Source organism: Sulfurospirillum sp. HTRB-L1 (assembly GCF_059415125.1).
Genome location: NZ_JCAHZR010000001.1, coordinates 346,029 through 403,430 on the forward strand (window position 1 = coordinate 346,029; position 57,402 = coordinate 403,430).

Annotated in this window: 60 protein-coding genes (2 of these 60 running past the window's edge); 29 read left to right on the forward strand and 31 right to left on the reverse strand. The window is 46.8% G+C overall.

The annotated features are described in order from the left end of the window. The 3 genes in view from AC5SLM_RS01630 to dtd are tightly spaced (at most 23 nt apart) and all read left to right on the forward strand, a layout consistent with a single transcriptional unit that may run on beyond the window. Positions 1-997, forward strand: the end of a protein-coding gene (locus AC5SLM_RS01630) for a valine--tRNA ligase (protein ID WP_495249179.1). The gene continues 1,634 nt to the left of window position 1, outside the view; 997 of the gene's 2,631 nt are visible here — the last part of the coding sequence; the start codon falls outside the window, past its left edge; the stop codon is at positions 995-997. Between the two features lie 23 nt (positions 998-1,020). Then, positions 1,021-1,623, forward strand: a complete 603-nt coding sequence (locus AC5SLM_RS01635) for a DedA family protein (RefSeq protein ID WP_495249180.1) — start codon at positions 1,021-1,023, stop codon at positions 1,621-1,623. Further along, positions 1,620-2,063 carry a D-aminoacyl-tRNA deacylase gene (gene dtd / locus AC5SLM_RS01640; RefSeq protein WP_495249181.1) on the forward strand — a complete coding sequence of 148 codons (444 nt, stop codon included), beginning with the start codon at positions 1,620-1,622 and terminating at the stop codon, positions 2,061-2,063. The genes AC5SLM_RS01635 and dtd overlap by 4 nt, the downstream gene beginning before the upstream one ends. Before the next feature lie 17 nt (positions 2,064-2,080). Here dtd and mog read toward each other — a convergent pair whose 3' ends face one another. The 9 genes from mog to AC5SLM_RS01685 form a co-directional block, all read right to left on the reverse strand. After that, positions 2,081-2,608 (reverse strand): molybdopterin adenylyltransferase, encoded by a 528-nt coding sequence (gene mog, locus AC5SLM_RS01645; protein WP_495249182.1) that lies wholly within the window; start codon positions 2,606-2,608, stop codon positions 2,081-2,083. A gap of 325 nt (positions 2,609-2,933) precedes the next feature. After that, complete coding sequence (locus AC5SLM_RS01650) at positions 2,934-3,821, reverse strand: hypothetical protein (protein ID WP_495249183.1); 888 nt, start codon at positions 3,819-3,821, stop codon at positions 2,934-2,936. Positions 3,822-3,831: 10 nt separating this feature from the next. Further along, on the reverse strand, positions 3,832-5,112 hold the full coding sequence (locus tag AC5SLM_RS01655) for an AAA family ATPase (protein WP_495249184.1): 1,281 nt from the start codon (positions 5,110-5,112) through the stop codon (positions 3,832-3,834). Positions 5,113-5,411: 299 nt separating this feature from the next. Next, positions 5,412-5,714, reverse strand: a complete 303-nt coding sequence (locus AC5SLM_RS01660) for a nucleotidyltransferase family protein (RefSeq protein WP_495249185.1) — start codon at positions 5,712-5,714, stop codon at positions 5,412-5,414. Positions 5,715-5,807: 93 nt separating this feature from the next. Beyond that, complete coding sequence (locus AC5SLM_RS01665) at positions 5,808-7,472, reverse strand: AAA family ATPase (protein ID WP_495249186.1); 1,665 nt, start codon at positions 7,470-7,472, stop codon at positions 5,808-5,810. Beyond that, positions 7,456-8,700: a tRNA (N(6)-L-threonylcarbamoyladenosine(37)-C(2))-methylthiotransferase MtaB gene (mtaB, locus tag AC5SLM_RS01670; RefSeq protein WP_495249187.1), complete on the reverse strand. Its 1,245-nt coding sequence runs from the start codon at positions 8,698-8,700 to the stop codon at positions 7,456-7,458. The genes AC5SLM_RS01665 and mtaB overlap by 17 nt, the downstream gene beginning before the upstream one ends. Next, positions 8,700-10,304, reverse strand: a complete 1,605-nt coding sequence (locus tag AC5SLM_RS01675) for a mechanosensitive ion channel domain-containing protein (RefSeq protein ID WP_495249188.1) — start codon at positions 10,302-10,304, stop codon at positions 8,700-8,702. Before AC5SLM_RS01675 ends, mtaB begins: the two co-directional genes overlap by 1 nt. Beyond that, on the reverse strand, positions 10,301-11,347 hold the full coding sequence (gene aroB, locus AC5SLM_RS01680; RefSeq protein ID WP_495249189.1) for a 3-dehydroquinate synthase: 1,047 nt from the start codon (positions 11,345-11,347) through the stop codon (positions 10,301-10,303). The genes AC5SLM_RS01675 and aroB overlap by 4 nt, the downstream gene beginning before the upstream one ends. Positions 11,348-11,404: 57 nt before the next feature. Beyond that, complete coding sequence (locus tag AC5SLM_RS01685) at positions 11,405-12,817, reverse strand: COG3400 family protein (RefSeq protein ID WP_495249190.1); 1,413 nt, start codon at positions 12,815-12,817, stop codon at positions 11,405-11,407. A gap of 33 nt (positions 12,818-12,850) precedes the next feature. Here AC5SLM_RS01685 and tgt point away from each other — a divergent pair, with 33 nt between their 5' ends. Further along, positions 12,851-13,969 carry a tRNA guanosine(34) transglycosylase Tgt gene (tgt, locus tag AC5SLM_RS01690; protein ID WP_495249191.1) on the forward strand — a complete coding sequence of 373 codons (1,119 nt, stop codon included), beginning with the start codon at positions 12,851-12,853 and terminating at the stop codon, positions 13,967-13,969. Here tgt and AC5SLM_RS01695 read toward each other — a convergent pair. After that, positions 13,966-15,771, reverse strand: coding sequence for a GGDEF domain-containing protein (locus AC5SLM_RS01695; protein ID WP_495249192.1), 1,806 nt, complete (start codon positions 15,769-15,771; stop codon positions 13,966-13,968). The two genes, tgt and AC5SLM_RS01695, sit on opposite strands and share 4 nt — an antisense overlap. A gap of 110 nt (positions 15,772-15,881) precedes the next feature. Then, positions 15,882-17,171 (reverse strand): histidinol dehydrogenase, encoded by a 1,290-nt coding sequence (hisD, locus tag AC5SLM_RS01700; RefSeq protein ID WP_495249193.1) that lies wholly within the window; start codon positions 17,169-17,171, stop codon positions 15,882-15,884. A gap of 151 nt (positions 17,172-17,322) precedes the next feature. On the opposite strand from hisD, the gene AC5SLM_RS01705 reads away from it, so the two are divergent. From AC5SLM_RS01705 to AC5SLM_RS01730, 6 genes are all read left to right on the forward strand, one after another. Beyond that, entirely contained in the window at positions 17,323-18,141 is an 819-nt protein-coding gene (locus tag AC5SLM_RS01705; protein ID WP_495249194.1) for a PhnD/SsuA/transferrin family substrate-binding protein, read from the forward strand. Then, the gene (locus tag AC5SLM_RS01710; protein WP_495249195.1) at positions 18,138-20,522 is read left to right on the forward strand and encodes an EAL domain-containing protein; all 2,385 of its coding nucleotides are present in this window, start codon (positions 18,138-18,140) and stop codon (positions 20,520-20,522) included. Before AC5SLM_RS01705 ends, AC5SLM_RS01710 begins: the two co-directional genes overlap by 4 nt. Before the next feature lie 180 nt (positions 20,523-20,702). Beyond that, complete coding sequence (locus tag AC5SLM_RS01715) at positions 20,703-21,710, forward strand: sensor histidine kinase (protein WP_495249196.1); 1,008 nt, start codon at positions 20,703-20,705, stop codon at positions 21,708-21,710. After that, complete coding sequence (locus tag AC5SLM_RS01720) at positions 21,707-22,387, forward strand: response regulator transcription factor (protein WP_495249197.1); 681 nt, start codon at positions 21,707-21,709, stop codon at positions 22,385-22,387. The genes AC5SLM_RS01715 and AC5SLM_RS01720 overlap by 4 nt, the downstream gene beginning before the upstream one ends. 3 nt (positions 22,388-22,390) lie before the next feature. Next, positions 22,391-23,704 carry an NAD-binding protein gene (locus tag AC5SLM_RS01725; protein ID WP_495249198.1) on the forward strand — a complete coding sequence of 438 codons (1,314 nt, stop codon included), beginning with the start codon at positions 22,391-22,393 and terminating at the stop codon, positions 23,702-23,704. Beyond that, positions 23,686-25,140, forward strand: coding sequence for a TrkH family potassium uptake protein (locus tag AC5SLM_RS01730; protein ID WP_495249199.1), 1,455 nt, complete (start codon positions 23,686-23,688; stop codon positions 25,138-25,140). Before AC5SLM_RS01725 ends, AC5SLM_RS01730 begins: the two co-directional genes overlap by 19 nt. 13 nt (positions 25,141-25,153) lie before the next feature. Here AC5SLM_RS01730 and AC5SLM_RS01735 read toward each other — a convergent pair whose 3' ends face one another. From AC5SLM_RS01735 to AC5SLM_RS01770, 8 genes are all read right to left on the reverse strand, one after another. Then, positions 25,154-26,005, reverse strand: coding sequence for an ion transporter (locus tag AC5SLM_RS01735; RefSeq protein WP_495249200.1), 852 nt, complete (start codon positions 26,003-26,005; stop codon positions 25,154-25,156). A gap of 49 nt (positions 26,006-26,054) precedes the next feature. Beyond that, positions 26,055-26,255 carry a tautomerase family protein gene (locus AC5SLM_RS01740; RefSeq protein ID WP_495249201.1) on the reverse strand — a complete coding sequence of 67 codons (201 nt, stop codon included), beginning with the start codon at positions 26,253-26,255 and terminating at the stop codon, positions 26,055-26,057. Continuing rightward, positions 26,255-26,644: a flagellar assembly protein FliW gene (gene fliW / locus AC5SLM_RS01745; RefSeq protein ID WP_495249202.1), complete on the reverse strand. Its 390-nt coding sequence runs from the start codon at positions 26,642-26,644 to the stop codon at positions 26,255-26,257. Before fliW ends, AC5SLM_RS01740 begins: the two co-directional genes overlap by 1 nt. Further along, positions 26,644-27,801, reverse strand: a complete 1,158-nt coding sequence (locus AC5SLM_RS01750) for an OmpA family protein (protein ID WP_495249203.1) — start codon at positions 27,799-27,801, stop codon at positions 26,644-26,646. The genes fliW and AC5SLM_RS01750 overlap by 1 nt, the downstream gene beginning before the upstream one ends. Next, a complete protein-coding gene (locus AC5SLM_RS01755) occupies positions 27,801-29,069 on the reverse strand; it encodes a MotA/TolQ/ExbB proton channel family protein (RefSeq protein WP_495249204.1) in 1,269 nt (422 codons plus the stop codon). The genes AC5SLM_RS01750 and AC5SLM_RS01755 overlap by 1 nt, the downstream gene beginning before the upstream one ends. 97 nt (positions 29,070-29,166) lie before the next feature. Then, positions 29,167-29,865 carry a DUF445 domain-containing protein gene (locus AC5SLM_RS01760; protein WP_495249205.1) on the reverse strand — a complete coding sequence of 233 codons (699 nt, stop codon included), beginning with the start codon at positions 29,863-29,865 and terminating at the stop codon, positions 29,167-29,169. 38 nt (positions 29,866-29,903) lie between these two features. After that, on the reverse strand, positions 29,904-30,974 hold the full coding sequence (gene fbaA, locus AC5SLM_RS01765) for a class II fructose-bisphosphate aldolase (protein WP_495249206.1): 1,071 nt from the start codon (positions 30,972-30,974) through the stop codon (positions 29,904-29,906). Between the two features lie 19 nt (positions 30,975-30,993). Continuing rightward, on the reverse strand, positions 30,994-31,809 hold the full coding sequence (locus AC5SLM_RS01770) for a peptidylprolyl isomerase (RefSeq protein ID WP_495249207.1): 816 nt from the start codon (positions 31,807-31,809) through the stop codon (positions 30,994-30,996). A 110-nt stretch (positions 31,810-31,919) separates the two neighbouring features. Here AC5SLM_RS01770 and AC5SLM_RS01775 point away from each other — a divergent pair, with 110 nt between their 5' ends. After that, entirely contained in the window at positions 31,920-32,567 is a 648-nt protein-coding gene (locus tag AC5SLM_RS01775; RefSeq protein ID WP_495249208.1) for an endonuclease III domain-containing protein, read from the forward strand. Continuing rightward, complete coding sequence (locus AC5SLM_RS01780) at positions 32,567-33,946, forward strand: sensor histidine kinase (RefSeq protein WP_495249209.1); 1,380 nt, start codon at positions 32,567-32,569, stop codon at positions 33,944-33,946. The genes AC5SLM_RS01775 and AC5SLM_RS01780 overlap by 1 nt, the downstream gene beginning before the upstream one ends. Positions 33,947-33,948: 2 nt before the next feature. On the opposite strand, the gene AC5SLM_RS01785 is transcribed toward AC5SLM_RS01780, so the two are convergent. From AC5SLM_RS01785 to AC5SLM_RS01795, 3 genes are read right to left on the reverse strand one after another with little or no spacing between them, the layout of a single operon-like run. After that, positions 33,949-34,659, reverse strand: a complete 711-nt coding sequence (locus AC5SLM_RS01785) for a response regulator (protein WP_495249210.1) — start codon at positions 34,657-34,659, stop codon at positions 33,949-33,951. Between the two features lie 3 nt (positions 34,660-34,662). Next, on the reverse strand, positions 34,663-35,226 hold the full coding sequence (locus AC5SLM_RS01790; RefSeq protein ID WP_495249211.1) for a thioredoxin family protein: 564 nt from the start codon (positions 35,224-35,226) through the stop codon (positions 34,663-34,665). Next, the gene (locus AC5SLM_RS01795) at positions 35,213-36,511 is read right to left on the reverse strand and encodes a M28 family peptidase (protein WP_495249212.1); all 1,299 of its coding nucleotides are present in this window, start codon (positions 36,509-36,511) and stop codon (positions 35,213-35,215) included. The genes AC5SLM_RS01790 and AC5SLM_RS01795 overlap by 14 nt, the downstream gene beginning before the upstream one ends. 49 nt (positions 36,512-36,560) lie before the next feature. On the opposite strand from AC5SLM_RS01795, the gene AC5SLM_RS01800 reads away from it, so the two are divergent. From AC5SLM_RS01800 to AC5SLM_RS01810, 3 genes are all read left to right on the forward strand, one after another. Next, a complete protein-coding gene (locus AC5SLM_RS01800; RefSeq protein ID WP_495249213.1) occupies positions 36,561-36,755 on the forward strand; it encodes a hypothetical protein in 195 nt (64 codons plus the stop codon). Continuing rightward, the gene (gene cmoB / locus AC5SLM_RS01805) at positions 36,752-37,651 is read left to right on the forward strand and encodes a tRNA 5-methoxyuridine(34)/uridine 5-oxyacetic acid(34) synthase CmoB (RefSeq protein ID WP_495249214.1); all 900 of its coding nucleotides are present in this window, start codon (positions 36,752-36,754) and stop codon (positions 37,649-37,651) included. Before AC5SLM_RS01800 ends, cmoB begins: the two co-directional genes overlap by 4 nt. A gap of 174 nt (positions 37,652-37,825) precedes the next feature. Beyond that, positions 37,826-38,347 (forward strand): PaaI family thioesterase, encoded by a 522-nt coding sequence (locus tag AC5SLM_RS01810; RefSeq protein WP_495249215.1) that lies wholly within the window; start codon positions 37,826-37,828, stop codon positions 38,345-38,347. Here AC5SLM_RS01810 and AC5SLM_RS01815 read toward each other — a convergent pair. Then, complete coding sequence (locus AC5SLM_RS01815) at positions 38,344-38,937, reverse strand: MBL fold metallo-hydrolase (RefSeq protein ID WP_495249216.1); 594 nt, start codon at positions 38,935-38,937, stop codon at positions 38,344-38,346. The two genes, AC5SLM_RS01810 and AC5SLM_RS01815, sit on opposite strands and share 4 nt — an antisense overlap. A gap of 153 nt (positions 38,938-39,090) precedes the next feature. Here AC5SLM_RS01815 and AC5SLM_RS01820 point away from each other — a divergent pair, with 153 nt between their 5' ends. The 13 genes from AC5SLM_RS01820 (at position 39,091) to AC5SLM_RS01880 (ending at position 50,556) form a co-directional block, all read left to right on the forward strand. Then, positions 39,091-39,894: an NAD+ synthase gene (locus tag AC5SLM_RS01820; RefSeq protein ID WP_495249217.1), complete on the forward strand. Its 804-nt coding sequence runs from the start codon at positions 39,091-39,093 to the stop codon at positions 39,892-39,894. Between the two features lie 12 nt (positions 39,895-39,906). Next, complete coding sequence (locus AC5SLM_RS01825; protein ID WP_495249218.1) at positions 39,907-41,040, forward strand: DegT/DnrJ/EryC1/StrS family aminotransferase; 1,134 nt, start codon at positions 39,907-39,909, stop codon at positions 41,038-41,040. Further along, on the forward strand, positions 41,021-41,968 hold the full coding sequence (locus tag AC5SLM_RS01830; protein WP_495249219.1) for a tetraacyldisaccharide 4'-kinase: 948 nt from the start codon (positions 41,021-41,023) through the stop codon (positions 41,966-41,968). The genes AC5SLM_RS01825 and AC5SLM_RS01830 overlap by 20 nt, the downstream gene beginning before the upstream one ends. 150 nt (positions 41,969-42,118) lie before the next feature. After that, a complete protein-coding gene (locus tag AC5SLM_RS01835; RefSeq protein WP_495249220.1) occupies positions 42,119-44,038 on the forward strand; it encodes an HD domain-containing phosphohydrolase in 1,920 nt (639 codons plus the stop codon). 82 nt (positions 44,039-44,120) lie between these two features. After that, positions 44,121-44,972 carry an acetylglutamate kinase gene (gene argB / locus AC5SLM_RS01840; RefSeq protein ID WP_495249221.1) on the forward strand — a complete coding sequence of 284 codons (852 nt, stop codon included), beginning with the start codon at positions 44,121-44,123 and terminating at the stop codon, positions 44,970-44,972. Then, complete coding sequence (cutA, locus tag AC5SLM_RS01845) at positions 44,969-45,301, forward strand: divalent-cation tolerance protein CutA (RefSeq protein WP_495249222.1); 333 nt, start codon at positions 44,969-44,971, stop codon at positions 45,299-45,301. The genes argB and cutA overlap by 4 nt, the downstream gene beginning before the upstream one ends. Beyond that, positions 45,288-46,772 (forward strand): threonine synthase, encoded by a 1,485-nt coding sequence (thrC, locus tag AC5SLM_RS01850; protein WP_495249223.1) that lies wholly within the window; start codon positions 45,288-45,290, stop codon positions 46,770-46,772. Before cutA ends, thrC begins: the two co-directional genes overlap by 14 nt. Continuing rightward, positions 46,769-47,488: a 3-deoxy-manno-octulosonate cytidylyltransferase gene (kdsB, locus tag AC5SLM_RS01855; protein WP_495249224.1), complete on the forward strand. Its 720-nt coding sequence runs from the start codon at positions 46,769-46,771 to the stop codon at positions 47,486-47,488. Before thrC ends, kdsB begins: the two co-directional genes overlap by 4 nt. Positions 47,489-47,523: 35 nt before the next feature. Beyond that, positions 47,524-48,294, forward strand: a complete 771-nt coding sequence (locus AC5SLM_RS01860) for a transporter substrate-binding domain-containing protein (protein ID WP_495249225.1) — start codon at positions 47,524-47,526, stop codon at positions 48,292-48,294. A 39-nt stretch (positions 48,295-48,333) separates the two neighbouring features. Then, positions 48,334-49,095, forward strand: coding sequence for an amino acid ABC transporter permease (locus tag AC5SLM_RS01865; RefSeq protein WP_495249226.1), 762 nt, complete (start codon positions 48,334-48,336; stop codon positions 49,093-49,095). A 33-nt stretch (positions 49,096-49,128) separates the two neighbouring features. Continuing rightward, complete coding sequence (locus AC5SLM_RS01870; protein WP_495249227.1) at positions 49,129-49,704, forward strand: flavin reductase family protein; 576 nt, start codon at positions 49,129-49,131, stop codon at positions 49,702-49,704. 1 nt (position 49,705) lies between these two features. Further along, entirely contained in the window at positions 49,706-50,197 is a 492-nt protein-coding gene (locus tag AC5SLM_RS01875) for a hypothetical protein (protein WP_495249228.1), read from the forward strand. Further along, a complete protein-coding gene (locus AC5SLM_RS01880) occupies positions 50,194-50,556 on the forward strand; it encodes a nitrous oxide-stimulated promoter family protein (RefSeq protein ID WP_495249229.1) in 363 nt (120 codons plus the stop codon). Before AC5SLM_RS01875 ends, AC5SLM_RS01880 begins: the two co-directional genes overlap by 4 nt. A gap of 18 nt (positions 50,557-50,574) precedes the next feature. Here the strand turns inward: AC5SLM_RS01880 and AC5SLM_RS01885 are convergent, their stop codons facing one another. The 3 genes from AC5SLM_RS01885 to dsbD are packed head-to-tail and all read right to left on the reverse strand — an operon-like array spanning position 50,575 to position 53,389. Next, the gene (locus tag AC5SLM_RS01885) at positions 50,575-51,345 is read right to left on the reverse strand and encodes an inositol monophosphatase family protein (protein ID WP_495249230.1); all 771 of its coding nucleotides are present in this window, start codon (positions 51,343-51,345) and stop codon (positions 50,575-50,577) included. 36 nt (positions 51,346-51,381) lie between these two features. After that, on the reverse strand, positions 51,382-51,669 hold the full coding sequence (locus AC5SLM_RS01890; RefSeq protein WP_495249231.1) for a hypothetical protein: 288 nt from the start codon (positions 51,667-51,669) through the stop codon (positions 51,382-51,384). 13 nt (positions 51,670-51,682) lie between these two features. Then, entirely contained in the window at positions 51,683-53,389 is a 1,707-nt protein-coding gene (gene dsbD, locus AC5SLM_RS01895) for a protein-disulfide reductase DsbD (RefSeq protein ID WP_495249232.1), read from the reverse strand. Positions 53,390-53,648: 259 nt separating this feature from the next. Here dsbD and ppk2 point away from each other — a divergent pair, with 259 nt between their 5' ends. Continuing rightward, positions 53,649-54,404, forward strand: a complete 756-nt coding sequence (gene ppk2 / locus AC5SLM_RS01900) for a polyphosphate kinase 2 (RefSeq protein WP_495249395.1) — start codon at positions 53,649-53,651, stop codon at positions 54,402-54,404. Positions 54,405-54,454: 50 nt separating this feature from the next. Here the strand turns inward: ppk2 and AC5SLM_RS01905 are convergent, their stop codons facing one another. The 5 genes in view from AC5SLM_RS01905 to AC5SLM_RS01925 are tightly spaced (at most 28 nt apart) and all read right to left on the reverse strand, a layout consistent with a single transcriptional unit that may run on beyond the window. Next, positions 54,455-54,934, reverse strand: a complete 480-nt coding sequence (locus AC5SLM_RS01905) for a MarR family winged helix-turn-helix transcriptional regulator (protein ID WP_495249233.1) — start codon at positions 54,932-54,934, stop codon at positions 54,455-54,457. Between the two features lie 23 nt (positions 54,935-54,957). Beyond that, complete coding sequence (locus tag AC5SLM_RS01910; RefSeq protein WP_495249234.1) at positions 54,958-55,293, reverse strand: ATP-binding cassette domain-containing protein; 336 nt, start codon at positions 55,291-55,293, stop codon at positions 54,958-54,960. Next, positions 55,294-55,704 carry an ABC transporter ATP-binding protein gene (locus tag AC5SLM_RS01915; RefSeq protein WP_495249235.1) on the reverse strand — a complete coding sequence of 137 codons (411 nt, stop codon included), beginning with the start codon at positions 55,702-55,704 and terminating at the stop codon, positions 55,294-55,296. Further along, positions 55,697-56,677, reverse strand: coding sequence for a FecCD family ABC transporter permease (locus tag AC5SLM_RS01920; RefSeq protein ID WP_495249236.1), 981 nt, complete (start codon positions 56,675-56,677; stop codon positions 55,697-55,699). Before AC5SLM_RS01920 ends, AC5SLM_RS01915 begins: the two co-directional genes overlap by 8 nt. Before the next feature lie 28 nt (positions 56,678-56,705). Further along, positions 56,706-57,402: the 3' portion of an ABC transporter substrate-binding protein gene (locus tag AC5SLM_RS01925; protein WP_495249237.1), read on the reverse strand. It continues 380 nt past the right edge of the window; the window shows 697 of its 1,077 coding nt (coding positions 381-1,077); its start codon lies off the right edge, out of view; the stop codon is at positions 56,706-56,708.

Below are 57,402 nucleotides of genomic sequence, written 5' to 3' on the forward strand. Positions count from 1 at the left end.
CGACCCTATCGATACCATCAATAGCCACAGCGCCGATGCTTTGCGTTTTACCCTCGCCGTGCTTGCCATCCAAGGGCGCGACATCAAACTCAGTCCCGACAAACTCGACCAAATGCGCAACTTCACCAACAAGCTCTTTAACGCTTCCAAATACCTCCTCCTTAACGCCAATCGCTTTGAGGATTTAGACGCCATCACCATCAAAACCGAACTGGGCCGCTACATGCAAAGCCGCTTGCGCGTGGCCACCAAAGAGGTGCGCGACCATCTTGAAACCTACCGTTTTAACGACGCCGCCACCGTGCTGTACCGTTTCTTGTGGAACGAGTTTTGCGACTGGGGCATTGAACTTAGCAAAGCCCAAAAAGAAGCCGTGCCAGAACTAGGCGCCATCTTTAAAGAAGCCATGAAACTTTTGCATCCCTTCATGCCCTTCATCACCGAACACCTCTACCAAACCCTGAGCAACACCACTTTGGAAGAGAGCACCTCCATCATGGTCTTGCCCTACCCTGCCAATGAAACCAAAGATGAGGCCATAGAGGCTCTTTTTGAGCGCATCATCGAGGCGATTGTGAGCATCAGACGCGCCAAAGCGACCATAGAACTGGGCAATCAGCGCATTGATTTGGCGTACGTTAAACTCAACACGCCACAGGATTTAAGCGCCGCGGTGCCGTTTATTAAACTGCTTGCCAAATGTGGCGCGGTGGAGTTTGTAAGCGAGAAAATCCCCGATGCCGTGCGTGACGTGAGCGACAACCTTGAAGTGCTCATCCCCCTTTCTGGCATCGACCTTAGCCCCATCATCGCGCGTCTTGAAGGGCAAGCGGGCAAGCTTCAAAAAGAGGTAGATAAGTTAAGTGGTATGCTCTCCAACGAACGCTTTGTCGCCAACGCTCCCGAAGCGGTCGTCGTGCAAAACAAGGCCGCCCTCGCCGAGGCCACCGACAAACTGGCCAAAGTCACCGAAGAGTTGGAAAGTTTACGTGGCTAAACCCTTTACATGTAAGGCTTCCCATGTTGCATAGCGCCGTAACGTTTCTGGTGGAAACCATCGGCGCATGGGGGTATGTGGGGATTTTTTGCCTGATGTTTTTAGAGAGTTCCTTTTTCCCATTTCCCAGTGAAGTGGTCATGATACCTGCGGGGTATTTGGCGTTCAAGGGCGAGATGAGCCTTGCGGGCGCACTTTTAGCAGGCACAGGCGGGTCTCTTGCGGGCGCGTTGTTTAACTACTACCTTAGCGTCAAACTCGGGCGCAAACTCTTGCTCAAATACGGCCGTTACGTGGGGTTTGATGAAACCAAGATGACCAAACTGGAACTGTTTTTTAACAAGCACGGCGAAATCTCCACCTTTAACGGACGGCTCATCCCCGGTGTGCGCCAGTACATCTCCTTGCCCGCAGGGCTAGCACGCATGAACCTCTTTCGCTTTTGCCTTTACACCTCCTTGGGGGCGAGCATTTGGATGGTCGTACTCATCACCCTTGGGTATTTTCTAGGGAGTAACGAGACGCTAGTGAAAGAGTACCTCAAGCTCATCATCTACATCACACTTGGGCTTGTGACAGTGCTCAGCGTGGCCTACTACTTTTACCAAAAAAAGCGCGTAGCGTGATTGCACTGTTGCAACGGGTGCGCCATTCGGCGGTGCGAGTGGAAGGCGAAATCGTCGGTGAAATCGGCGTGGGGCTAAACGTACTTTTGGGGATTTTCCAAGAAGACAGTGAAAAAGACATCGCTCTTTTGGTGCCCAAAATCGTGAACTTGCGGATTTTTGAAGACGATGCGGGCAAGATGAACCGTTCGCTTTTAGACATCAAGGGCGAACTGCTTGTCATCTCTCAGTTTACCCTCGCGGCCAACATCAAAAAAGGGCGTCGCCCTAGTTTTGAGCGCGCCATGCCACCAGAACGCGCCAAAGCACTTTACGAGGAATTTATCCTTACATGTAAAGCCCACGCGCGCGTCCAAAGCGGCGTTTTTGGCGCAACCATGGACGTAGAAATCCACAACGACGGCCCCGTGAGCATCATCGTGGATTCTAAGGCGCTTTAAACCCCTTACATGTAAAGCTACTGTTTGGGGCGAAAGACTTTGATGACCTTTTCGTCACATTCCAAATACGGCCCTTCGAGAAGGTCGATGCAGTAAGGCACGGCGGGGAAAACCGCGTCTAAGCACTCGCGGATGGATTTGGGTTTGCCAGGAAGGTTGATGATGAGCGCATTTCCGCGAATCCCCGCGGTCTGACGAGAGAGAATCGCCGTAGGCACGTACTGAAGGCTTGTTTGGCGCATGAGCTCGCCAAAGCCTGGCATCATCTTTTGACACACGGCCTCGGTAGCCTCAGGCGTCACATCACGCTTGGCTGGGCCCGTGCCGCCTGTGGTCACCACCAAACAACACCCCTTCACATCCACCATCTCAATAAGCTTGGCTTCGATGCCCACTTGGTCATCGGGGATAACATCATACTCATGCTCCCACTCGCTGGTGAGATACTCACCCAATGTTTCCATAATAGCCTTACCAGAAATATCCTCATACACCCCCGCACTCGCACGATCCGAGAGGGTCAAAATGCCGATTTTTGCTTTCATGTTTTTCCTTTTGATTTAAGTTTTTTGGCTACAAAACTTCCTATTATCTCTTAGCAAAACCCTCGGCTATACTTCAAGGTTATAGCCGAGGGTTTTGTTTTATTTCCTTAAAGCCAACTACTTGTTTATAAAAAGTTTACTTTTATAAAATTTTTCATTCCTTAAAGACATATTCGATGGCTTAATGATGGTTTTGTCTAAAAACATCTTCGCACTCGTATATATGCATTGTTCAATCCATAAAAATCTAAAAAGCACACAAAAATAGTTTCATTAAGAGTTACACAAAACACGCTATCAAGTTGTATCACAGCAAAAAATCTTTCTATACTTGTGAAAATTCTTTAACAGTATCAAATAATTTATAGCCGTTAAATTTTCTAAGTATTATAAATTTATCTTTCAGCATATTGACAATGGAATTGTCGTCAACTCTTTTAAAAGTCTTCAAAATATGTTTAAACATACTAATTAAATATCTCAATGCGTACTTACCATGCAAAAATATTAATAGATTATCATTACAATTTTCGTACACAGCGGCTAATTCATCTTTTTTATCATTATATATTCCCTGCCAAATTTCTTTACTACCATTGCATTTCAACATCAAATTGTCCAAATGTATTGAGTAATCACCATTGACAAACGTCCCACAACAAAAAGGAATTGCATCAAATGAAATTAAATTTTCGCCCAATTCTTCATAATATTTTACCTGCATCAAAAACATGTTGTTAAACTCTTTAAAATTTTCAATAAGTTTTTCAAAGTTATTCTCAAATATGTCAAAGGTTTTGCATTTGTTTTCTTTTGCTAAAATTTTAAATAATTCTTTATCAATCAAATAAGATTCCATTGAGTTTTTATCTGTATATATTAAATTGTCAATTTCTTCTAGTTGAGACAAGCAAAAGTCAAAATCTAAATCCACAATACCTAAATATTTATTTTGTTCAATTGTTGGATCAGTATTTGAGTGTTTAATTAGTTCAATTATTAGCTTTTTAGCTCCCAATGTTTCATCTCGCATAAATGTTTCGAGACCAATTTTATCTTTATCGCCAATTATTCTATATGTCCTAACATTTTCAACACCATTATTTATTAAAAATAATTCCAATATGTTTAAATCTAAATCACCTTCGACATATAATGTTTTATATTTCGACATATTTTGCCTAGACAGCATAGCTTCTTCAGTTCTGTTCACAACAGCCACCCTACCTAACTATGCACTTATTAAGATCTATTTCATATTCCCTGTGGTTTTGCATTATATCAGGAGAGTGTGTTACGACTAGTATTTGATTATTATTTGAATATTGTTGAAAATATTTTATAATCGAATATTGCCAATCAATATGCAATGATAGTTCTGGCTCATCAATCATAAACAAGGTTTTTTCATCTACTTCAAATAAAAAGTGGAAAAAAATTAAAATTAAATTCTTTTCGCCAGAAGATAAATGTTGAATAGTTATTTCATCGTTAGCTTGAGTGATAATTTTAAAAATATTATTTAACTCTTCATTGATGGCAATCTCAATTTGCTTACCATCAAATAAATCATTTATAATTTTTTCTAAATTTGCAAACGGAGTTACGTATTTTGATATAACACGATTTTTTTGTTCTATATTCTTTAAATATAAAGACAAAAAATTATCAATTTCATTACTCAAGTAAATTTCATCTCTAGTAATTAAAGATTCGAGTTTTTCCAATATTTTACTTTGCGTAAAGAGTTTTTTATATTTAAAAAAATATTCTTCTTTTTTTTCTCTTATTTGCTCAATTTTATTAACAACATTTTTTTCATTGAATTTACTGCTAATTTCCTTACTACTAGATAATAATGTATCTTCAAAAAACTTTTCAAATAAACTCATATCTATGTTTGAAAAGCTTCTTGTCGTAACAAGTGAAAATTTTCTAGCACGCTCTATCAGTTCTCTAGGTATTGATAATATGTCAACCATCTTTGGATTTGGTTGAAAAATATTTTTTTCTTCCCTGTAAAATCTATCCCTTTCAAAAAATATTCTTCTGTGTCGATAGTCTGTCAAATCTATATCTCTTTCCATATGATAAGTTTCTTGAATAGATACTCTTTGCGCAGGCAACAATAGGGGCTTTAAATTCACTCTACTTAAAAATGCTTTAACAGAATTCGTATTGTTAACATCTCTTTTTTCAAACATTTTTTCTTTATTTATTTGAAAATCAAAAACTAATTTACTTTTATTTTCTTCATCTCTATAAATTTTAATGAATCCGTTACTTAATGAGACTTCAATTTCTTTAAAAGATAGCTGATAGAATTTAGTCAAGTCCCCATTTAAAATATTTGTAATAATATTCAGAATAGTTGTCTTACCTTTTCCATTCACACCATGAATGATATTTATTCCCCTCTCTAGGGGAATATCATAATTTAGGTATTTAAATAAACCTGTTATTTTTATATTTTTCATATGCATATTATCTTCTCTCTTATTCATTCTGACTCTCCTTCTTATTGGTTTTTTCAAATACTCCTATCCTTTACCAACCTTCTATCCTGAAAAAAAAATCAATCTCGACCCTTAACTCTTCTTCTGTTGGTACATACAATTGGTATTTTGACACAAAAGATTATCATCCTTAACAGAGTATCTACACTCTCTTATAAAAACCCTCAATTGCCTCTTTCATCACAGGCAAAGTTATAGCAAATAACGTCTTCAATAATAGCACCATCTGCATTCTCTTCATCTCGAGCGTTGATGATGCCAAAATCTTCTCAATTCTTTGATGCGCCCTAGACATACAACGCTCCTGCTATTATGGCTTGATTTTTATCTGACACCAAATCTACCTTTGCCCTCAGGTGGTTTGCTAATTCTTTTTTCACCTCTTCTAGCCTTAAGAGTTTTGAAAAGCCGTCTTTGTAGTGTTGAGAAAATTTGTCATAATCGAGGTGGTAGAAAATATCTATGTCACTAAAAGCGTTCTGTTCGTCCTTAGCGTAGCCCCCAAACAAACCTAAAAGCACAATCCCCTCATGCTCATACATGGGTTTTAGTTTTTTGAGTGTAGCCAAGATACTTTTTTTTGTATGCATAGACTCTCTCCTTTTTGGATTGCCACAGGATTATAACACAGGCCGAACAAAGAAGCGCAAATCCTTACATGTAAAGGGTTTACATGTAAACCCCTAAAAACACTCTCGCATGATGGTGCTTATCTCTTCTTTGGTGATGCTTTCTTTGGCTAAGAGGCGCTCAGTGATGGCTTCTAGTGGGGTGCGCATGCCTTCCAAAAAGTTCTCTACTTCTTTGCTAGCTTCCCCAAGGAGTGCGGCAAGGTCGGCAGATTGGGGAAAGAGTGAAACGCCCATGCCGTAGGTGTTTACCATGGCTTCAGCCAGTTCGCGGGCGCGGGCGAGGTCTTCTTTGGAGTTGGAAAAGTTTTCATTGTAGAGCATTTTTGACGCCGCCATGCCCGCGAGGTAGACTTTCATCTTGCCCATCATCTGGGTCTTTGACTCTATCTCGCGGTCGATTTCTTTGAGGCGGTCATTCATGAGCGTCACCTTGTCAAAATCCACCTCGAACCAGTGGGCGCACAAGGCTTTAGCCGCTTGGTAGGAGGCTTGGATGCGTTTCTCCCCTTCACTGAGGCTCATGACTTTGTGCTTACCTAAAAGCACCTTATCGCGCACCGCTTGAAAGTCCTCAAGTACGATGCTTGTCCCGCCGCGCCTGAGGGCGTTGATGGCTGCTTCGTTCACAAAAGTCGCCAATGCCGCGCCGCTAAAACCCACACTCATGCGCGCTATCTCTTCCACGTCCACACTAGAAGACTTGCCCTTAAGGTACGTGTGCAAAATCTTCTGGCGGTCTTCAAAATCAGGCATCGGCAAGAAAATCCGCCTGTCAAATCGCCCTGAGCGCAACAACGCCTCGTCAATCATCTCCATGCGGTTCGTCGCGGCGATGACGATGACCCCCGAACTGTCTTCAAACCCATCAATCTCCGTAAGTAATTGGTTTAGCGTCGCTTCGCGCTCGTCGTTACGCATCCCGCCACGGGCCTTACCCACCGCGTCTATCTCATCGATAAAAACAATGGAAGGCGCGTAGGACTTGGCCTTGGCAAACAACTCACGCACCCGCTTTGCACCCATCCCTACATAAATCTGCACAAAACTTGCCCCACTTTGGTAGAAAAACGGCACATTCGCTTCACCTGCCACCGCTTTGGCGATCATGGTCTTGCCCACTCCTGGAGGCCCCACAAGAAGCACGCCTTTAGGGAGCGTTATCCCAAAAGAGCGGTATTTGCTGGGATATTTCAAAAAATCTACGATTTCCGAGAGCTCTTCTTTCACCCCCTCAATCCCCGCTACGTCTTTAAAACTCACCGTCGAAGCCACGGGAGTGATGCGCGCGGGCATGAGCGTTTCAAGCTCAAAAGCATGGTTGCGTTGTTGCTGGGTTTGCTGTTGGTCTTGGCTCTCTTTGTAGCGTTTACCATAAGCAAGCAAGGCAATCAACCCCCCAAACATAATCCCAAACAACACCAAATCATACAAAAGCGGGTTCTCTTTTTTCACCTCAATAGGCACTTGCTTCAGCAGCGCATCAATGGCCACCCCGTCCTTGACGATGCTATAGTGTCCCGCCGTGGTGTACAAAATCACCTCATTGGCTTCGATTTTTGCTTTTTTGATAGCATTGGTTTTTAACAAGGTTTCGTACATTTTAAAATCAATAGCCTCAGGCCGATTGCGCACGTACCCAAAGAGCAAAAGCCCCACAACAACACACAGCGCCATCACGGCGATAGCGAGTTTTTGAGACTTAAAAAATGGCTTCATTATGCGTCTCCTTTGCTTCGTGTCTGGTCAAGCTTACCCATTCTTTCGTCAAATCTTTAGAGGTGTGAATCTTCACGCGATTGTAAAACTGGTCGTATCCTGCACACACGTGTCCCTCTTTTTCTTCCACCAACACTTCCAACACCACGCCCTCGTTTGCCTTGCGAAAGGCGAAGTTCTTGGCCTCAACAAGCGCAGTGACTTGTTTAAGGCGCTCTTTGGCGACATCCCCTGCGATTTGAGGTTTCATGGTCGAAGAGGGCGTGCCATCGCGCTTGCTGTAGGTAAAACAGTGCAGGTGAGTCAGCGGAAGGGCTTCCAGACGGCGGTAGGCATCTTCCCAAATTTCAGGTGTTTCACCCGGATGCCCGGTGATAAAATCCGTCCCTAGGGCAAAGCCCTTTTCTCGAAGCTCCCAAAACAACTCCGTGTCTTTTTCGATGGTATTGCGCCGCCGCATGAGTTTGAGCATCACAGGCGAGGTGTGCTGAAGCGCTACATGTAAATGCCGCTCCAACCACGGCTCACCCAAAATCTCCCGAAAACTCGCATCAATCTGCACGGGCTCAATACTCCCAAGGCGCACGCGGCGAATCCCCGAAACCGCGCCGATTTTCCCCACCAAACGCCCCAGCGAACTCCCCTTGTCTTTGCCGTAACTGCCGATGTTCGTACCCGTAAGCACCACTTCGCCGTAACCGTTTTTTGCCAAGGTTTTTACTTGCGAGAGGATGACCTCTTCTTCTTGAGAGCGCGCATTGCCGCGCACCAAAGGGATGATGCAATAGCTACAGCGAAAATCGCACCCCTCTTGAATCTTCACAAAAGCCTTGGTTTTCCCCTCATACTCACTGACAATCTTTTGGTCGATGCTCGTCAAATCTCCCGCCTCAAAAAAAGGCATAGGGCGAGAAAGCAAGCTTTGGATGTTTTCGCGCTCCGAGTGCCCAAGCACCCCAAACACCAAGCCCTTGTCAAACAACTCTTGGCCTTTACTAAGCGCCCCACACCCGGCAAGGACGACTTTTTTGCCTAGCCTGTTTTGTTGGTTGACGTACCCTCTTGTGCCCACATCCGCGCCGTTGGTGACGGTGCAAGAGTTCACCACGACGATGTCTGCTTCCGCCTCGCTCATCACCCGCTCAAACGCGCCTAAAGAAGAAGCCATCACTTCGGTGTCGTAAATATTTGTACGGCATCCAAAGGTTTTAAAAAACACTTTTTTCATTAAAATAAAATATCCTTGTTGATGTCCATCGGAATGGGCTTGCGGGTGTCGTTGAGGTTGATGGTCTGGGTTGGGAAGGCGATGGTGATGTCCTCTTCTTGGTTGATAGCATCGATGATGTCCGCACTCAACGTACTGCGCAAGGCCAGTGCCGCGTAAGAGTTGGTCATGTACCACACGCTAATGGTCAAGCCATGTGGCTCCAAAAAGGAGTAGATGCGCGGTTCGACGTTGGTGTTTTTGAGGCTGTACTGGTCGCGCAACATGTTGAGCTGCTTGCGGGCGATGTCCGTGTAGCCTTTGGAGTATTTTTTGACGATGTTTTTGATGAGGTACATGGCTTTTTTATGGTTAGAGGTAAAGGTGATGGTCACGTCGATACCATCCCACACGGTCTTGATGGTCATGTGGGTGTAGTTAGAGATAAGCGTGGTAAAGATGTAGTTATTGGGGATGAAAACCACCCTCCCCGCACGCCTATTTTCAAGGTAAGTTGTCAGGGTGATGTCCTCTAAAATCGTGATACGCAAAAGGGAAATGTCGATGATATCGCCCACATAAGGATGCCCATCTTTTTTCACCTTCACCCGGTCTCCCACGTGAAAACTCCCCCCAAAGGTGATGACAATCCACCCCAAAAGACTCATAAACATGTCTTTCATGGCAATCGCCAAACCTGCTGAAGCAAAGCCCACCACCGTCACAAGGTAGGTCACATTTTCAATGTAAGCAAAAAGCAAGATGAGCACAATGAGGGTAAAGTTGACAAAGTTAATGGCTTTGTTGGCCGTGTAATAACGCTCATTGTCTTTGATATAGCGCTTGGCAACCAACTTTAGCAACAACGAAAGCACGATGACAACTAGGACAAATATCCCGATGTTAACAGCGCGTTTCATTTGCTGTTTAATCTCCGCGCTCACCCGAGTCACGGACTCTTCTACGCGCTTTTCATACACCGTAAATGTGGTCGAAGAGATGTCTCTCGCAGCCTGAAACTCTGTAATCTCTCGCTGTACAACCCTTAATTTTGCCTCATAAGCCCCCTGCGGGTCAAGCATTAAAAGTTCTTCAAGCATGCTTGCTTGCTCTTCAAGACGTACAATCAACGCCTCTAACCCTGCTAAACGCTGTGCAAACTCATCCCGCTGGGAACGCAATTGTTTAATGAACGAAAACCCTGAAATAATCGCAATAGGATTGCCCACTTTTGGAACCTCTCCCATCTCTGGCGGGCGAATCATCTCCGCAAAGGGCGAACGGCGAAATTCTAGGAGCAACTCCACTTGTTTTTCAAGGGTTTCTTGCTTTTTTGAAAGGATTTCAACGCGCTCGATGGACGCGCGGTCGCGCTTGGTTTTGAGCACGGCAAGCTCTTTTTCCACTTGTGCCAACTCATCGCTCAAAGACTGATGGGTCACAAAGTTACTGTAACGCGTCAACCAAATATTGTTTTGAAGTTCTTTTTCAATAGCCTCCACCTGAGCGCTAAGTGTCGCAATCTGCGCTAAAAGCTCCTCATTGACAGGTTCAGCTTCTGTGGTGCCAACTTCCGCAAAAAGAAGGACAAACCCTAGGCACCATGCTCCAAAAATACGCCTCATCGGTCAAACTCCCTAAGGACCTCTAGCACAGTCTCTTTGGGTGCATCTTTAAGGATAACATACCCGCCGATGCTTTTTGGCAAAATGAACGTGATGGTCGCGTTGAGGCTTTTTTTATCAAGGAAAAAAGCTTCGTAAAAACTCTCAGGGTTTTTCACAGGGTACTTAAACAACAACCCGTATTGCTCCAAAAGCCCTTCGATGCGTGCACATTCTGCGCGTGTAAGGTAGCCTAGTTTTTGCGCTAGGGCATTGGCCATGCGCATCCCAATCGCCACGGCTTCTCCGTGCAAAAAGGTGGTGTATCCCGTCTCGTTTTCAATCACATGCCCAAAGGTGTGGCCGTAGTTAAGCACCGCGCGCACACCTGCCTCTTTTTCATCTTTTGCCACCACGTTTGCTTTGATGGCAATGCTTCTTGCGATGGTTTCACGCAAATAAGAAGGCGTACTTAGCGTGTGCTGCTCAAGGTAAGTAAAAAAATCCGCGTCAAAGGTTACCGCCATTTTAACAATCTCTGCCACCCCTGCGCCAAATTCGCGCGGAGGGAGGGTTTCTAAAAAGGCACTCTGGCAATACACCGCACTAGGCTGATGAAAAGCCCCGATGAGATTTTTGCCAAAACGGTTATTTACCCCTGTTTTACCGCCCACACTCGCGTCCACTTGGGAAAGGAGGGTTGTAGGGATTTGGATGAATTTAATCCCCCGTTGAAAAATCGCGGCGGCAAAACCCGTCATGTCGCCCACCACACCGCCGCCAAAGGCGATAAGCGTGGCGTTGCGGTCAAAGCGGTGCATGAAGAGATTTTCCAAAATCATCTCAACACTTTGAAGTGTTTTGTGGGATTCACCATCAGGCACGCTGATAACATACACCTCGTCTGCTTCAATCTTTGCAAGCAGTGACGCTAGGTGTAATCCTGCAACTTTTGGGTTGGTAACAATGGCAACCTTGCCTCGCAACGTGAGGCGTTCAAGGGCGTCGATAAAAACAGTGTAATTCTGGCTTTGGGCGGGGGCAAAATCAATCGAAATGTTCATGGTGTTCGTCTTTGTGCGGTTTTAGATTAATTTTAACCCAAGAGCCCTTAAAAAGGGCTATGAACTGGTTGGGATAAAGAGTTGGTAGCTTTTGTCAAGGCGGTGAGAAAGTTGTTCCAAATCTGTGGAAAAAATTGCAAAAGGCGAATGGTTCACGATTTTTTCATAAAACGGAACAAATTGCAGTAAATCTTGACGGTTTTGGAGGCGGATGATGGGATTGATTTCATCATCTTGAATCACCTCTACGTCCTTATCAAACAGCTTGGAAAGGTTTTCAAAATGCTCCACCAAACTGCTACGTTGGCTCTTTTTCTCAGGGTCGTAATGGTACAGATTGACTTCCAGATTGAGTTGCGAAGAAAAATCCAAAATAACGGATGATTCTTTTTCAATCTCCTCGCTATCGCTGGCCAAGATTGCCCCTGTTTTGAGGCTTGAAAAGCCCCACTTTCCAATCTTAAACACCGGCAACTTTGTACGGTAAAACAAGCGTTTATATGCCTTAAAATACGCGCTGCTTGTCACCACCAACCCCACATCGTACGCGCCCACATCTTTGAGCAATACGGCGGCGGGCGTGGTGGCAAAATAATCCACGCTCACGTTAATGTGCCCATTGGGGAGGGTTTTGAGTTTTTCAAGCATCTCGCAAGGTTTGGGGTTGATGAGCTTTACATGTAACTTTTTACTGTTGATTTTTGAGTGCAATAACATGGTGTCATTGAGAATATCGCGCATTTGGGATTCATTCATGCGTTGCATGTCGATGAGGCAGTAGATGTTGTTGCCAAAAGGTGAGGGAAATTGGCCGATTTCTTGCTTGACACTTTTAAACACATTCATCAATACCATCGGATCGCCGATGGCGAGCATAACGTCGTTGGGTTGAATCATGAGTGTCGGGCGCGTCAAAATAAGCGCATTATTGCGATAAATAGCCACAATGCGCCACTTTTTTTGTTGGATACTGGCGATATGACGGTACACGTACGCGCTACCGATGGGGATTTGGATTTCCATGATTTCCCCGGCTCCAAGGCCTACGTTTTGAGCAATCACAGGCATGTTAGGAAGATAATCTGAAAAACGCGACGCCAACACCTCCCGCGAATCAATCATGAGCAAGTTTTCATCTTCCAAAGAAACGCCCCAACGGTCCATCAGTACAATCTGAATTTTTGGGTCGATTTTGCGAATGTTGTGGTACGAAGCGATGGCGTCAAGTTCCTTGCTCACCAAAATCATAATCTGTGCAAACTCTTTGTGAAGTACCAACGAAAGCTTGGGTTCGCTGGTGGGGTCAAAATCTAAGAACTTAAAATTTTCGGGGATTTTTAGGCCTTCTGGCAAGGTCTTTTGACGGTACGTCACCACGGTGTAGTGGTTCTCACTGCCTTTGTGTGCCATAACTCTTTCTAAAAAATGTTTCGCTAGAATGCCATCGGCAATAATCAAAATCTTCTTCATTGCTGCTCCATAAAAAAAGGATAGTATACCAAAATGCACTTTGACTTAGAAGCAACCGACGGGCACGCCCGCGCAGGCACCCTTACCACAGCACATAGCACCATCCAAACCCCTGTTTTTATGCCTGTTGGCACTGTGGGCAGTGTCAAAAGCCTTGACGCCCACGACATGACCGACATCCTTGATGCCAAGATTATTTTAGGCAACACCTACCACCTTTACTTGCGTCCTGGCGATAACGTGGTGCAAAAGATGGGAGGCTTGCACGGCTTCACCCACTACGACCGTAGTTTTTTGACTGACAGTGGCGGGTTTCAAGCCTTTAGTTTGAGCGACATCTCCAAAGCCGACAAAGATGGCATCACCTTTAAAAGCCACATTGATGGCTCCACCCACTACTTTACCCCTGAAAAAGTCCTCGACATTCAAGGCAACCTAAACTCCGACATTATGATGATTTTAGACGACCTCGTTGCGCTTCCTGCCACAAAGGAGCGCATCGCCCTTTCCATCGAACGCACCACTGACTGGGCCAAACGTTCCATCACCTACCACCGCGCCAATCAAGCCCAAGGAAAGGCGCAAGACCAAAACATCTTTGCCATCATCCAAGGGGGCACCGACCCTGAGTTTCGCCGTATCAGTGCCACCCAGTTGTGCGAGATGGATTTTGATGGGTTTGCCATTGGAGGGCTTAGTGTGGGCGAACCCAACCAAGCCATGTACGACACCGTAGAGCTCACCACGCCTTTGATGCCCACCCACAAACCTCGCTACCTCATGGGTGTTGGAACCCCTGAAGATTTGGTCGAAAACGTCAAACGGGGGGTAGATATGTTTGATTGCGTGATGCCCACGCGCAACGCGCGCAATGGCACGCTTTTTACCAGCTTTGGGAAGCTCAACATCAAAGCCGCCCGCTTTCAAACGGACGAGTTGCCCATCGACCCCGCGTGCGATTGCTTTACATGTAAGCGGTATTCGCGCAGTTATCTCAGCCACCTCTACCGCGCCCGCGAATTGACCTTTTTTCGCCTTGCATCCTTGCACAACTTGCACTATTACCTGAGCCTCATGAAGCAAATGCGTCAGGCCATTTTGGCAGGAAAATTTGAAGGGTTTTATCGGGATTTTTACGCCAAGCGGGGTTAAAACCCTCCCGCTTGGTCCCACATTTCTTCCGTAAAGCGTATACAGCGGTTGCGCCCTTGGGCTTTGGCTTGGTAGAGTGCCACGTCGGCAAATTTGATGGCGTGCCAAAAACCGTCTGTGTCGTGGGGAAACTCACACACCCCCACGCTTATTGTCTTTTTCAACACGCCTGTGGGAATCTTAAAGCTCGTCTCTTCCACTTTTTTGCGAATCTTTTCTGCTACTTCCATCCCCTCACCCGCTTCCACATCCACCAATAACATCAAAAATTCTTCGCCACCAAAACGAATCACCACGTCTGATTCACGGATGGCGCCTTGCAAGATGCGTGAAGTCTCCTTAAGAAGCGTGTCACCCACATCATGGCCGTGTTCGTCGTTGACTTGCTTAAAATAATCCATGTCACACATTAAAAGTGCAATTTGCTTACCGCGCCGCAAGACCCCCGAGATGATTTGCGTCGAGTGGTCTTGCAAAAAGCGTCGGTTGTACAAGCCTGTTAGACTGTCTACCAAAGAGGATTCGCGCAAGGTGTTTATCAGCTGTTTGGTTTCGATGACCGAAAGGGAGTGTTTGATGTAGGTTTGCGCCTTGAAAAGTTGGGTTTGCACTCTCGCCCCATCGCCCTCTTCTGCCTTTGAAAAGACAAACTGCACCACGCCGCTTGAGCGCCCGCCTGCCACCAAAGGAACGCACACGTGGTGGTGGGTTTGGGTTTCCCTAAACTGACGGCACACGCCCTCAAACTCAAAAGAAGAGATGGTATGACCAGTTTTTTTCGCCCGACACAAGCACGCATCGTGCAAGATTTCAGGGGCGCACAACATGGCCTCTTCGCCCCCAAGGGCAGGCTCCACAAGGCGCATGGTGTTTTTAGCGTTATTGATGTCAAAAATACGGCACGCCTTCATGCCCGCTTGACGCTCAAAGACTTCTGCCAAACGGGTGTAGACCATCTCCAAGGAGCTGTCTTCTTCGATGACTTTTTTAAACACCGTCACCCCGTAAATCGTGTCCACAAGGGCGTTGAACTCTTTAGAGAGGGTGCCAATCTCATCCTCTGAGGTGACTTGCATTTTTTTACCCAAATCCACCTCCCCAATCCCGATAGCATGAATCTGGTCGGTAATTTGCGCGATGGGTCGAGCAAAGGCGTTGGTCAGCCAACGGGTAAAGATGAACAGGAGTATCGAAGCGATAAAAATCGCCAAAGCGATGGTGTTGATGGCGATACGAATAGTGTCGTTAATCTGCCCCTCGTAGCGGGCAAACTGGGTGTTGGTGTGGGCCAAAAAGGCACCCAGCGTGGTGTCTGCTCTTAAAAGCGAAGCGTGCAAGGCTTCCCCGTTTAAAACAACTTCACTGGTCTCTTGAATCTGCCCCAAAAGGGTTTTTAGCAGTGCCGCTCCTTGTTCATCTTCCCGTGCAAGGGCACGGTTTAACACTTCAAAGACATTGCCCTCCCCTAGCGCGTCTGAAGGCTTCATGAGCGCAATGGAAACGTGCTGGTACATCTGGTGCAAATTTGCTAAAACCTTGTCACTTCGCTCTTCGCGCGCCCCTTCGATGCTTCCTTGCATCAAAGGCTGCAAGGCCAACGCAAGGCGCAAACTGGGCAAGGCGGTGCTAGAAACTTGGGAGTAGCGAAAATGCACGAAGGTCAATGACCCCACGGCCAAAACGCCAATAACCATAAACCAAAACAAGGTACCAACGCCAAAAAAGGTAAATTTACGACGAATAGGAAGGTTTATAAAAGTAAGCAGTTGCACAAACCGCTTCCAAAACGAAGAAAAATGCATGGGGAAAACCTTTGGCACAAAAGTGTCAAAAGTATAATTAAAAAAGCGTCAAAGAAACCTTAAATATTGCTAAATAAATTAAAGTTAGCTTTACATGTAAAGCCTTTTTACTATTTCAAGCGCTCTTTTAAAGAGGCTTCGTGGGCAGTTAACCCTTCGCAGTTTGCCAAGAGTGCGCAGGCAGGGCCAATGGCATCAAGCCCTGCTTTGCTCATGGAAATGATGGAAGATTTCTTCATAAAATTTTCCACATTTAAAGGCGAATAAAACCGTGCCGTGCCCCCTGTGGGAAGGGTGTGGTTAGGCCCAGCAATGTAATCCCCGATGGGTTCGGGCGTATGGTGCCCCATGAAAATCGCCCCCGCATGGCGGATTTTAGGAAGCAAATCAAAGGGATTTAGCGTCATCACCTCCAAGTGTTCTGGGGCGATTTCATTCATGAGTGCCACCGCTTCGTCCATGTCGCGCACAACAATGAAAGCACCGCGTTTTTGGATAGACTCACGCGCGATGGCTTCGCGGCTAAGATTGGGCAAATAGGCTTTTACCTCTTCTATCACCGCTTTTGCCAGCGCCTCATCTGGGGTAATAAGAATAGAACTTGCCATCTCATCATGCTCTGCTTGGGAGAGCAAATCAATGGCTACAAGGCGGGGATTAGCGGTACTATCCGCCAAAATCCCAATCTCACTGGGTCCAGCAATCATGTCAATGTTCACATCCCCATAGACCATTTTTTTCGCCGTTGCTACAAAGATATTGCCCGGTCCGGTGATGACATCTACCTTAGGAATCGTACCTGTGCCATACGCCATGGCCGCGATGGCGCTCGCCCCGCCCACCTTGTAGGCATGGGTGATGCCACACAAATGCAAGGCCGCAAGCAAGAGGTGATTTAGCTCATTATTCGGCGCAGGGGTGCACACCACTATCTCCTTCACGCCTGCCACAAGGGCGGGAATGGCGTTCATGAGAAGGGAGCTTGGATAGGCCGCTTTTCCTCCGGGGATGTACAGCCCTGCCCTGTCCACTGGGGTGACTTTTTGTCCCAACACAGTGCCGTTTTCTTCGTACGTCATCCACGATTTTGGAAGCTGTTTTTGGTGGTAGGTACGAATGCGCTCATAGGCTACATGTAAAGCACTTTTAAGGGTCGCATCCAGTGCTTCGTAAGCCGCTTTCATGGCGTTTGTGTCGATGCGCATGTGGCTAGGCGCGCTAGGTTTCCATTTGTCAAACCGCGCGATGTGCTCACTAAGGGCTTCATCGCCCCGTGTTTGAATCTCTTCAATGATACTTTGCACCACGGGCGTTACGGTGCGCATGTCCATCTTTCCACGTCCTAAAAGGGTTTGAAACTGTTCCTTAAACGTGCTCTCGTGTGTATAAATACAGTGCATATTTAGTCCTAGTGGTGGTACTTTTTTGGGATTGTAGCAGAGTTTACATGTAGACTGGTTTAATGGCATTTTTTCACATAAGGTTAAAAAAAATAACCTTATGATACACTAACCAAAAATTGTTACACAAACATCACGCACGAGGCCTTGTATGCGCAACATCTTTTTTCTTTTCCTGTGTTTTAGCGCCTTGCTCTTCGCCAAACCGCACACCTTGCGTTTTGCGCCACTTCCCATGCTTAAATCTGAAATTGTACTGCAACAATACGAAGGAATTTTTTCCTTTTTGTCTCAAAAATTAGACGTGACGTTTGAGATTGTCTACTTCACCGATTATGAAAAAATACTCGAAGCCCTCGCCAAAAACCATGTTGACATCGCCCACCTTGGCCCCCTCCCCTATGCCCAACTTTTGCACAAGAACATCCCCGTGCAACCCATTGTCCAGTTTTTAAACGAAGAGGGAAAAAGCACCTATACGTGTAGCCTCATCACTGCACATCATGCGCGCAATCTACCCCTTGAACAGCACACCATCGCCCTCACCCAACCCCTTTCCACCTGTGGATTTTTAAGCATGTCATACCTTTTAAAACGCGAAGGCCTCGCCCTTGAAACGCTTCCTTATGTTTATGCCGACACCCACACCAACGTCATTTTAAAACTCCTCCTCGGCGAAGCCCATAGCGGCGGAGTAAAAAGCTCTGTCTTTAATGAGTACAAACACTTAGGACTCATCGAGCGAGGCCGTAGCGAAGCCTTGCCTGGATTTTTATGGGTAGGGTCTGCCGCGCTTTCAGGTGCCTTGGTTCAAGAGATTCAAGATGCTCTCCTTTTTCTTGAACCCGAAGGAAAAGACGCCCAACGCATGGAGGCGTGGGCGGGTGCATTCAAATACGGCGCCGCTTTGCCAAACCCAAGTGCGTACGAAGAAGTCTTGGCTTTGTACCTTAAAACGGTGTCTCCATGATTATCTCCAATGCCCTAGGTCGCCGCATTTCCATTCGTTCCAAATTGGCCTATCCTATCTTTTTTATCTGTATCGTGTGCGTGTTATTTGGGACACGTGTTATTGAAAACAACCTCAATAAGCGCATTTACACCCAACAAGAAGAAGAGATGGTGCTTTTTTCTAACCACCTTTTATATGCCCTCAAAACAGACTTTGAAACCTTGTTTTTGACTTTTGGTAAAAATCCTTCTTTTTTCCAAAGCGCCAGTACTGCCGCCCAAGAAGAGAGCATCAACCGCTTGCGCAAGCTTCTCCAAAGCAGTGCTTACCAAGCGTATATTTTGCTCCCAGAACAACAAAAAATCCACCTCACTCCCGTTGAAAACCCCTTGCCCCTTGTCTCTACGCTCAAACCCCAAACTTTTCAAAAACTAAACGGTTATTTTGCCTATAAACACTATTTTTACCCGTGGAATTGGGAGCTTGTTTTATTAAAAGAGAGCAGTGTTGTACAACACATCATTACCAACAACTCCCTTCTTGTCTCCGCCACGATTTCTGTGTTGATGGTTGTGATTATCATCTTTCTTTTACTGGTCATTCGCATCGTCATTCAAAAACCTTTTGCGCGGCTTTTTAAACACCTTGAAGAATTAGGAACCAACCTTGACACCCCGCCCCTCGCCCTTTCAACCTCCAAAGAAACCTTTGCCTTAAGCCAACACATCAATGCCATGAGTCAAACCTTGCGTGAAAAAAATGCAACGCTCTTGCATCAAAAACAGCGCTACCACGACATCCTAAACGCCCAACCCTCCCTTGTCTTTGTTACTTCTGGTGAAGATATTCACTACGCCAACGCCACCTTTTTTGACTTCTTTGACGCCTATGCAACCTTAGAAGCGTTTAAAAAAGAACACCGCTGCGTGTGTGATTTTTTTGAACCCGTGGAACAAAGTGATTTTGTACACAAAACAGAAAATGGCGAATGGCTTATGCAGGTTCAACATGCTGCCACCCCCCAAAAAGCGATGATTATTAAAAATGGCCACGAATACATCTTTACCTTGCTTGCAAATTCCCTAAGAGGAACAAAAGAAGAGTGTGTTGTCACCATGACAGACATCACACCATTAGAGCATTACAAACGTCTTTTGGAAAAAGGTAAAGAAGAGCTAAGCCGTCAACTCCATACCGACAAACTCACCCAGCTTCCCAATCGTCTAAGCCTCACCACTGCCCTTTCCATTGCACGTACGGGCTCATTGGCGCTTTTTAATATTAACGACTTTAAAGAAATCAACGATTTTTACGGGGTAAAAACAGGAGATAAGCTCTTAAGAGAGTACGGCGAACGTCTTGGAAAGCTTGGTAAAACGAAAAATGTCAGCGTCTTTAAACTTTCCGCCGATGAATACGCCCTTTTCTTCCCTCATTTTCTCGACGAGGCATCCGTCATCACAACCACCACATTTTTCCTAGAAACCATGAACCAAGAGCTCTTTTTTGACCTGAGCGCGGCGCGGCGCATTAGCGTTAGTACTAGCGCTGGGTTAACAATCAATACTTCAGGAGAAAAAGCCCTCGTGGAAGCAGATATTGCCCTCAAAACAGCCAAGAAAAAGCAAAAACCCCTCCTAACCTTTGATGAGTCCCAAGAAACGCAGGCCAAGTTTGCCACCAATATCGAATGGGCCAATCGCCTCAAAGAAGCCTTTGCGCAAGATAAAATCGTGCCCTACTTCCAACCCATCTTCAACAACACCACAGGGCAGATAGAAAAATACGAAGCCCTTGTGCGCATGCTTGATGCCAACGATGAGCCCATCGCTCCTTGCTTCTTTTTAGACGTGGCTAAAAAATCACACCAATACTTCCAACTCACCGAAACGATGATTGAAAAAACCTTTGAGTTTATGCAAAACAAGCCCTTTGATTTTAGCATCAACCTCTCAGAAAGCGATCTTATGGATTACTCCATCAACTCCCTCATCGTTGAAAAACTCAAAAAATATGGCCACGGCAACCGCGTAGTGTTTGAGATTGTGGAGACAGAGCGGATTGATGATTACGAATTGGTTGCGCGTTTTGTCCAAGAAATCAAACACTACGGCGCCAAGATAGCCATCGACGATTTTGGTTCAGGATTTTCCAACTTTCAGCACGTGGCCAAGCTCAATGTGGATTACATCAAAATCGACGGTTCGTTGATTCAAAACATTCTCTTTGACGCCAACTCGCTCGCTATCGTAGAAAGCATCCACGCTTTTGCTTCGCGCCTTGGCATCAAAACCATCGCCGAGTACGTGGAAACCCTCGCTATTTACGAAAAAATCAAAGCCATCGGCATCCACTACACCCAAGGATATTTTATCGCCCCGCCAAGCCCAAGACTTTAATCCACATCGTAAAATTTTGATATTTTTTTGACACCATGCGGGGTATAATCCTCTACATGTAAACACAAAGGGGGTTCAAATGGACTCACTATCGACAATTTTACTGTATGTAGGCGGGGATACTATTTTGGTGATACTTATTGGTCTTATTGCATTAAAACTCGCGCAAACATTATTTTAATGAATCGCCATTATTTTATTTTTATCATCATACTTGGGCTTGTGACACTTTTTAGCCACCTTTTACGGCCCTATCTCGAACTGATCAACATTACGCTTTTGCACCTGATTCCTGTTTTAGTGATTGCCCTTAGGGGCAAAATGATAGCAACATTTCTAGCCTCTTTAATCACAGTTATTTTGCTCAATGTGCTGTATGTGCCACCGCTATACAGCTTCACGGTGGATGATGTGTTTTACCTTTGGAGTTTTCTTATTTTCTTTATCGTGGGTGGCCTAGTAACTTCTCAAGCTAAAAAAATTCAAGCAAGCAAGATTAAGGAGATTCTTCTTAACACACTCTCCCATGACCTAAAAACCCCACTCTCTTCCATTCTTGGAAACACAACCTTGCTTTTAGAACAACCTAAACTCTCCCTCCAATCTCAGTTAGATATTTTGCAAGAAATCAAAACCTCTAGCGAGCAAATGAACCGTCTGGTTGCCAGTTTGCTTGACAATGCGCGCCTTCAAGGGGGCGATTCGGCGTTAAGAATGGACTGGTGCGATTTAGAAGACAGTTTGGGTGTTGCCTTGCAAGAATTTTATCACGATGAAAACAAACTGAAGCTTTCGCTTCAACATGACCTGCCTTTGTACTGGGGTGACCAAGAGCTTCTTGTGCGCTTATTTGTGAATCTACTGGATAATGCCTTTAAATATTCTCCTCCCAATCAAGCCGTTCATATCAAAATCACCTACGCCAAAGATAAGGCTTTTTATATTCGTTTTTTCAACCACGCTTCCCCCGTTAACGCAACCGAAATTGCCAATATTTTTGACATTTTTTACCGTCTTGAAACGGCTGCAGATATCAAAGGAAGTGGCATTGGACTCTCTATTTGCAAAAAAATCGTTCAAGCACACAAAGGAAGCATAGAGGCAGTTTCACAACATGGGGGTATTGTTTTTTACATCACACTTCCTGTACTCAAACATCCACCCCGTCTTTTCAAGGAAAATACATGATTCTCATCGTTGAAGATGATCGCGCTATTGCTACCTTGCTTGCGCGTTTTTTTGAGCAAGAACACACAAAAACACTGGCAGCCAACTCCAAAAATGTTGCGTTGCGTCTTTTACGCGCGCACCCTTTTGAGGCAGTCATTCTCGACCTTGGCTTGCCCGATGGAGACGGAAAAACCCTTATTCAAACCATCCGAAAAGACCTTAATATTCCCATCATCATCCTCTCGGCACGGCAAGAGGAAGCAGAAATCATAGCGTGCTTAGATTTAGGAGCGGATGATTATGTCACAAAGCCTTTTTCTGCCAAAGAACTTTTTGCGCGCATACGTTCAGCCAGTCGAAGAAGTGGTAGCGCACCTCTGATACAAAGTAGCTACACAGCAGGAGAGCTAATCCTCAACACCCAAAACCACACACTCACAAAAAATGCCATCCCTATTAAACTCACCCCTACTGAGTTTTCTTTATTGCAGTTTTTTATGCGCCACCCCAACCAAGTCCTAACCCACAAGCACATCCTTAAAGAAGTGTGGGGTGTGGGGTACCAAACCCAAACCCAATACCTTCGCACCTATATCAATACGTTGCGCAAAAAGATTGAAGCCGACACAACACGACCCAAATATATCCAAACCGAATCAAGTATCGGGTACCGATTTTTTCAACTACAGGAGTAATGCATGACCATTATTATTGCGGGTGCTGGAAGGGTGGGTTTTCGCCTTGCCCGCACCCTAAGCCCAAAACATGATGTTATTATTATGGACCAAAACGAAGAGGCACTTAAAAGACTCAATGAGAGCATTGATGCTCTGACGCTTTATGCCAACGTGGAAGACCCCCAAAGTTACGAAGCCCTTAAAGGGAAGACCTATGATTTTTTCATAGCCGTAACCGATTCGGATGAAATCAACCTGGTGTGTTCGTTGATTGCCGATGAGAAGATTTTGGTGAAACGTAAAATCATTCGCTTAAAAAATCAGTTTTTTGCCAAAAGCTCCATTGCTTCAAAAATCGGCATCACCGATGCTGTGTTTCCCTTTAACACGGTCGCCGAGACAGTAAAATCCCTTGCCCTAAACCCCATCGCCAACAATGTCAAATGTTTTAAAGGCTTTCCTCAAAAACTCATCAGTATCCGCACAAATATAACCAATACTCAACCTATTCTTCTGGCCTCACTTGCCTCAGAAGCGATTAAAATCGTGGGGGTTGACCGAGAAGGCGATTTTTTCATCCCTAGCGCTCAAGAACTACTCCAACCCAATGATGTCATTTTTTGTTTCGGAATCCCTGAGGCCATCCAAGCCCTTGGAGAAAAGCTCCAAAACTCGCCAATACGAAAAAACAGATGTGGGGTTATTTTTGGGGCAAATATACTAGGCATTGAGATTGCCAAAGCACTCATTGAAAGTGGCATGACCATCAAGCTCATCGAAAAAGACCTTGGGCTTTGCACTCAAGCCTCCCAACTGTTGCAAACCAACGCAACGGTTATTAACAGCAAATATGGAGATTACCGCCTCTATCAAGAAGAGGGGCTTACAAGTGCTGATATACTTATTGCTGCTACTGCCAATGACAATGAAAACATCGTTAAGTGCATTGAAGCCAAAGAACTTGGCATTAAGCGCGTCATCGCTGTTAATAATGACATCGAGCATTATCGGCTCATGCACACTTTGGGCATTATTGCCCTAAGGGGGCCAAAAATGAATGCTTTTTACGCCATTATGGAGATTATTAATTCCAATGTCATGGTAGAGGAGCGGCATTTTTGCGGAGGAAGTGCACTCTCCTTTGTGCGGCGTTTTGAAAAAGTTCCTTTCTCTCTTTCCAAAAATCCAGCGCCCGAGGCGTTGATTTTTTACATGCAACACAATCACCTGAGTACAAGCTTTCAAGCACTTAATCCCGATGAACCTTTTACCTTGTTTGCTTTTGCCAAACGTATCCATGAAGAAGGAGTCCGCACGTGGATAAATATTCTGTAAAAAATATTGCCAAATTGCTCAGCATTACAGGGGTGGCCTTGGGGATATTTTTGCTTTTACCTATAGGTGCAGGGGTTTACTATGATGAGAATATGTCACAATTTGGCGTGTTTGTTGCATGCTTTATTGGACTCAATGGCGCGCTTTTCCTGAGTGTACGCACCCACACGTTTACCCTAAGCCTTAAAGAAGGAATTTTGGGAGTCAATCTTATCTGGTTACTTGCGGGGGTTGCAGGGGGTGTTCCTTTGTGGCTCTATAGCGACATTCGTCCCATGCAAGCTTTCTTTGAAGCCATTAGCGGTTTTACGACCACAGGAGCCACGGTTTTTACCGACATTGAAGCGCTTCCTTACGCACTTTTAATGCTACGTTCTTTAATGCAATGGCTTGGTGGCATGGGGATTTTAGTCTTGGGCGTCGGGCTTTTTTCACTCATTAATCCCAGTGGCTCATTGGCCCTTTTCAAGGCCGAAGCTAGCGGGGTAAAACTGGAAAAAATAACCCCTAAAATCAAAGACACCGCGCTCATGCTTTGGGCAATTTATTTTGCCCTAACCTGTCTCAACACACTCTTGCTCTACCTGCAAGGTTTGAGTTTTTTTGACGCCCTCAATCACGCTTTTTGTACACTCTCCACCGGTGGTTTTTCAACCAAAAACAACTCATTTGGAGCGTTTTTTGACACCCCATTAGCTCTTTGGACAACAACGTGCTTTATGCTACTTGGAGGTGTCAATTTCTTAGCACATTTCAAACTCCTCCAAGGAAGCACCGAAGGGTATCGTTATGAGGAGACCCGCTGGTATGGGGCTATCTTTCTTTTTCTTGCTTTTGCCCTCACCATTGTTGGACTTGTGGCTGCCGAGCTTTCTTTTTTCGACACACTAACCCATGCTTTTTTCAACATCGCCTCTTTGCTAACTACCACGGGCTTTGCTTCAACTGACTATGAAATGTGGGGACAATCGGCTGTTGCCGTGTGTTTTGTCGCCATGCTTATCGGGGGAAACGGCGGGTCAACTTCAGGCGGCGTAAAAGTTGTGCGTTTTATTATTATCTCCAAGGTTGCATTTGGAGAAATCAAAAAAATCATCCACCCCAATGCCATTTTTGGGATATTTATGAATAAAAATCTGGTTAGCACCTCCCTTATAACGGCGACTTTTGGATTTATAATGTTATTTATTTTAACCAATGCCATGATTGTCATCTTCTTGTTTGCTTCAGGCTATGACGCACTTACAAGCATTTCTGCTGCTATTGCTTGTGTGGGAAATGTAGGTCCGGGGTTTGCCTTAGTGGGGCCAGCGCAACATTATGCTTTTTTTAGTGATGCGGAAGCCTTTGTCTTGGCGCTAGGTATGATTGCGGGAAGGCTAGAAATCTACACTTTTTTTCTTATTTTCTTTACCGGATTTTGGAAGCGTTTTTAACATAACGCTTCCCTTATGAAGATTTTGAAAAATCATAGCCGCAGTGAAAACAAAAATTAGCATCCAAACGGTGTTGGGTTTGGCCACACTGCGAACACGCGCGTCCGTCTTTTTTTTCGCGCAAAGAAGAGGCCAATTCTGCCGTGTAAATCCCCGTTGGTACAGCGATGATGCCATAACCTATTAAGATTAACACCGAAGCCACCAAGCGTCCAGAAACAGTCACGGGCGCGAGGTCTCCGTACCCCACAGTAGAAACACTCACAAGCGCCCAATACATCGAAAGCGGGATGCTTGTGAAGCCATTTTCTGGCCCTTCTATTAAAAAAATAAGCGCGCCAAAGACGGTGATAATGGCCAGCATGGCCAATAAAAATACAAGAATCTTACGCCAACTGTTTTGCAAAGAATCCAGCAATATGCTACTTTCTTGTGTATAGCGGCGCATGTGTAGCACTTCAAAAATACGCAAAATACGCAGCACGCGCAGCACGGCAAGGTATTGCGTGCCGGGGATAAAAAGAGATAAAAACATGGGCAACAAGGCGAGCAAATCAATCACACCGTAAAAACTACGGGCAAAACGCAAAGGACTTTGCACCACGCTCAAACGCACCACGTATTCAAGTGTAAAAAGAAGCGTAAACACCCACTCAAGAAGAAGAAACGTGTCCCTAAAATGCCCTTGCAACACGCTCACTGAGTCCATCAGTGCCACCATCACACTGGCCAAAATAATCCCAATCAACGTCACATCAAAGGCAGTACCCGCACGCGTATTGTGTGCGAAAATAACTTCAAATACTTTCTTTCTCCACGCCACATGTTCATGGGGGTCGGGAAAGTGAAATCTACTCTTTTGCACGTTTTTCTCCTAGGTTTTGGGTCTTTAAAACAGCCCAAACGCCTCTATCTTACTGTTTTTTTCGCAACACTTCCACGCTCTCTCCCCCGATCCCCCAATTCTCCAAAGGCACCTCGTCAATCACCACCACCGTCGTGGCAGGGTTTTTTCCAAGCACGCGCACAAGCAAATCCGTAACACCTGCGATAAGTTCTTTTTTTTGTTCCTTGGTTGCACCCTCTTCGGTGATTTTAATGTTTACATAAGGCATTAGGACTCCTCCATAAGTGAGCGAATACTCTCGGCCATACCGTATTCTGGATACTCTTGGCGTGCCAAAACCGCTTGGGCAACGGTCTGATTGTCGTGGTTAAAAATCAGTGGGGCCAGAAAATTCACACGCGATTCATCCAGGGGATGTTGCAAAACAACGATACCATAAACCCCCACCTTTGTTCCCGCGTCAATCTCCAATAACGCGTTAATAAACGGCGGAATATTGACCGTATATTCCCTGAGTTTAAAAGGATTAACCAGGGTAAATGAAATCTTTTCATTGCTCACATCCCGCAAGGAGGCAAAGGTTTCATCAATCATACTAAGGCGCACGCGGCTCATCTTCTCAAAACCTAAAATCTCCGATTTTACGTCGTATTCCATCAATATTCTCCCTTTAAAAATGTCTCAATCTCACTCATGGCTTGTTTGTTAGAAATGCTAAATTTAATCTCAATCCGCCGTGAAGCTTCCTTGTTTTCCACGCCATTGGTGTAAATTTGGTCGCTAAAAGAACGCCCACTCGCGCTCACGTACCGTTGCAACAAAGTGGCATCCTCTTTGCGCCACTCATACAAAAAGGCCATCACCGAAAGGGCACGTTTTTGGGAGAGGTCGAGGTTATACATGTAAGACCCATCCGAGTCTGTATGCCCCTCAATCACAATCCGATCCAAATGCTCTCGAATATTTCCATCCCCCAAAAGCACTTCCAAGTACGGCAAAAGAGTGGACTGCAACGTGGCTATAGCCTCGGACTTTAGCGTGTACGAACCCACATCAAAAAGCACCGAAGAAGGAAGCCTAATGGCGCCACTTGCGGCGTCCACGTCAATCCTATTGCCCAGTTTTTCTTTAAGTTGGGCAATCACCGCGATGCGGATGCCCGTCAGGTTTTGGATGCGCGCCTTAGTCAAATCCAAATCCTCTACCAATTTTTGATGGGCTAGGGTTTTATCAAGCAGCGTCTTAGCCAAGAGGGCCAACTCCCCCTCTTTTAGCGCAATCATATTGCTCAACGCTGCGCTCTTTTCACGGCTTACATGTAAGGCCTCTTGCACCTCTTCTTTGGCTTGCGTTTCCTCTAGTAAAAGCAACTTCAACGCCGCCACTTCTTGCACAGAGAGCACCAATCCTTCCCGCGCTTCTTTGAGTTCTTCTCCTTGTTCGGCCAACAAAGCGCGCGCAGCGGCAAGGGAAGCTTCTGTAGTATCAGCTTGCGCATGAAGGTCGCGCAAGGCTTTTTCAAGTTGGGCTTTTGTAAAACTTAGCTCCACATTTTGCGCACGCGTAGCGATGAGTTGGTCTGTCACGCTCGCCACATCGCGTTTTTTTTGGGCCAACTCTTCTTCACTAAGTTGCAAAATCCGTTTTTGCTCGTCTAAATCCGTTTTAATAGCGCGCAAATCCCCTTGCATAAAGACGTATTTGACCACAATCGCGCCAATGAGGAGGATGAACACAAAGAGCAACCCTGCCATCAAATCCGCATACGCCACCCAAAAATTTTGATCTGAGCTAGCGGAACGTTTGAAGCGCATTACCGTAGACCGTCAAGCTTTTTGATGATTTGCTCGGTCTCAGCATCAATCATCCGTAAATTCTCGCGCAAGGCTTCCACTTCACTGTTTTTTGGCACATCGCGCCCAAACATAGAGGCCTCTTCCTTAAACCCGTTAAGCAAGGCCGCAAAATTTTGCGCAAAGGCTTGCATCGTAGCTTCTGTATTGGAGGCATTTTTCTCAAGCTGTTCTCCCATCAAGCGCACACCTTCGTGAAAGGTTTTAGCACTCTCTTCTTGGGCTTTTGCAGCATGTTCACGCGCCTTAAACAGCCCCTCTTGCAAGGCCGTGACCGAGAGGGTCAATTGGTGCACCGCGTCCAAAATATGTCCGTGCAAAACCCCCAAATCACGCTGTTTTTCTTGGGACGTACTAAGGGCTTCCATCCCCGCCTTAAGGTGTTCTGCACCCATGCGCACGGATTGTGCCTCCAAAGAAAGCATGCTATCAAAGAGTTCAAATTTTTCCTCGATGCTTTTGCCAAGACGTTCAAAAAAGTCATTGGAGCTCAAACGCTCAAACATGTTCCCAATCTTTTCAAAATGTTGAAGATTTTCCCTCAAATACGCTTGTTCTATCTCTTCTTTTGTCCAAAACAAAGCCAAGCTCTCATGTTTTATCGCCGCAATATCCTTATCAAAAACGCTCAACCCACGTTTTTCAAAGAAAATCCACCACAAGGAGAGCAAAATCCCGTAAATCGACACGTAAAAAGCCGTACCTACCCCCGTGAGCAGCAAACTAATCTCCTGCTCAAGCGCATCGGCAGTCTGGGACGAAAAATCGGGCATGGTCATAGCGATAGAAATAAACGTCCCTAAAATCCCCATCGTGGGAAAAATCCCCGCTCCCACGGAAGCATAATTATCATTGCGAATTCGTTGCGAGTAGGCCGTGATAAAATCTTCAAAAGAAGCGTTTGACTTGGTACTTTCCCCAATGCGCATGAGGTTTTTCACCACATAAGCCTTAAGTTCTGCGCGAAATTCTTCTTGGTGTTTGCGAAAATAACACGCGCCAAAGGCACCGTTGTGACGCGCAAACACCAAGGCAACGGCAAAGATAAGCCCAATGAGCACCACACTGTGTCCGCCCACGCGAAAATCCAACACGCCCACATAGCCAAAAACGAAATACATGTAAACAACAGCAGGAAGGGCGATGATTTTAAGGTAGGTAAAAAAACAGTGGTTGGTGGTGTTTTTTTGAAGCGAAAGTGATGGAAGTGAAATCTCGGGTGTATGCATGTAACCCCCTTTTTTACTTTGATACGCCTTTAAAGCAAAGCTCTAAAGACTACGCTAACGCTGAGTTTCCTTCGGCAGGAAGCCCGCGCACCGCAAGCTAAAGCACTAAAGAACTTAGTAATCCAATGAGAGCACCAAAAAATCCTCCCCACACCACAAGCCATCCTAAATGTTCGTGGATAAGCCGCTGTACCATCTCTTTTACCATCACAGGCGTTAGCTCGTTGAGGCGTTTTTCGATAATCTCTTCTACCATCGCCAAGGTATCTTCACCAAGGGAAGAGCGGTGCAAGGTTTCGTGCATTTGCGCACTAAACGCATCGCTAGAAACCAGTTTTTTGAGGGATTCGCGCAAGCGATTTGAAAAAGGTTCACGCAAGCTCTCTAGTGCTTTTTCGCCACCAAACATCCCAAGCATCGACCCAAATTTTGACTCCATCACACTTTGAGAAAGCGCGTCAAACGTAGGGGAAAAATCCGTCCCTTCGATGAGCGGTGAAAGGTCAAGACGTTTTTCTTCGTTGGCAAAAAAGGCATCAAGCTGTTCTTGGGTAAAAAACTGCTCCATCATAAGGGTCTTCACCGCTTCTTTAAAGGCTTCAAAACGCAATAAAATCACGCCAGAACCGTATAAAAAAGGTACTTTTTCAAAGAGCATGTGCACGGCTAGCTGGTTTGTCAAGGCTCCCGAGAGCCCAAACAAACCCGCCATCAATAAAGGTTTTAAATCAAAAACAAAAGAAAGGGCGACCAACCCCGCACAAATAAGGTTTGTCACAAGACTTTTTGAGAACATTTTTACCTCTTACAAGTAAGGGTTTTAACACAGCAACCCTACAAACGATTGAGCGCATTAAGGTCGCTAAAGGCAGTTTGCAGGCGTTTGACCATGCTTTTTTCGCCTTCGCGAAGCCACTTGCGCGGATCATAAATCTTTTTATTGGGTTTATCTTCCCCTTCGGGATTACCAATTTGCCCTTGCAAATAAGCGTGGTATTGCTTGACGTAGCCTCGCACACCATCCCAAAATGCCCATTGGGTATCGGTGTCGATATTCATCTTTACAACGCCATAGCTTACCGCTTCTTTAATCTCTTCTAGCGTTGAGCCGGACCCGCCATGAAAGACGAAATTCACAGGTTTTTCACCTGTGCCAAACCTCTCTTGAATATACGCTTGTGAATTGGCCAAAATACCTGGGCGCAGCACCACATTTCCCGGTTTATATACCCCATGCACATTTCCAAAAGAAGCGGCGATGGTGAATTTGTCGCTTATTTTTGAAAGCCGCTCGTACGCGTACGCCACCTCTTTGGGCTGGGTGTACAGCAAGGCGTTGTCCACATGGGTGTTGTCCACGCCATCTTCTTCGCCACCGGTGACACCCAGTTCGATTTCAAGGGTCATGCCAATCTTACTCATGCGTGCCAAGTACTGCTCGCACGTAGCAATGTTTTCCTCCAAAGGCTCTTCAGAGAGGTCAAGCATGTGTGAACTAAATAAGGGTTTGCCCGTTTGTTCAAAATGGCGCTCGCTCGCGTCTAAAAGTGCATCAATCCACGGCAACAATTTGCGTGCGGCGTGGTCGGTGTGAAGCATCACGGGCACGCCGTAGGCTTCAGCCATCAAATGCACATGGGTAGCACCCGAAATGGCTCCTAAAAGCGCGGCTTCATCGCCATCAATCCCTTTGCCCCCATAAAACTGCGCGCCTCCGTGGGAAAATTGCACAACAATGGCAGACCCCGCAACCTTGGCAGATTCAAGCACCGCATTCACCGAATGGGTGTTTACCACATTGACCGCAGGCAAGGCAAACCCCTCTTGTTTTGCATGATCAAAGAGTTTTTGCACATCCGCTCCATGCACCACACCCGCTCCAACAATGTCCAAAAGCTTTGCCATTCTCAACCCCTCGCTAGCGTTATTTCATTTTCACATCAGCCGTTTGGCGAAGCCCTTTGGCTTTAGCCGAAACCGCGTCACGGAATGCTTCCATTTTAAGCGCATTAGCAATCTGACCCTTGGCTTCTTCAAAGCTTACTTTTTCATTTGCTTTTTTCTCTTCTGTCAAAATAACATGGTAACCAAACTGTGTTTGAATAGGCGTTGCGCTTAATTCACCTGCTTTAAGTGCAAAGGCGGCGTCGCTAAAAGGTTTTACCATTTGACCCTCGGCAAACCAACCCAAATCACCACCGTTTTGCGCGCTACCATCGGTAGATTTTTCTTTCGCTAGGGTGCTAAATTTTTCATTTAACGCCGCCCCTTTGAGGCCTTTGAGTTCCGCGATAATCCCTTTTGCAGTAGCTTCGTCTCGTACTAAAATATGGCGCGCTTTGACGCGGGGAGGTGTAACAAATTTTTCGCTATTTTGAGCGTAAAATTCTTTAAGCTTTGCCTCACTCACGGTTGTTGTATCGTAGATTTTTTTCATCCAAATCTCAAGGGCGATTTCATCTTTTACTTGGGCAAGGGCTTCAAGATAGGCAGGGTCTTTTTCGATGCCTTCTTTTTTGGATTGGGCAGTCAAAAGCTTGCGCTCAATGGCTTGTCCAATGACTTGTTGCTGTGCTTCCTCAGGAAGAGCATGAAAAGAAACTTGATTGGGCATTGCTTGCATGAGGGTTGCAATATCTTTGTCTGTTATGTCTTCACCATTAACGGTTGCATAAACCGCTGCTTGTAAACTAAGTGCTGCCGCGAGGCTAAGAGATGTACCGAGTAACCATTTTCGCATGTGCTATCCTTGAAGTGTTATATTTTGCCAAATTGTAGCCAACTGGGCATTAAAGGGGGATTATGCCCAAGGGAAGTAAACCGTTCTCAAATACTGCTATAATGTCCCCCATGAAACGTCCAACAAAAGCCGCGATTGCCACCTTAAAAACACGTTTTTTAGCCCGATACGAGGGGGCAGTTTCTGAACTCTCTTACCGTTCCTTGTACGAGCTTATCGTGGCAGTCATGCTCTCTGCACAGTGCACCGACAAGCGCGTTAACCTCATCACTCCTGCTCTTTTTGAGGCCTTCCCTACTCTCGAAGCCCTCTCAAAAGCAGACCTTCAAGAGGTGACATCACTGATCAATACGTGTTCATTTTTTAACAATAAAGCCAAAAACCTCATCTCCATGGCGTGCAGTGTGATGGAAGAATTCGAGGGCAAAATCCCCCTTGAAGAAAAAGCCCTCATGAGCCTTGCGGGTGTTGGACAAAAAACCGCCCATGTGGTACTCATCGAATACACCAAGGCCAATGTTATGGCGGTCGATACCCACGTTTTTCGCGTTTCTCACCGCCTAGGACTTAGCCGCGCTAAAACACCTGCTAAAACGGAAGAGGAGTTGATTCACGCTTTAAAAACTGACCTTCACACACTCCATCAAGCCTTTGTGTTGTTTGGGCGTTACATTTGCACTGCTAAAAACCCCAAATGCGAAACCGATTGTTTCGTGCGTGAATTTTGCCAAACCACCCAAACCTTTAAGCCCGCCTAATGCGCTTTTCCTTCTTGCAGCCCTTCTTGCAACCCTTTCGTCACACCTCTTTAGAGTTTCGTTTGATTTTCCTCGGGCTTAGTATTGTTTTTTTACTCACTGTTTTTCACATAACCCATTATGCGACGCAACACCACCACCTTAAAACATCCTACATACACCAAGTCGCCCAAAAAAACATCCAAAATGTTGCCTTGTTAGCCCAAATGCACCTCCAAGACAAAGAGACGTTGTTGGTTTTGTTGCGCAGGCTTCAGCTTAATAATCCAGAAATGTTTTACATCGGCCTCTCTAGGCAAGGGGAGGAATTCTTGCACGTCGTCCTTGAAGACACCACCTTTCCCTCTCCTCCTTTGCACCTTGAGCGCACTATTGACGCCACACCACCCGTCACCTTACATGTAGTGTTTAATCAAAGCAAGATTGAAACAAAACTCACCCAACCTTTCTTACCTTTGTACGAGATTCTTCTCTTAGGTGGGCTGTGTGCGTTGTTTTTAACCGCAGGGGTTTTGCTTTGCACCAAGTCTTTGCGGCGGTTTACATGTACTCTTTTTGAAAAAACCCGCAAAGAAGACCCCTCTTTGCGCCATACGCCCAACGAAGCCTTATTGATTGAGCGGTGTTTTAACTCCCTTTCCCACACCAACCAATCCCAACAAACACGGCTTGAGATGTTAAATTTGCACTTTGAAGAACTCATTGATGCCAAAACATTCTCTCTCAAAGCAGAAATCAAAGAAAAAAATGAAACCCAAAAGAACCTAGAAATCTCCAACCAAGAAAAAACAATTCTCCTTAAAGAGGTGCACCACCGTGTCAAAAACAACCTTGCCGTCATCGCAGGGCTCATTCGAATGCAATCACGGCGTATTGCCGATCCTAAAACAAAATCGCTCTTTGTTGACCTGCAAAACCGCATCAAAACCATGGAGCTCATTCACACCAACTTGTACACATCCAAAACCTTTAACAAAATCAACATGAAGCACTACCTTGCCTCGTTGGCCCAAAACCTCAATAAAACCTTTTCTGAAGAGTGTGAAACCATTACGTTTTTTGTCAGTTGCGATGCATTGCTTTTGGAAATCGACCAAGCTATCACTTGCGGACAGCTTGTTAACGAACTCGTCACCAATGCCTTTAAGCACGCGTTTAAGGAGAGGGAAGAAGGGCATATTTGGGTTGCAATGAAAGAGGTGGAGGGGATGATTGAATTGCGCATAGAGGACAGCGGGAAGAGCGTACAAGAAGGCACCCCGCAATCTTTTTCGCTGGGACTTTCACTCGTGCATGAACTGACCAAGTACCAACTTAAAGGGAAGGTTGAAGTGCAAAACGAAGGGGGATTGCGCTACACCATCACCTTTAAAAAATAACCCTATTTTGCCTTATGCACGCGAATACGATACCCCGTAGAAGTAACGTTTTCGATGATATCTTCGCCCAATTTTCCACGCACCCGCCGAATCAATGAGCGCAAGGTAGCCGTATTAACAGGTTTTCCTTCCCACACAAGGCGTTCAATGGTTTCATAGGTCATGGTTTTATTCATATTATCCACCAACAATCCCACCAATAAACGCTCTTTTTTAGTGAGCACAATAGGAATGTCGTTTTTATAAATCTGACGTTCAAGCAAGTCGTATTGGTAACCTTTGGCTAGCACAATACGGTTATTTTTACAGACCACGCGCGAAGCAGGAGAGAGCTCGTGCTTGCTTTTAAACAACGCGATTTGAATGGAACTGTTGAGCTGATGCTCATCCACAGGCTTAACGATGTAGCCATAAGGCTTTGTTACTTGCGCTTTTTTCAGGGTTTGTTCGTCGCTGTGCGCCGTTACGTAGACCACGGGGATGGCTAAGGTTTCTTGGATATAGCGCACAATCTGTGTTCCATCTTCCCCATTTTCAAGCTTAATGTCCATCAATACCGCATCAGGACGGTGGGCCTCAATGCTTTTTAACGCATCGGCAGTATTGGTGCACATGTCATCCACCACATACCCAAATTCTTCTAGACATTGCTGCATATCTAGCGCAATAATCACCTCATCTTCAACAATCACAATATGTGGAGATTTTTTCATTGGTTACCCCGTAATAGTATCAATCCATTTAATCGAACAGCCCATAGAGGGAACCTGTTCTTTCGGCGGTTGTTTGCCGCTAAAAAGGTGCATAATCGCTTCACGCAACTCTTCTTTTTTAACCTTGCTAGCATCTTTCCAGTAATCATCCACCCGCCCATGGTAAAACAACGCCCCCTTGCCATCAAACAAAAAAATGTCGGGCGTACACGTTGCGTTCAAAGAGCGCGCAACTTTTTGATGGTGGTCGATGAGGTACGGAAAGGGAAGGTTAAATTCGGCAATCTTATCAAGCATGTGCGCTGGAGAATCCTCGGGGTAGTTAGGGTGGATATTGGGGTTAATCGCCACCACACCCACGTCTACCTTGGAGGCAAACTCTGCCACTTCCACCAAACGCTCCCAAAGGGCTTGATTGTACGGGCAATGGTTGCACACAACGTAAATCAACAACCCCGTGCTTCCCATCATTTCCTTTGAACTGTACGCTTTACCGTTGGGATCTTCCAGTGCAAAATGTTGCAGTGGCGTTCCAAGTTCGACAAGAGCAGATTCAAGCAGTGCCATAGGTTTTCCTTGTTACAATTCTTTGGACAATCTCAACCACGCGGTGGACAGACGCTACCAAACACCGCTCTTTCACCGTGTGAGGGGCTTCGATGCGCGGCCCAAGGGAACACACTTCAAGGGAAGTATCATGCTTGGAGAGCAACACGCCACACTCTAACCCCGCATGGATTCCCGCAAATTCCGCCTCTCCCCAAACAGCCGCAGCTTCTTCTTTTACCACCAAAGCAAACGGACCAATGTGGGGCTTCCACGGAGGTGTTTCATCTTTAAACGCCACCGCAAAACCGCCCAACGCCAACAGCGCTTTCGTCTCATTTTTGAGGGTTTCTAGCCCTTCTTTATGCATAGCACGTGCAAAAAATTCCACACGCAAACACGTATCAGACGAAAAAAGGAGTGAAAGATTGATGCTTTGACTCGGGAGCGCTAAGGTCGCATCCCACCCACGTACACCCTGCGAAAATGCACAAAGTGTTTTGAGTATTGTATCAGAATTCGCCAAAACCTTCTCACAAGGCTCTAAAAGCGGCTTACATGTAAAGAAACTTTCCTTACATGTAAAGGGTTTTGGCATCATTACAACCGCGCGTGCTGCGGTGGGGATGGAATTAATCCGCTCCCCGCCTTCTAGGTGTACAAGCGCGCATTCTTGCTCTGCCAAAGCGTGGACGAGCAATACAATAGCGTTGGGGATATTCTCATGAATCTGAATCCCCGAATGTCCTCCGCGCAACCCCGAAACACAAACCTCATAAAGTGTCCACGCCTTAGGCGGTGCCGCAAATTCAAAAGGAAGTGTCCCAATGATGTCCACGCCTCCTGCACACCCCACAAACACCTTCCCCTCTTCTTCGCTATCAAGATTAAGCAAACAAGGGCTTTGAACCTTCAATTCCAACCCATTGGCACCCAAAAGGCCCACCTCTTCGTCATTGGTAAAGAGGCATTCTAAATGGTCTTGGGTGTGCAACAAGGAGAGCATCATCGCCACGCCAATGCCATTGTCCGCCCCCAAAGAAGCGTCTTTGGCGCACAAATACCCCGCTTCTTCTTGGAGTAAAATGCGCGGTGCATTGCCCATGCATACCATGTCATAATGGGCTTGCAAACAGACCTTGGGCGCGCCTTTTTGCGCCAAAATATTGCCTGCTTTATCCACGCGCACAGAAGCACCACAGGCTTTTGCTTCTTGTATGAGATGGGCGCGCATCGCTTCTGTGTCGAAACTGCAATGAGGGATGGTGCACAAGGCGCTAAATCGCGCTAAAACATCCGATGACACACGGCTTCCTTTACGTAAACTTTAAAAACAATATGCTACTATTTCTTCCATGAAAAAGGCATTAATACTCATCCTCTTCGCCCTTACCTTCCAAGGGTGCTTATACCTCAACGACCGTGGTGTTTCCACACGTTATTATAACGATTGCAAAGAGTATTATGACTCAATGGGCGTGTACCGTAAAACGTGTGATGAAAACCTTGTTGATTTTAGTGATCTTAACCCTAAAAAGCTTCGTCAATGACCCTTGATGCGCTTCGCCAAGAGCGCCAAGGGTGGCTTACGTGGAAAAACATTGCGCCCTTGCGCGACTTACTTGCCACACTTCCAGACCCAACGGGCAGCACCTTTACATGTAAAGACAGTTTTACTCTTGAAAACCCCACTTTTGACACAGAAGCCAAAGAAGCCATTGCGCGCGCGGCTTGGGAACTACGTCCGTGGCGCAAAGGGCCCTTTGACCTTTTTGGTACCCTCATTGACGCAGAATGGCAAAGCTTTATCAAATACAACTTGCTTGCCCCTCACCTCAACCTAGAGGGAAAAATCGTCGGAGACATCGGGTGCAACAACGGTTATTACCTGTTTCGCTTACTGGAAAAAAACCCGAAATTGCTTGTGGGGTTTGACCCTTCGCCCTTATACAAAACCCAATTTGATTTCATCAACCATTTTGCCCAAACCCAGATTGTCTACGAACTCCTTGGCATCGAGCACTTGCCTTTATACGAACACCGTTTTGACACCTTGTTGTGCCTAGGCGTTTTGTACCACCGCAGCGACCCAGTAGGGGCACTCAAAGCCCTCGCAAAGGGACTCACCAAAGAGGGTGAGCTGTTTTTAGACACCTTTATGATAGACGGGGACGAACCCGTGGCACTGTGTCCGGGTAAATCCTATTCAAAAATCCCCAACATTTACCACATTCCCACCATCAAAGCCTTGGAAAATTGGGGGGAGAAAGCGGGTTTTGGAAGTATGGAAGTGCTAGATATTGTCCCCACAAATAGCCTCGAACAACGTAAAACAGAGTGGATTTTGGGAGAGAGCTTGGAAAATTTCCTGGACCCCAACGACGCCACTAAAACCATCGAGGGCTACCCTGCCCCCAAACGGCTGTATGTAAAATTTTTACGCTAAATGCCGATGATGTCGCACAGATTAATAGACCTCTTAAAAACACATTTTTAAGAGGTCAAAGCACTAAAGGTGCGCGAGTCCTCCGCTGGGGAGAACTTAGCGTTAGCGTAGTGTTTGAAGCTTTGCTTGAAACACGTATCGAGAGTTCTTGCAGAACTCTAACAAGGAGCACTTATGGCTGAAGCCAAAGACGAGATCGTTCAAACCCCTGAAGTAGAAGAAGATTTTAGTGAAAGTTTCGAGGACGATACCGTTGCGCTTCACATCAATAATGCCTTTTCTGATGATCTTAACACCCACCAGCGGATTAAAAACATTCTGTGTGGAACGATTATGTCCCTTGAAAAAGGGTATGCGCGTGTCAACCTTCTCACCACCAATGACATGATTGTGGATGAGCTTGGGCTTATTCACAGCGGGTTTATTTTTTCCGCAGCAGACTACACCGCGGTTGCCGCGGTCAATGAAGAAAACATCGTGGTCATTGGCGCGAAAACAAGCTTTCTTGCCCCCGCCAAGGTGGGAGATTTGTTAGAGTTTGAAGCCAAAGCCAAATTTGAAGACTCTAGAAAGCGTGAAATCACCGTCACAGGAAAGATTAATGACATCAAAATCTTCGAGGGCGTGTTTCACGCCGTTGTCCTAGAAAAACATATCTTCAAAACCAAAATCAAAAACGCACGACGCGACTACTAAAGTGCCATGACCCATTGGGGCAAGGTGTATTGCTCCCGCGTCACAGTGGAAGCTTCTCCGTGCCCTGGATACAAGGGCATGTCTGTTTGAAATTTTAAAAATTTTACAATGCTTTTTTTCATGGCTTCGGGAGAGCTAAAGGGAAAATCCACCCGTCCGATGGAACCGGCAAAGACAAAATCACCCGTAAAGAGCATCCCTTCAACTTCAATAGCGCTGCATCCGGGCGTGTGGCCTGGAAAATGCCAATATTGCACCTTCATCCCACCAATCTCAAAAACCGCATCCCCTTCCACTAGCACATCAGGCACACTGGGCGTAATCCCCAAGCCAAAAGGGTCATCTTGCAGCATAAACGCATCCTCTTTAGGGCAATACAGGGGCACCTTTAACTCCGTTTGCAAGGCATGGTTTGACCACACGTGGTCAAAATGGCCATGGGTATTCAAAATGGCTAAGGGGTTTGATACATTTTCTTTGACCCACGCAATCGCGCCCATACCCGGATCGATAATCAGCTCGCCTTGCGGGCTTACAACAATATAACAGTTGGTTTGATACGACCCCATCGGTTGACATAAAAGTTGCACAAAATCTCCTCAAAAAGAACAATGTTTGGTGGGCATTTTACCCCATTTTGGCAAAAACTTAAGTAAAATCATTACATGTAAAAGCCCATCTCAAGAATATTTTTAGTATACTCTCTCCTTTGAGACATCTTAACCCAAAAAGACGAAACCCAAGTGAAAAAATTTGAACGTATCACTACTTTTTTGATGCATTTTCTCACCGAAGAAGTCACTAAGATTGGCCTCGGGCGTGTTGTGCTTGGCCTTAGTGGCGGTATCGACTCTGCCGTGGTCGCCCTCTTGGCCAAACGTGCTTTTGGCGACAATATGCTCTGCGTGATGATGCCAGATACCCACTCCAACCCCCAAAGTCTAGAAGACGCCAAAGCCTTGTGCGCGGCCTTTGATTTACCCTACGAAATCCACCCCATTGGCCCGCTCACCCAAGCGTATAACCACGACAACTCCCTTTCCCCTTTACGCCAAGGCAATTTTGCCGCCAGAATGCGCATGGCGGTGTTGTATGACATCTCGGCGCGCGAACATGCCCTTGTCCTTGGCACGAGCAACAAAAGCGAGCTTCTTTTGGGCTATGGCACCTTGCACGGCGACCTTGCGAGTGCCCTTAACCCCATCGGGGATTTGTACAAAACAGACATCTTTGAATACGCAGCGTACCTTGGTGTCATCCCCGCCATTTTGTCCAAACCTCCTTCGGCTGACCTATGGGAAGGTCAAAGTGATGAGGAAGAGTTGGGGTACACTTACGCACGCATTGACACTTTTTTTCGCGCTTATGTGGATGAGCGCGCCACCAAAGAAGAGTTGCTAGAACGCGGGTTTGAAGCACCGCTCATCGACATGCTACTGCACCGCATTTACGCCAACCATTTTAAACGTCGCCAAGCCATCATCGCAAAACTGAGCGAGCGCACTATTGGCCACGATTTTTTATACCCTAGAGACATTAAACACTAAAAAGGAGAACAGGTGAGAGAAATTCCGTTTTACAAACCCTCTATCGACGCCAAAGAAAAAACATTGGTCAATGAAATCCTTGAACTCAAAGAACCTATCATGGTTGAGACGCTTGAAAAAAATATGCGTCAGTTCATTGGCGCACCCTATGCCATCTCAACCTACAACGGTACCGCTGCGATGCACCTTGCCATGTGCGCCATGGATTTAAAGCGCGGCGATAAAATCATCTGCTCCGTCAACTCCTTCCCTTCCGTAGCCGAGGTGGTACGCCACTTTGATGCGGAGCCTATTTTTGTAGACATTGACAAAGAAGATTACATGATCGACCCCAATGCCCTCGAAGCGGCACTGGAAAAGCATAACCACAAAAAACTCAAAGGGATTTTTGTCTCTCACGTGGGCGGACAAAGCGCGGACATGGGACGCATCGGCGAACTTGCTACACGCTATGGGGTTGCCATTATTGACGATGCTAGCCAAGCCTTGGGCACCAAATACGACGGCAAAAGAATCGGCTCCTCTGGCTCAACGGTTTCGTGCTTCCGCTTTAGCCCGCAAATGCGCCATCCCCTTGCAAGTGGTGGGATGATGGTCACCTCCGATGAAGAACTGGCCAAACGCGCCATGCTCCTTCGCAACCACGCCATCGTCAATGACGGGTGGGATGCCTATGGAAACTTGGGCTATGTGTATGACGTGGTAGACATCGGGGTGAAATACGACATGAATGAGCTCAGCGCCGCCTACGCCATCGGCCAACTCTCCAAAGCCGAAGCGTTCATCAAACGTCGCCAAGCCATCGCTGCAACGTACGATGCTGCCCTTAAAGATTGTCCGCACATCACCACGCCCGTGAAAAAGCGCGACCACGTTTACACCCAATACATCATCAAAGTCGACAAAAACCGTGACAGTTTTGCCCGCGAACTCAAAGAACGCGGCATCTTTACCGCCTTGCATTTTATCCCGTTGCATTTGCTCACCTATTACAAACAAAAATATGCCTTGCGGGTCAATGATTTCCCCCAAGCACTCCAAAATTACCAGCAAATTCTCTCCCTACCTATTTACGCAGCACTTAGCGACGAAGAAGTACAGTACATTTGCAAGCAAGTTAAAGAAGTTGCTAGTTCGCGCGTTTAATCGCTACCTCTATGCTTGGGGGGAACACTACATGTACCGCCCAGGCATTGCGGGTTACCTTTTGGCGGGTTTACTCCTGCCTCTCTCCTTACTTTACACCGTAGCTGTTGTTCTCAAGCGCCTTCTTGCCTCACCCCGTTCTTTTGGCATTCCTGTGATTAGCATTGGAAATTTAACCCTAGGGGGGAGTGGCAAAACCCCACTCACCATCGCTTTGGCCGCGCCCCTAGAACACACCGCCGTTGTTTTGCGGGGGTACAAGCGCCAATCTAAGGGAATGCGCGTGGTGAGCCATTGGGGAAAGCTTACATGTAAGGTGCAAGAAAGCGGCGATGAAGCCATGTTGTATGCCAAAATGCTTCCAAACGCCCTTGTGATTGTTAGCGAAGACCGCGTTGAAGGAATTTTAAAAGCCAAAGAACTGGGGGCGAAAGTGGTTTTTTTGGATGATGGGTTTAGCAAGGCAGGGATTGAAAAATTTGACATCCTCATTCGCCCCACACCACCCCCCGCTCTTCCTTTTTGCCTCCCTTCTGGCCCCTATAGAGAGCCTTTTTGGGCTTACCGTTATGCCAATATGGTTGTAGCGGAGGGAAAAGATTTTGTGCGCAAGGTTCAAGTAGAAGACCCTACTTCTGCCATGGTGCTAGTCACTGCCATTGCCAATCCAGCACGACTCAATCCTTTCTTGCCCCTCAATCTTGTGGCTTCTTACACCTTTCCAGATCACTACATGTACACCCAAGAAGAACTCGCCGCTTTACTCAAACGCCACAACGCCACTTCGTTGCTAGTGACCCATAAAGACGCCGTAAAGCTTGAGGGCTTTGGCCTTCCCCTCTCCTTACTCACCCTCACCCTTGAGGTTAGTCCCTCCTTACACAATACGGTTTCCACGTACTTGCACCAACATGGTGCGCAGTATTAAAACGTCAAAAATTAGCTATACTCTCATCAGGAGAGTTGGTACAAAACTTTCGATACCCTTTAAAATAAGACGTCAAAACCTGCACTGCCCCATAGTGTACATGTAAGGATTGTCTTAAGGACTTATAACACCATCGACCAAAGAGACCTTATGCCTAGACCCGTGCACGCCCTTGCTTTTATCGCCTTGCTTGTGCTCTACCCCAGTACCGCATTTTTGCTTCTTGGCCTTGGGCTTCTTGAACAAAGCACCAACGTCTTTCCTATCTGGCCACCCGCTGGCGTGGCCTTACTTTTTTTTATTTTTACTAAAGAGGCGCGCGGGTCGGTACTCTTTTTGCTAGGGGTAATATGGTCAACAAACACCTTTGTGCTCTCCAATGCCCCCTTGCTTTCTTTTGGAATCGCCCTTGGTAGCACCCTTGGTCCCTTGTTAAGCTACAGGCTTCTTAAAGGTGTCTTTCAAAAGCCCATCTTTAGCCGCATACACTTTACCACCATCTACCTCACGGCGCTCATGACAGGTGCTACCCTCTCCGCGCTCAATGGCAACTTTTGGCTTTTTGCCGCGGGGCTTATGGACCTTTCCTTTGTGCCTACGGGGTTTATCGGCTGGATTGTAGGCGATTTTATCGGGATGCTTCTTTTGAGCTCTGTGGTTATTTTTGCACACTCCCCCGCAAAAACCCCTCTAAAATCCATGTTTTTAGACCCTTCTTTTTTGGCAAACACCTTCCTTGTCTTTGCCCTTTCATACCACCTGCTTACCACCACACTCCTTTCCCATGTGGAATTTTTCATCCTCATTCCCCTGCTTGTTGTACTGATTCTTCACCGCGAACGGGCTATCTTCATCAACGGCATCGTGCTTTTTTGTGTGGGGATTTACGCCATTTTGTGCCCACTTGGTGCCTGCAATTTTGATGAAACCATCGCCTTTACCGTGCTTCACCTGCAAACCTTTATCTTTTTTGTCTACGCAGCAGGGTACATCCTTTGCGCGGCCTTAAACCAAGGAGAAGCCCTCTTAAAAGAGCAAAAGCAAATCAACGAAGAAACCCTCATCACCTTTGCCCAAATTATCGAAGAAAAAGATGCCTACACCGCAGGGCACTCAGGCCGTGTGGCAGAATATTCTAGGGCAATTGCCTCAAAAATGGGCCTTCCCCTAAGCGACCAAGAACTCATCTATAAAGCAGGACTTGTGCATGACATCGGCAAAATCATCACACCCGAGAGCGTCTTGCTCAAGCCTGGAAACTTAAGCGAAGCCGAATACGCACTCATGAAACAACACGCCAGCGTGGGCGCGCAAATGATTGGAAAAATTCAAAGTTTCAAACCCCTTGCGACCATCGTGCGCCACCATCACGAATGGTTTGATGGCGCAGGGTATCCTGATGGCCTACAAGGTGAAGCAATCCCTTTGCTCTCCCGCATCATGATTGTCGCTGATGCCTTTGATGCCATGACAACCAACCGTATCTACAAGGCCAAAAAAACCATCCCCGAAGCCATTGAAGAGATTAAAATCATGCAAGGTACGCAGTTTGACCCTGTGGTTGCCGCCTACGCTGTGGATGTTTTCTCCACCCTTTCTGAAATCCGTGCTTATGAGCAAAATGTGATTGATTTTTCTAGTGGGGCCGAGGCGGAACGGTTTGCTTATTTTTTCAAAGACTCCCTCACCGGCTTGTATAACACCATTTATTTCGACACCCTCATGCACCATGAGAGCCAAAAGGCGCGCTACCGCTGTTTGAACATCGTCTTTCTCAAAGGCATGAACGATTACAACCACCGTTTTGGCTGGGCTAGTGGCGATGCCTTGCTGCGTTCTTTTGCTGCGTTCTTAGAACGCGCCTTTCCCGATGCCTTGCTCTTTCGCGCGTACGGGGATGATTTTATTATTCTCTTGCCCAAATACCTTGAACTCGCCCCTGAGGATTTTGAAAGATTTGAGCCTTTCTGCAAGGGAGAGATTGGTTTTTCCCTAAAATGCGTCTATTTTGACAAGAAGAGAGTTGCAGGCGCAGAAGAGTTAGAAAAGCTTCTTTTTCAAGGGGTATGATTTCTTTACATGTAAGGAAAATTAGCCTTTTTTTAGCCTTTTTTTGATAAAATGGGCTCTTTTTCACCCCAAGGAGTCGCCCTTGCAACGCAAAATTCAAACTGCCAAAACCATCTTAACCGCCCTGCCTTACATCAAAAAGTTCACCAAAAAAACCGTCGTCATCAAATACGGTGGCGCGGCCCAAATCAATCCCGAATTAAAAGAAAAATTCGCCCAAGATTTGGTCTTGTTGTACCTTGTGGGCATCAAACCTGTCATCGTCCACGGGGGCGGTAAGCGCATTAACGAGCTTTTAGACAAGCTCCACCTTGGCACCCAGTTTATCGATGGCATGCGCGTCACCGATGAAAAAGTCATGGAAGTAGTCGAAATGGTGCTCAGTGGTAGCATCAACAAAGAAATCACCACCCTTTTAAACCACCACGGCGCCAAAGCCATCGGCATCAGCGGCAAAGACGCCAATTTTCTCAAAGCCAAACCTCTTTTAGGGGGCAAATACGGCCTCGTGGGGGAAATCACCGAAGTTGACCACCAAGTCATTGAAAACCTCATCAACGAAAAATTCATCCCCGTCATCGCGCCCATTGGCTCAGGCGACACCACTGAGCATCCTGGCTACAACATCAACGCCGACTTGGCTGCGAGTAAAATTGCCGTGAGTTTAAAGGCCGAAAAAGTCCTCTTTCTCACCGACACCCCCGGCGTGCTTGACAAGGAAGGCACCCTCCTCTCCTCCTTAACCGCTGCCCAAGTAGAAGCCCTCAAAGCCGATGGCACTATTTACGGGGGCATGCTTCCCAAGGTGAGTGCGTGCATGGAAGCGGTGAGCGGAGGCGTTAAGCACGCCCACATCATCGACGGGCGGGTTGAACACTCCCTCTTGCTTGAACTTTTTACCGACGAGGGCGTGGGAACGGTATTTAGCCAATGAAACCCTTGTTGGTTCTTTCTACTGCACCCTCGCGCGAAGTGGCCAAAACCCTCGCAAAAGCCCTTTTAACACGCAAACTTGCTGCGTGCGTGAGCCTCCAAGAGGGGGTGACTTCTTTTTTTGAATGGGAGGGCGTCCTCCAAGAAGAAACCGAGGTAATGTTGCTCATTAAAACCAAAGAGGCGCTGTTTAAAGAACTCAAAACAACGCTTTGCGCCTTGCACCCTTACGAGGTGCCCGAAATCATTGCACTAGAAATCTCCCAAGGGCATCACCCCTATGTGCAATGGATTGATTCGCTTACAAAGGACACACATGAAACTCATTGAAACCCGTGGAAATGACGGCGTCAAACCAACTGCTGTGGATTTTTCCCAAGCCATCCTCTCACCCAGTGCGAGCTTTGGAGGGCTTTACGCTCCCCAAGACTTTCCTACCCTTGAGGCAGATTTTTTCACCAAAGCAACCACCCTTTCCTACCAAGCATTAACCCTAGAAATTTTAAAACGCTTTGAAATCGACATTCCAACAGCCGTGCTAGAAGAGGCCGTGGGATTGTACGGCGCCTTTGACGACCCAAACAACCCAGCCCCCCTTGCCAAACTCGAAGAGAACCTTTTTGTCAGCGAACTTTACCACGGCCCAACCCGTGCCTTTAAAGACATGGCCTTGCAACCTTTTGGGCACATCCTCTCCCACCTTGCCAAAGAACGCAAGGAAAACTACGTCATTTTAGCGGCCACCAGTGGCGACACAGGCCCCGCCACCCTCGACACCTTTAGCGACAAGCCCAACATCCAAGTGGTGTGCTTGTATCCCCAAGGGGGCACGAGTGATGTTCAGCGATTGCAAATGGTCACTGCCAAAGGTGAAAACCTCTCCGCTTTGGGCATCAAAGGTAACTTTGACGACGCGCAACGCGCCTTAAAACGTTTGTTAAACTCTCCTTCGTTCTTAGAACACCTCACCCGTAGCAACCTCAAGCTTAGCGCGGCCAATTCGGTGAACTTTGGGCGCATTATCTTTCAGATTATTTACCATATTTTTGCCTACGTGCAACTCCTTAAACAAGGAGAGATTCGCACAGGAGAGTCTGTGTACCTCACCATTCCCAGTGGTAACTTTGGCAATGCCCTGGGAGCGTTTTACGCTAAAAAAATGGGCTTGCCTGTGGAGAAAATCCTCATTGCTTCCAACATTAACAACATCCTCACTGAACTTTTTACCTCGGGTGTGTACGATGTGCGTGAGCGTACCTTACTGCAAACCACCTCGCCCGCCATGGACATCTTGGTCTCCTCCAATGTAGAACGACTGCTCTTTGCCTGCTTTGGGCCTACGCGCACCCGCGAACTCATGGAAGCCTTGCAAACCCAGCACGTCTACACCCTCACTGCCCAAGAGCTTGCTTCGTTGCAAGAGCACTTTGGCGCAACCTATTGTGATGATGCCTTTGCCAAAGAAACCATGCGCGCATATGCCCTCAAAGGCTACGTCCTAGACCCGCACACGGCTACGTGCCTCAAAGCAACTTCCCTTGCAACAAAGCCCTTGAAAAACATTCTTTGCTCCACCGCCGAGTGGACCAAATTTGCCCCCACACTCTTTAGTGCCTTGCAACAAAGCCCACGAACACACCCTGATAAAGTCGCTCTTGAGGGTGTTTCCAATGCCTTACATGTAAGGATTCCTCGCGCCATTGCTGACGTGTTTAGCGCTCCTGTGCTTCACCCCCAGGTGGTTGAGCAAGACGCGATTGAATCCACCATTATTTCGCTTCTCACTAAAGAGCCCGCATGATTCTCATCCCTGCGCGCTTGCAATCCACCCGTTTTCCCCAAAAAATCCTCGCACCCATCCATGGGGTGCCCATGGTCATCGCTACGGCAAAACGGGTGCAAGAAGTAGACCGTGTTGCCATTGCCACGGATGCTCCTGAGGTAGTTGCGCTTGCCAAAAGCTACGGTGTTGAAGCCGTCCTTACCTCCGATGCTCACCAAAGTGGCACAGACCGCATCAACGAAGCGGCCAATACACTCGGCCTTGGCGCGGAGGAAATTATCCTCAACGTCCAAGGGGATGAGCCCTTTATTGAGCCCCAAAACGTTGCCGCCCTTTTCCAAAAAGTCCGCGACCTTTCCCACCTTCCTTGGGCCATGGCCAGTTGTTTTAAGGCCATCACACCAGAAGAAGCCACCGACCCCAATCTGGTCAAAGTCGTGTTAAACCACGCCAACCAAGCCCTCTATTTTTCCCGCTCCCCCATCCCTTATGACCGCGATAAAGCGGGTGTGCCCTATTGGGGACACTTGGGGCTTTATGGCTTCACACGTTCGACATTGAGCGCTTTTTGCGCCCTTCCAAGCGCACCCTTAGAGGAGATTGAAAAACTCGAACAACTTCGCGCCCTCTACCACGGACACACCATTACTATGGTGAAGGTTACCTCGCAAAGTTTTGGCATCGACACCCCGGAGGATTTAGAGAGGGCGTTAAAGCTGTTTCCCAGTAAGTAGCGGTATACTACTTTCATCTTTTTTAAGGAGACACCATGAAGCAACTTTTGATTGCACTGCTCACCACGGCCTCTTTTCTTTTTGCTGCTCCTCCCCTAAAAGTAGGCATGGAGCTGGCCTATCCTCCCTTTGAAATGAGCCAAACGGACGGCACACCCAGTGGCGTGAGTGTGGACTTTGCCAAAGCATTGGCCAAGGAACTTGGGCGGGAATTGGTCATCGAAAACATCGCGTGGGATGGTCTGATTCCCTCACTGCGCACGGGCAAAATAGACCTCATCATTTCCTCCATGACCATCACGCAGGAGCGCAAAAAAAGCATCGCTTTTTCCATTCCCTACGCCCAATCCAACCTCGCCATCCTCACCCACCCCAAAGCGGACGTGCAGGGCATTGAAGACTTGAATCAAAAAGGCAAACGCGTGGCAGTCAAAAAAGGCACCACGGGGCATATTTATGCTGCTGCAAACCTTCCTAACGCGCAACTGCTCGTCTTTGACCGTGAAAATGCCGCCGTATTGGAAGTCATCCAACAAAAAGCCGATGGGTTTTTGTACGATCAGCTCACCATTTACCGCAACTGGGACCGCCACCAAGAAGCAACCATCGCCCTTTTGAAACCCTTTCAAGAAACACCCGAATACTGGGGCGTTGCCTTGCGCCAAAGCGACACTGAGCTCAAAGCCCAAGTGGATGGGTTTATCGCTAAAGCCAAAAAAGATGGCACCTTTGATGCCTTTTCACGCACCTACCTTTCTAAAGCCCGTGAAACCTTTGATGGCCTTGGCATTCCTTTTTTCTTTTAGGAGTTAGCCATTAGGTTTAAGAGATTTTTCATCGACCCCTTGGAGTACAAAGAAACCTCCACGCTTCCGCGCCTTGTTTACTGGGTTAACGCCTTTTTACTGGTGCTTGGCGTGGGGGCGTTGGGGGCGTTTATGTTTCAAAACTCCCTTTACACCTTTGAGTGGTCAGGGGTTTGGGGCTACCGCCAAAAGTTCATCGATGGCTTTGTCATGACCATCATCATCTCTTTTAACGCCCTTGTGCTAAGCATCTTTTTGGGCCTCTTCTTTGCCTACGGGCAAGGCTCAAAAATCATTCTCTTGCGTTTTTTTAGCCGCTTTTACGTGGAGCTCATCCGCGGCACGCCCCTTTTGGTACAAATCCTCATCTTTTTTTACGTCTTTGCCAACAACCTTGGCTTTGATAACCGCTACATCGTCGGCACGGTCATCCTTGCGCTTTTTGCAGGAGCCTATGTCACTGAAATCATCCGCGCAGGGCTTCAAAGCGTGGGGCTAGAACAGTTTGAAAGTGCCAAAAGCCTTGGGTTTTCACCTTTTCAAACCTACCGCTACATCCTCTTTCCCCAAGCCCTCAAACGCATCTTACCCCCACTTACGGGCCAGTTTGCTTCCATCATCAAAGACTCTTCACTGCTCTCCATCATCTCCATCAGCGAATTCACCATGAACGCCCAAGAAGTCAACGCCTACACCTACTCCACCCTAGAGAGCTACATCCCTCTAGCCATCGGGTATCTTGCACTCACTTACCCCATCTCCCTCTTTGCCGCACGCCTTGAAAAACGCTTAAAGGATTGATACACTTGCGTATTTACATGTAAAGGAACTTCCATGCAACTTGATTTTTCAACCCTTTCGGCCAATGACATTTACAAGCTGGTGAGCTACTCCATTTTTCCTCGTCCCATCGCGTGGATTGTGACCGAAGATGCGGGTGTTGTAAACCTTGCTCCCTTTAGCTACTTTGCGCCCATGACATCCAAGCCTCCTGTGGCGGTGGTTTCCATCGGCCAAAAAGAAGATGGCTCTCCCAAGGATACCCTTGCCAACTTGCTTAAGACCAAAAAAGCGACGATTTGCATCGCCAACAAAACCCACGCGGATTTTGTGAGCAAGAGTGCCCAGCCTCTGCCAAAATCCATCAGTGAATGCACCCATTTTTCCATCCCGACACAACGCATTAGGGAAGATTTTCCGCCCATCATCCAAGGGGTTCACGCCGCATTTTTTGTCACCCTTCGCGAAACTTACCCCATCGAAGGAAGCACGACTACACCAGTATTTGTCAACCTCGAAGGGGCTTATTATGAAGATGGGGTGATTGATGGGAGTTTACATGTAACCATGGAAGCCCTTGGACGCATGGGCAAATATTACCTCATCGACCCTACTTATCAAGAGGCTTGAGGTGTATCAATCCTTTTTGGTAGCTTTTCTGGCACTCTTTCTTTTAAGCGGATGCCACCCTGCGCCGCCACTTCCCAAGGTTTCTTTGGAGGAAAAGTTACGTTCCATTCCCTATGTAAACACAGAAGAAGCGGCCCGTTTGGCCCACGAAGCGCACACCTACGCACAGGTGCTCAAAACCCGCTATGGCGCCACCTCGGCCCCAAGGCTTCACAACCTTTGGGTAAACCTTGGCTTTAAAGAACGCGGGTTGTGCTGGCATTACGCCCACGACCTCTTTGCCCACGTGCGCAGTTTGGAGCTTAAGAGTATTGAAAGTGTGATTGTGGTGGCAAATCTGGGGTCTTATTGGGAAGAACACAGTGCCGTGGTTGTTACATGTAAGGGGTGCGACATCACCACAGGGGTGCTACTTGATGCGTGGCGAAGCCCTGAGGGACTCTTTTACACGCCTGTATCTAGCGACCCAACGTACACATGGGAGAGACGATGAAAGAAGAAAAATTTGCCACCGACGCAGCAACGGTGCTAAAATTTATCGCAGTGTATTGTGAGGACAAACACCACGACGCGCCCAAAACCCACCACGTCTGGCCTTTAACATACCGCGAAAAAACCCTAGGCGAGGTAGAAGCGTCCTTGTGCGTACCGTGCAAAGAGACCTTTGAGTACTCCCTTGCCCGCCTACAAGCCTGTCCCCACGAAGAAAAGCCCAGTTGCCGCAAATGCCCCGCACCCTGCTACGACAAACCCCGTTGGAAGCTTTTGGCGCGCATCATGCGGCACAGCGGCATGAAACTGGGGCTTTTGAAAATCAAAAAGCTTTTCACTAGAGCTTCCACAAAGCCCTAAACACGTTTTACAAAAAGACTACTCGTAAAACCCAATCTCATTAACCAAAGCCTCATGGATAGCGCCGTTGCTTGCAATGATGGTGCGCTCATTCATATCATAAGCCTTGCCCTCATGGGTAGTGACTTTGCCTCCTGCTTCTTCCACCATCACAATCCCTGCCGCCACATCCCAAGGCTTGAGGTTGATCTCATAAAACCCATCAAAGGTTCCTTTAGCCACCAAGCACAAATCCAAACTCGCCGCCCCATAACGGCGCAAGTCACGGATGAGGGGCAAGAGGTTAGTCATGGAATTGAGCACAAATCCAAGGTCCATGGGAGAACTGTTTTTGGTGTAGGGAAACCCAGTAGCCAACAGGGCTTCTTGAAGAGTGCTACTTTGGCTTACATGTAAACGGGTTCCGTTACAAAAGGCACCGCTTCCTTTTTGCGCCAAGTACATCTCATCTAAAATAGGGTTATACACGCCCCCCTCTACCGCCTGACCATCGCGCCAAACGCCCACAGAAATACCCACGTGAGGCAAGCGGTGTACAAAGTTGGTGGTGCCATCAATGGGGTCAACAAAGATGCCACTTTTAGGGAAGGTGTTCCCCTTGTAACTCTCTTCGCCAAAAATCTCATCCTGCGGATACGCCGCTTTGAGTTTTGGTATAAGAAAATTTTCAATGAGCACATCGTACTCCGTCACCAAATCTGCTTTGTCTTTGTAGTGGGTCTTAAACGCTCCATAAAAGCCTTCTTTGAGGAGTTCGCCTGCTTCTTTTAAAATAGATTCGAGTTGCATTATTATCCTTACATGTAAGAGTATTGGACCGACAAACTACGCCTCTTCAAAGGTGCTTGTTTGCCCATTAAAACGGTAACTTTCCATGGGATTTTCCCCAATCAAGCACACGAGGTTACAAAAAACCGCAGGGGAAAGCTCTAGTGCTTTGCCAAGTACCTCGAAAATATACGCGCGGGTGTGCATCACAGGCGTTTGGCTCACCCCCATAAACACCATGCCTTCCTCGTCAGGAACTTCCTCAAAACCCTCGCTCGTCAGGTGGGCCACAAACGCCGCCTCGTCTTTTAACCCTTCTGCATCAATCGCTATTACTACGTCCATTTGCTGTACACTCCTAAAAGATTTTTTCCACATGGGCCAAAAATTCATCGGCCGTTTTAAACCCTACAATTTGAGCCTCTTTAAGCTCCACACCCGCTTTGTAAAAAATCAGCGCAGGAGGGCCAAAGAGTCCGAATTTTTGCAACAACGCTCTATCTTGGGCGGTGTTAGCTGTCACGTCGATTTTGATGAGTGTCACGCCCTCTAGCACCGTGCGCACACGCGGGTCGGCAAAGGTGATGGTCTCTAACTCTTTGCAATTAACACACCAATCCGCGTAAAAATCCACCATCACAGGCTTTTGACTTTGGGCAATACGCGCCTCAAGAACCTCCACACTCCCGATGCGTTCAAACCCAAGCCCTGCGCCGCCCACAAACGTGCCGCCCACAAAAGGAGCCAGTGGGTTTAGCGGATCACCGCCCTTGCCAAGGCCACCTACAAACAACGCCGCTCCGTATAAAAGCAACAATACCGCGACACTTTTTAAAAGCGTGTGGGCCCACGTTTTCATTTCCGTCTTTACCGTGCCAAGATGCACCGCAGACCCTACGCACAAGGCCGACCACAACAACAATACCACCCAAGGAGAAATCACCCGCGAGAGCATCCAGATGGCAATGCCAAGCATCGTGACCCCAAAAAAGGCTTTGGTGGCGTTCATCCACGCGCCAGGTTTTGGCAAAAGTTTGCCCGCTGAAGCCCCGATGAGCAAAAGGGGCACGCCCATACCAAGGCTCAGCACAAACAACGCCGCCCCACCCAAGAGGGCATCGCCGCTTTGGCCGATGTAAATGAGTGCTCCCGCTAAAGGTGCTGCGACGCATGGTCCCACGATGAGTGCCGATAAAAACCCCATGAGTGCGACGCCAAGAACGCCTTGGCCTTCGACATTGCGCGAGGTTTTGCTCAGTGCGCCTTGGATGCTTTTGGGGAGTTGTAATTCGTAGAACCCAAACATGGAAAAGGCTAAAGCCACAAACACCCCACTAAAGAGCCAGATGACCCACGGGGTTTGCAGTGAGGCTTGCAAGGAAGCACCAAAAAGCCCCGCCAACACGCCTGCGATGGCATAGGCAAGGGACATGGCAAACACGTAGACAAAGGAGAGCCAAAGCCCACGCTTAGCGCCCATGGCAACGCCACTTTGAGAGACGATGATGGAGGAGAGAATGGGAATCATCGGAAAAATGCACGGGGTTAGTGAGAGCAAAAGGCCAAAGCCAAAAAAGCTTACCATGGCCCACATAAAGCCACTTGAGGCAAGGGATTGGGCGATGGCGCCGTGTTCTGAAAGGGCACTTGGCGTGCCATCACTACCCAGAACAAACACTTCCCTCATGGGCTGATAGCACAACCCCATGGTCGAACACGCTTGCCATGAAACTGCCAACTCAAAGGGTGCATTTCCCGTGATTTGGGCGATGAGCGCGAGAGGAATCTTTACATGTAAAGAGTGGTCGTAAATGCGGTAGTCTTCGTACTCCACAGCTTCGGGCAGGGTAAGTAAGGGATTTAAAAGGGTGTACGTGGGAGAAAGGATTTCAAACTTTACCTCTTGCTCGTAAAGGTAAATGCCCTCACCAAGGGTGATGGAAACATCGAGGGTTTCTTTTTGGGGCGTGAGGGTGAGCTGGAATGCCTCTTCGGGGGTGAGTACGCGGGCAAAGGCAACAGAAAAAACCATCAACCAAACAAACATCGCCAACCGTGCGCGCATCATCATCCTTTGGAGTTAATGGCGACATTGTACACAAGCAACGTAAATCGACGCTAAATCAAGGGGTTTTTGGGCTTGTTTTAAGAAAACTTCAATACTTAGAGTGTATGATGAAACACATTCTTCATCACAAAGGGCACCCATGTCAAAAAAAGAGAAATCCTCCAAAAAATGCGAAGAAAAAAACGAACAATGCCTCCAAGATGCCGCCGACAGGCGCTCAGAAAACGGTGATGTGGCTTATGGCAAAGAATTGCGCATGCTGCAAGTGGAATTGCTCAAATTTCAGTACCACGTTAAATCAACAGGCCTCAAAGTGCTCATGATTTTTGAAGGACGCGACGCGGCGGGCAAAGGCGGCACCATCAAGCGCGTCACCGAACACCTTAACCCGCGCGGGGCGAGGGTCGTTGCCCTTGAAAAACCCTCGGACGTAGAGCGCACCCAATGGTATTTTCAACGCTACGTGGAGCATTTACCCAGTGCGGGAGAGATTGTTATCTTTGACCGCAGTTGGTACAATCGCGCCATGGTGGAGCCCGTGATGGGGTTTTGCACCGAACGCGAGCACCACAAGTTTTTAAAAGATGCCCCCATTTTTGAGAGCATGCTTGTGCATGAGGGGATTCAGATGTTTAAGTTTTATTTTTCCGTGAGCAAAGACGAGCAAGCCAAACGTTTCAAAGCCCGTGAAACCGACCCGCTTAAGCAGTTTAAATTTTCCGAAGTGGACAAATATTCCCAAATAAAATGGGACGAATACTCCCTTGCCAAATACATGATGCTCAACTACACCCACACCGAGATTGCCCCATGGACAGTCATCAAAAGCAACGACAAGAAAAAAGCGCGCATCAACACCTTTAAACACATCTTAAACTTTGTAGATTACCCCGGGAAAACCGATGCGGATAAAATAGAAGTTGATAAAGAGATTGTCGTTTACGGCAGAGACGAGGCTATCTCCATGGAGAAAAATTTCAAATTTCAATCAAAAACGGATGATATTGAATAAATAGCCTTACATGTAAGGCTATTTACCACTGGAAGTGATTATAAAAGAGTTTAAGCTTCTTGCACATAAAACGCCATGGATTCCGCTTCTTTTTGCAGGAGTTTTTTGTACATAGATTCCAAAACTTCCGCAGCAATCGCGCGTTTTTCTTCGGGCAAATCCCCCATGAGTTCCGTGATATTGTTCTCACCAAGACGCGCTAGCGTACAGCGCAACTCTAGTGCTTTTTGTGTGGGTTCCACTAAAAAAGCGCGCTTGTCTTTGGGGTGATTCTTTTTTTGGATAAAGCCATTTTGCTCCATGCGCTTAAGTGTCGTGGTTAAGTTTGATGCTTCTGTGTGGGTTCTTTCGCACAGCTCCCGCTGAGACATGGGGCCCATGCTGTAAAGTTGCAAAAGAATTTGGCGCTGCTCACCCGTCAAATCAAAAGGACGCAATTTTTGATTTAGGTTGTTTTTTAATTTCAAATGAAGGCGCGCAATCAAAAAGCCAAAACAGGGTTTTTTAGGTGTGGTGTCTGTTGTTTTCATGGGAAAATAATAACCTATTTTCTCTAATAAATCACTTTTTTCGCCCCATTGACGTGGACAATAGCGATGGGTACGCCGTATACCTGAGATAAAATGGGCGCGCTAAGCGCGTCTTTTGGCCCATCAAAAACCGTCTCGCCCTCTTTAAGTAAGACGATGTGATCTGCGTATTTGAACGTTAAATTCAAGTCATGCAACACCACAAAAGTGCTCAAGGCTTCTTGAAGAGTCATCTTGCGTACAATTTCCATAATCTCCAACTGATTTTTGATGTCTAGGTGGTTAATGGGCTCATCTAAAAACAAAACAGGGGACTCTTGCACCAAAGAGCGCGCAATCAACACTTTTTGAAACTCCACTCAACTCAACTTTAAAACATTTTTATCCGCAAAGGCGCCTAGGTGCAGTTTTTCGATAATATGCGCACATTTTTCATAATCCTCTTGGCTTGGAAAATACCCCATATGCGGTTTTCGTCCCAGCAAAATACAATCCCGCACACTGCACGGAACCGCTTTGGTTGTTTGTGGCAAATACGCAATCAACCGCGCCAATGCTTTGTTGCTGTACTCTCCAAGGCGCTTTTCTTGCACCATAATCTCGCCCGATGACGCAGGCAAAAACCCTCTTAAAAGCTTCAAATACGTCGTCTTTCCCGCACCATTTGGGCCAACGATGGCGGTAATCTTTCCCTCTTTTGCACACACGCTGACATGACGGATGATTGGCTTTTCTTTGATGCTATAACATACTTCCTTGGCCCTAATCACGCCTAATCCTTTGAAATAAAATCACCAAAAAGAGCGGTACGCCCGCAAAAGCCGTTAAAATCCCCACGGGTAATGTGATAGGGGAAAACAGTTGCCTTGCTAGCAAATCGGCTAACATTAAAAATGCGCCGCCCAATACCGCCGAAGCGGCAAATAAAAAGTGGTGTTTTGGGTCTTCAAACAAGAGCTTGACCACATGGGGCGCAACCAACCCAACAAAGCCGATAATCCCGTAAAATGCCGTGGCAATCGCCGCCAAAAGAGAGGCAACAACAAGGGCCCAAAGGCGCAATCCCCCTACGCTAACCCCCAAGCTTTTAGCATGCATATCGCCCCACACAATGGCGTTAAAGTCCCACCCTCGCACCCAACCAAACGCCATGCCACCTAAGGCAAAAACTCCCACAATGCCCGCTTCTAGCCATTTTCCTTTGCTTAAATCCCCAAAGGTCCAAAAAATCGCTGCGGCAAGTTGGTTGTCAGTGGAAAAATACTGCAAAAGCATCGTTGCGGCATTAAAAAAAGCAGCAATCGCTACGCCCGCTAAAATTAACCCCTCCGAGCTCACCTCTTTAAGCATTGAAAAAGCCAACACAACACACGCTGCCGCTAACGCGCCAACAAAAGCGCCCAAAACAATAGTGCTAACATTTTCAAAAACCCCTACACTAACGCTCCCTGCACCTAAAATAATAATACTAAACGAAGCGCCAAATGCCGCTCCTTGGGAGAGCCCCAAGGTAAAGGGCGAAGCCAGTGGATTGCGCAGTATACTTTGTAATATTGCCCCAGAAAGGGCAAGTGCTGCTCCCACCGCAAAGGACGCGCCCATGCGCGGGAGCCGTAAATCCCAAATCACATAAGCCAATGTCTCGTTTTTTCCTGTGCCCAAAAGCGCCCCCAGCGTCTCCCCAAAAGAAGCTGCACTGTAGCCGCTGTGTAGCCCAAACCCCGCAAGTATTAGTATCGTCACACAAAGTATGCCCCAAAACTTTGCCACACTAATCACCCAATGGCTCCACTGTTAATGTTTCATTTTCCATTACAACACGTCCAAACCCAAGCACCCCCTCTTGCAATACCTCATACAACGGTTCTCCCACAAACATCGTAAAAATTTCATTGGCTTTGGCTATTGGGTCTAGGGACGCATACGCTTGAGGATAAAGCACTTTTGCACTAAAAAAAGCGTTGGCAAGCATTTGGTCGATGTTGACATAATAAAACGTATTGGGAAGCATGGTGTACACTTTGCCCATTTGAAACGCACGCATTTTTTTAAAATAGGCTGCATCTGCCTCAAAAGCTTCTTTTACTAACGCCAATCCCGCACTGTCTAAAAAAATAACTTCGGGATTGTGGGTTAGTAAAAACTCCTTGCTAACAAACAGGTGGCCCGAAGCCTGAATGGTCCCAACGCTGTTGCGCACATGTGCAAGGCGAAAAGGCATAAAATCGGCTTGTGTGCTTGTCAGCCCTTGCAACCCACGGTACGCTACAGCGCCCACATACGCCTCTTGTTGTGGCACTTCCTTGACAAACTCACCCCGCAATGCTTCCATGTAAGCCACCAATGCTTCTGCGCGTGCTTCTTTGGCAAGGATACGACCAATCAGACGCAATGAGCTATAAACCGTCTCAAAATCAATCGTATTTAACCCGTACCCCACCACTAAAACGGGAATACCAAATTGACGT

Coding starts and splice junctions, on each gene's coding strand:
- kdsB (WP_495249224.1), top strand. CDS start 46,769: ATGATTCTCATCCCTGCGCGCTTGCAATCCACCCGTTTTCCCCAAAAA.
- AC5SLM_RS01715 (WP_495249196.1), top strand. CDS start 20,703: ATGAATCGCCATTATTTTATTTTTATCATCATACTTGGGCTTGTGACA.
- AC5SLM_RS01780 (WP_495249209.1), top strand. CDS start 32,567: ATGCGCTTTTCCTTCTTGCAGCCCTTCTTGCAACCCTTTCGTCACACC.
- AC5SLM_RS01755 (WP_495249204.1), bottom strand. CDS start 29,069: ATGCATACACCCGAGATTTCACTTCCATCACTTTCGCTTCAAAAAAAC.
- AC5SLM_RS01685 (WP_495249190.1), bottom strand. CDS start 12,817: ATGAAGAAGATTTTGATTATTGCCGATGGCATTCTAGCGAAACATTTT.
- AC5SLM_RS01810 (WP_495249215.1), top strand. CDS start 37,826: ATGGCTGAAGCCAAAGACGAGATCGTTCAAACCCCTGAAGTAGAAGAA.
- AC5SLM_RS01800 (WP_495249213.1), top strand. CDS start 36,561: ATGAAAAAGGCATTAATACTCATCCTCTTCGCCCTTACCTTCCAAGGG.
- AC5SLM_RS01665 (WP_495249186.1), bottom strand. CDS start 7,472: ATGAAGCCATTTTTTAAGTCTCAAAAACTCGCTATCGCCGTGATGGCG.
- AC5SLM_RS01660 (WP_495249185.1), bottom strand. CDS start 5,714: ATGCATACAAAAAAAAGTATCTTGGCTACACTCAAAAAACTAAAACCC.
- AC5SLM_RS01710 (WP_495249195.1), top strand. CDS start 18,138: ATGATTATCTCCAATGCCCTAGGTCGCCGCATTTCCATTCGTTCCAAA.
- AC5SLM_RS01655 (WP_495249184.1), bottom strand. CDS start 5,112: ATGAATAAGAGAGAAGATAATATGCATATGAAAAATATAAAAATAACA.
- ppk2 (WP_495249395.1), top strand. CDS start 53,649: ATGCTGCAAGTGGAATTGCTCAAATTTCAGTACCACGTTAAATCAACA.
- AC5SLM_RS01860 (WP_495249225.1), top strand. CDS start 47,524: ATGAAGCAACTTTTGATTGCACTGCTCACCACGGCCTCTTTTCTTTTT.
- AC5SLM_RS01720 (WP_495249197.1), top strand. CDS start 21,707: ATGATTCTCATCGTTGAAGATGATCGCGCTATTGCTACCTTGCTTGCG.
- cutA (WP_495249222.1), top strand. CDS start 44,969: ATGAAACCCTTGTTGGTTCTTTCTACTGCACCCTCGCGCGAAGTGGCC.
- AC5SLM_RS01870 (WP_495249227.1), top strand. CDS start 49,129: ATGCAACTTGATTTTTCAACCCTTTCGGCCAATGACATTTACAAGCTG.
- dsbD (WP_495249232.1), bottom strand. CDS start 53,389: ATGCGCGCACGGTTGGCGATGTTTGTTTGGTTGATGGTTTTTTCTGTT.
- AC5SLM_RS01760 (WP_495249205.1), bottom strand. CDS start 29,865: ATGTTCTCAAAAAGTCTTGTGACAAACCTTATTTGTGCGGGGTTGGTC.
- AC5SLM_RS01750 (WP_495249203.1), bottom strand. CDS start 27,801: ATGCGCTTCAAACGTTCCGCTAGCTCAGATCAAAATTTTTGGGTGGCG.
- AC5SLM_RS01775 (WP_495249208.1), top strand. CDS start 31,920: ATGAAACGTCCAACAAAAGCCGCGATTGCCACCTTAAAAACACGTTTT.
- aroB (WP_495249189.1), bottom strand. CDS start 11,347: ATGAACATTTCGATTGATTTTGCCCCCGCCCAAAGCCAGAATTACACT.
- AC5SLM_RS01885 (WP_495249230.1), bottom strand. CDS start 51,345: ATGCAACTCGAATCTATTTTAAAAGAAGCAGGCGAACTCCTCAAAGAA.
- hisD (WP_495249193.1), bottom strand. CDS start 17,171: ATGCACTGTATTTATACACACGAGAGCACGTTTAAGGAACAGTTTCAA.
- thrC (WP_495249223.1), top strand. CDS start 45,288: ATGAAACTCATTGAAACCCGTGGAAATGACGGCGTCAAACCAACTGCT.
- cmoB (WP_495249214.1), top strand. CDS start 36,752: ATGACCCTTGATGCGCTTCGCCAAGAGCGCCAAGGGTGGCTTACGTGG.
- AC5SLM_RS01880 (WP_495249229.1), top strand. CDS start 50,194: ATGAAAGAAGAAAAATTTGCCACCGACGCAGCAACGGTGCTAAAATTT.
- AC5SLM_RS01785 (WP_495249210.1), bottom strand. CDS start 34,659: ATGAAAAAATCTCCACATATTGTGATTGTTGAAGATGAGGTGATTATT.
- tgt (WP_495249191.1), top strand. CDS start 12,851: ATGCACTTTGACTTAGAAGCAACCGACGGGCACGCCCGCGCAGGCACC.
- mog (WP_495249182.1), bottom strand. CDS start 2,608: ATGAAAGCAAAAATCGGCATTTTGACCCTCTCGGATCGTGCGAGTGCG.
- AC5SLM_RS01890 (WP_495249231.1), bottom strand. CDS start 51,669: ATGGACGTAGTAATAGCGATTGATGCAGAAGGGTTAAAAGACGAGGCG.
- AC5SLM_RS01725 (WP_495249198.1), top strand. CDS start 22,391: ATGACCATTATTATTGCGGGTGCTGGAAGGGTGGGTTTTCGCCTTGCC.
- AC5SLM_RS01675 (WP_495249188.1), bottom strand. CDS start 10,304: ATGAGGCGTATTTTTGGAGCATGGTGCCTAGGGTTTGTCCTTCTTTTT.
- mtaB (WP_495249187.1), bottom strand. CDS start 8,700: ATGAAAAAAGTGTTTTTTAAAACCTTTGGATGCCGTACAAATATTTAC.
- AC5SLM_RS01740 (WP_495249201.1), bottom strand. CDS start 26,255: ATGCCTTATGTAAACATTAAAATCACCGAAGAGGGTGCAACCAAGGAA.
- AC5SLM_RS01635 (WP_495249180.1), top strand. CDS start 1,021: ATGTTGCATAGCGCCGTAACGTTTCTGGTGGAAACCATCGGCGCATGG.
- fliW (WP_495249202.1), bottom strand. CDS start 26,644: ATGGAATACGACGTAAAATCGGAGATTTTAGGTTTTGAGAAGATGAGC.
- AC5SLM_RS01770 (WP_495249207.1), bottom strand. CDS start 31,809: ATGCGAAAATGGTTACTCGGTACATCTCTTAGCCTCGCGGCAGCACTT.
- AC5SLM_RS01905 (WP_495249233.1), bottom strand. CDS start 54,934: ATGAAAACAACAGACACCACACCTAAAAAACCCTGTTTTGGCTTTTTG.
- AC5SLM_RS01790 (WP_495249211.1), bottom strand. CDS start 35,226: ATGGCACTGCTTGAATCTGCTCTTGTCGAACTTGGAACGCCACTGCAA.
- AC5SLM_RS01835 (WP_495249220.1), top strand. CDS start 42,119: ATGCCTAGACCCGTGCACGCCCTTGCTTTTATCGCCTTGCTTGTGCTC.
- fbaA (WP_495249206.1), bottom strand. CDS start 30,974: ATGGCAAAGCTTTTGGACATTGTTGGAGCGGGTGTGGTGCATGGAGCG.
- AC5SLM_RS01705 (WP_495249194.1), top strand. CDS start 17,323: ATGCGCAACATCTTTTTTCTTTTCCTGTGTTTTAGCGCCTTGCTCTTC.
- AC5SLM_RS01695 (WP_495249192.1), bottom strand. CDS start 15,771: ATGCATTTTTCTTCGTTTTGGAAGCGGTTTGTGCAACTGCTTACTTTT.